A 49581-nucleotide genomic window follows, 5' to 3' on the forward strand; every position below is an offset into this window, starting at 1 on the left:
GCGTATATGAAAGCGTGTGAACGTTTGTTCCGCGAACTGCGTCCGTCGATCGTGCATTCGCATATGAATTCCCTGAGCGTCTTTCCCTTGAAGGCAGCCAAGGATGCTGACGTACCAGTGCGCATCGCGCACAGCCATTCCACGAGCAATCCGCGTGAGTATGCGAAGACCGCTATGAAGATGGTGTTGCGTCCGTTCTCCCGCGTTTATCCGACACATTATGCAGCTTGTTCACGCTATACGGCTAGGTGGCTGTTCGGCGACAAACTCGCCGAATCGGGCAAGGTCCGGATTGTCCGCAACGCGATTGAACCGGACAGATTCCGCTTCGATTCGGAGACACGCGCCGCCAAGCGCGACGAACTGGGTGTGTCCGATAATCAGCTGGTCATCGGGCAGGTGGGACGCATGTGCTTCCAGAAGAACCAGCTGTTTACGTTGGTCGTATTCTCCAAACTTCTGAAAACACGTCCAGATGCGATACTTGTGCTCGCCGGTGATGGCGACATAATGCCTCAGGTGCGCCAGCACATCGGTGAGCTCGGACTTAGTAGTTCAGTACGCGTGCTCGGAGTGCGCAGCGACATAAATGAGTTGTATCAGGCGTTTGATGTGCTCGCACTGCCTTCCACCTATGAGGGGCTGGGCATGGTCGCCATCGAGGCGCAAGCTTCCGGCATGCCGGTCATCGCCTCTGACCAGGTGCCCGGCGAAGCCGGCCTCATCCCCGGCCTTGTGCGTTTCGTCCCGTTGGACAGGCCGGGCGAATGGGTCAAGGCACTGGCATCCGTGCAGCCTACCCCGTATCGCCCCGACGAACAGGAAGCCATACAAGTAGCCGGCTATGACATTGAGGAAAGTGCCAAGCAGCTCGGCGATTGGTACATGCAACTCGCCGGATAGTCAGGAGAGAATAATGCTATTTCTGAAAATCTGGTATCGCGTCACAGGCTTCTTTACACTTGCGTTTTTTAAGCTACTGTACGGAAGGAACTTCCAGCATGGCAAGGCATTCCATGTGCGTGCGGGATTTCATGTCAGCATAGAGGACAACGGGACCTTGCATGTTGGCGATGACGTGTTCTTCAACAATTATTGTTCGGTCAACGTCCGCTCGGATGTAACCATCGGCGACGGAACTATATTCGGCGAAAACGTACATATCTATGATCACAACCATCGATATGGAAATCCATTCCTTCCTATCAAGGAGCAGGGGTATACGCAGGCCCCGATTCATATAGGTGCACACTGCTGGATTGGTACCAATACCGTAATCCTGAAGGGCGTAACCATCGGAGACAATGTGGTGGCTGGGGCCGGATGTGTTATTTACAAGGACATTCCCAGCAACACCATCATTATGCAGAACGGACAAGTCCACTCTATCATCGCGACGACGAAGGAGCATCTCGCATGAGCCACAGCATTGAAAAACCGCTGATTACGGTGGTCGTCCCTATATACAACGTGGAGCGTGTAATCAGTGAGTCCATAGACTCACTGGTCAGACAGTCTTATGCGGATCTGGAAATCATCCTCGTCGATGACGGCTCCACGGATTCCAGCGGAGACATCGCCGACGACTATGCCGACAAGGATTCACGTATCATCGTAATCCACCAAGCTAATGCCGGTTTATCCGAAGCACGTAACAGAGGTATTCAAGAGTCGAGCGGACGATTCATTGCGTTTCTGGATAGTGACGATGTGCTTGCGCCGGAGTATATCGAGCATTTGTACAACACATTGGACAAGACCCATGCCGATATTGCGGTTTCGGGTATTCTTCCATTCGATGATGATAAAGGCGTCGCTTCCGCATACGAGGAAAAGCAACACGACACAAACCGGAATAGCGGCAAAATCATTACTTTCGATTCGCGTAGCGCCCTCATCGACATCCTGTACATGAATCATATGGCCGTTGCAGCATTCGGCAAGTTATACCGTATCGATCTGTTTGAGGGTATTCGTTACCCCGCCGGAAAACTCTACGAAGACATCGGCACGACCGTTCGTTTGTTCGATAAATCGCAGTGCATTGCTTTTGTTGAATATCAGGATTGTTTCTACCGGATACGCAAAGGCAGCATTCAACAATCCGGTTTTGCCCCCAACCAGATGGATCTCATCGACAATATCGAGGACTTCTACCCCCTCATCGAAGAAAAGTACCCCGAAGCCATACCCGCTTATAAGTCAAAGCTTATCTCCGCCGCCTTCAATCTCTATATGAAGACCGAGGAAGGAAACATTAGACAGGAGATGTATCGACAGTGTCTTTGGGACACTATAAAGAAGTACCGGTTTAGCGTTATTCGAGATCCCCGCGCAAGAACGGCAGCGCGATTCGCATCAATCATTTCCTACTTTGGTCCTCGCATATTACGTGCGATGTACCGGATTACACGCTGATATTTAAGGAATCTGTATATATGAAGGTCGAAGTCATCACCCTGCACTCAATTAAGAACTACGGGTCGGTTTTGCAGACGCTTGCGACGAAAGAGAAATTCCAGAGTCTCGGGCATGACGTGGAGTTCATCAATTATGTCCGCAAGGACACGACAGAGAAGAATATGTATCGCGCATATACCCGCAACGATAACGCATTGAAAGCAACCGCGAAACATGCTCTTCTGTATCCGACCATGCGTCGGTGGAGGCATGTGTTCGGAGGATTCCTCGATCGTAACGTTACGCTCACCGAGCGTATGTACACCTCGGAGAAGCAATTGGAGGAGCATACTCCGGTTGCCGACGTGTATTGTACGGGTAGCGACCAGGTGTGGAACAGCGAATGGAACCAAGGGCTGGAAGAGGCGTTCTATCTGAAGTTCGCTCCGGACGAGGCGAAGAAGATCGCGTATTCCGCCAGCATCGGGCGTGACGACTTCGCCGAATGGGAAAAGCCCGAAGTTTCAAGTCTGCTGTCTCGCTATGACGCCATATCCATGCGTGAGGAAAGCGCTGTGGAAGCCGTCCGCAATCTCGGGATCGAGAACGTGTGCCATGTTTCCGATCCGACGCTGCAACTTGATCGCGCATACTGGGAGCGTCTCGCCGCGCCTCCGGTGGTGAACGAAAATTATGTGCTCATATACCAACTCAACAAGAGCAAGCAATTCGATGATTACGCATTGCGCTTCGCTCAGCTCCACCATTGCAAACCTGTGCGGCTATGCGTCCGCTACGATCAGATGCGGCTTCCGGGAAGTCCTGTTCTCATTCCCGAAGTGGAGGAATTCGTCTCTTTAATCGCCAATGCGAAATATGTGATTACGGATTCTTTCCACGCAACGGCATTTAGCCTGAATCTGAACCGGGAGGTCGTATGCATCTACCCGAAGAAGTTCAGCAGCCGCCTTGCCAATATTCTTAAGGCTACGAACATGGAGCACCGTCATCTCACTGACTATTCGCAGTTTGATATCGCCGATGACCCGACTGATTTCGACCGTGTCAACCACTACTTCGACCAGGAGCGAGCCAATGGTGATGCTTTCCTGCAGGAAGCGTTGGGATAGAGGTGAACCGTTCTCTCATTGTCCGTCAACCATTTATTACCAATACCGAGGAAGCATTAATGGACATTAGTACAGGTCACACTTTTCTGAAGCAGTGCATATCCACCATAAAAATTCTCCGGCAATCATTGCTCCTGAGGAGGGACTACCTCGCTCAGGCTGCTCGTTTCGATAGGAATTACTCACGCATCCGACCACGCAATAAGAACCAGTTTGAGAGCCGCGTCATGTTTCTCACGCACCAGCTCGAAAAAGGACTCAGTCACAGCGATTTCCGTTTGGGATTCGGGCGAAAGATTTTTCTGCAGCTGCCCGACATGTTGAACGGCCTCGAACGCCTGGACAACGACTTTCTGCATAATTTCACGTACAACTGCTGCATGTCGGCATTGCACGAGTATGTCAGACGGCATCAGGATGCAGAATTTGATATCAGCTGGCAGCAGAGTTGCTTCACCCGAAGCCAGTGGGAGCGAATTCTGACCATGCCGGATGATGCCGGACATGGCTGTATTGAAATCCGTAAGGTGGACAAAGAACGGAACGATGCGATTCCTTTCCGTCAGCTTGCCGAGCACAGGCATTCCATTCGGGAATTCTCTGATGAAAAGATAACGGCTGATGAGATTATGGAAGCTGTCTCCTTGGCCATGACCACGCCCTCCGTCTGCAACCGCCAGCCCACTCGAGTGCATATCATGCTCGACGAGACTCGAATTGCAAGCCTGTTGCATATCCAAGGTGGGGTCAATGGGTACCCGACCCCTCCGGCGTTACTGGCGATAACCGCCGACCTTTCCGCATTCATGACTGAATATGAGCGTAATGAGGGGTATGTCGATGGCGGATTATTCAGCATGAATCTACTGTATGCACTGGAATCCCTCGGAATCGGAGCATGTCCGCTCAATACGATGTTCACATCGTCGGTGGAAAAGGAAACCCGGAAATTACTGGACGTTCCCGACAACGAGATATTCGTCATGTACATAGCGGTAGGCCATTTCCCGGAATCGACAATAACATGCAAATCCCCCCGTTATGGCGCCATGCAAATAGTACAAATCGCAGAATGATTTTCACATTTGAGTATCAATAGCGGTAATCGACAAATCAGTAAGGCATAACATGTCCGCACCAGGTGTTGCATATACGCGCAGCGGGGCAACGAGCCCTTCCAGCAATTTCCGAATTCTCCAATATATTCCGGACTTGGAAACCGATATGGAGGCAAGGCCTCTTTCCTCGGAAGCCCTATACCAACGGCATGGTAAAGCGTCAACAAAAGTACAAAAATTATTCTGGTATATACTTTATTATCTTCAGATACAATTCCGCATTACAAAATATCTCATCAAGGATTGCATAAGCAAGCCTGGTATCGTCATTATTCAGCGGGCATTATCACCAAAACTAGTTTTTCCTTGGAATAAAGTATTAATGCGACGAGTCTATACAACAACGAAATTTCTAATTTGGGATTTTGACGACAATCTCGTTAACAGTGGTGAGATTACTGACTTTGAAAGACAGCTTTTAGTCAAGAACGCCGACACTATAGTAACCACCGGTGAAGCGCTGAAAGCGACTATACCTGCAATGGCCAGGAAACGCGTGATCATCATGCCGACTACGGATGGGCAACTACGGAATATCGAGCCGGAGAGCATGATTGCAAACCGAAGAAATACATACGAGACCACGGTTGAATTACTGTGGTTGGCAACCGCTTCCAGTCTCCCGTATCTTCAGGATATCGTGCCGCATTTGGAGGAATCCGGACGTCAATTACAAGCAAAGCTTAATAAGCAATTAGTTCTACACGTTGTTTGCAACAAGCCGCTGAAATACAAACCAAACAATTTCACACTCGACAATGTGATCTGGACCAGTGAAATAGCCTGTAAGCTTACACTCCAATCTCACATAGGGATTATGCCGTTACGGGACACCGAATTCTGTCGAGGAAAAGGTGGTTTTAAGATATTGCAATACATGTCCGCCGCCCTGCCGTCCATCGCTTCAGCAGTGGGTATCAATGTCAAATATATTCGGGACAGTAAAGATGGATATCTAATCGGCCCAGCTTATACATGTTCATGGGAGCAGGCGATTCTGCGCCTATCCTCCGATTGGCAGTATTACCGAACGGTGAGCAAAGCGGCGCGACAGAGGTGGAATGAACAGTACTCTTACCACAACAATCTACACCAGTGGAATGAAATACTTTCACAGCAATTCAACTCAAAGATTGAATAATCACACCTGATATTAGGGATTTTATAATGAAAATAATAATAACAACAATATTAATTAGCGTGCTATGCCTAATCAAAAAGAACAACAAAATATTGTTTGTTATTGCTTTATTGTGGCTTTGGCTCCTTATGGCCTTTTCCGACGGAAATGCAGATGCTATAATAAATGAAGGCCGTTATTACAATTATTCCAATACCGTAGGTATAACAGAGCCTGGATATTATCTTCTTATGCAAACATTTATGAGGATGGGGGTCTCTTTTGCCCTTTACAAACAGATAATTGCAGCAATAGAGATTATTCTAATTGGTAGCACAATCTTTAAACTTTCAAGTAGCCCTAATGTGGTGTTGGCTCTTTATGCATTGTATCCGTTTTGCCTCGATGTCGTTCAAATGCGTTTTACACTTGCTCTCTCAATAGTAATTTTCGCAATTCGATACCTGTTCCCAGATAATACGACAAAATCAATGATTACTAGAGATGTTATTTTCGTTATTCTGATTGTTGCCGCATCAATGTTTCATTTTGTTGCTATCTTCTATTTGCTGTTGCTAATAGGAAAGCATCTGAGCATGAAAGCAACAGTTACTTTTGTTGCTATGGTTAACATAATCGGATTCGCCTTATTCAATCCGTATTCCTTGCTTATCATCGCAAAATATGTCGGCATTGAATCTAAGGTAGTTGCTTACTTAAATAGGCCTACATCTGGCAAAGTATTGATATTGACGTTGCTGTCAATCGTAATTTATATTGTTACATTTACGATTACGTACGCATTTTCAATCAGATTTATTCGACTGCAAAGAATTAGCGACCGTGACTTTGTTGGCATTAAGTCAAATATTATCTCACTCTGCATTATCCCTTTTCTTGTCGTTGCTCCGGATTTTCTTCGTATTCTCACAGGATTATCAATATTAAATTATATTACGATTTCAAATCATTTGTCCTCCCATCGCGTCAATTTACGTAATTTTTCTTTCTCCCCAAACAATGTATTATTGATTATATTATTATATATAACCGCTTTTGCCAATCTATATAAACTTGTGTTGGGTAACGCTAACTATTATACCGTATTTCTTCCATTATTCTTCTCAAATACTTTAATTCGCTGATATTTGTATTTATCAATACGAGCTATATATCTTAATGTTTACGGATTGCAAGACCTATGAGCTTGAGTCGGCGAACATTACAGTATATGGCTTTTCGAACACTCGCAAACGAGGCTATATTGAACCTAAGAAAACTCATTGGCAATTTTGGTTTCGCCGCATTAGCGCAGACATCCTCGATGGTGCTTAGCTTCATCATCTCCTTCCTCGTTCCCAAACTGCTAGGGGTAGAGGAGTTCGGCTATTGGCAGCTGTTCATCTTTTACATCAGTTATTGCGGATTCTTCCTATTGGGGTCCAATGATGGAGTATATCTGATACATGGCGGTAAGACCTATGATCAGTTGGATAAGCGATCCGTCGCATCCCAATTCATGGTCACGCTGGCGTTGCAAACGATATTCGCCATCGCCATCGGATTGTGCTCGCTTTTCTTCATGCATGAGGAGAAGCGCATGTTCGTCATCATCCTCACCGGAATCTATCTCATCTTCAACAACCTGACCTTCTACTTCGGATACATATTCCAAGCGGTCAACGAGACGAAGACCTTCTCGTTCCTCAACGTCGTCGACAAACTCATCTTTCTTATTGTTCTTGTCCCATTGCTTTTGATGAAAAGTGATACATTCTACCCGTACGTTATCTTGTACACCGTAGCGAAAATTGTGGCCTGCATCTGGAGCTATGTGTTAAGTCGCCAGCTGTTCTCATGCGGGTTTCTCCCCGTTCGTGAGGCGATACGGGAAACATGGAACAGCATGAGCGTGGGCATCAAGCTCACTATTGCGAATATTGCCGGTATGCTTATTCTGGGTGTTGCACGTTTCGTCGTTGACGCTCGGTTTGGCATCGCCGAGTTCAGCCAGTTCTCCTTCGCTATCACGCTCGAGAATTTCTTCATCACATTTATCACCCAGTTGTCCATGGTGTTGTTCCCAGCTCTGCGGCAGTCTTCGGCCGATGAAAGGAAACGGTTCTTTCGACATCTGCGTGACGTCCTATCTATTGCGTTGCCGATGGTGTACGTCCTTTATCTTCCGGTCAGCATCATTGTCGGATGGTGGCTTCCCGCATATACCAAGGCTCTGGAATATTTGGCCATACTTATGCCCGTATGCCTATTCGAAAGCAAGATGAGCCTGCTCGGGACAACTTATTTCAAGGTACTTCGAGAAGAAAAACGATTGCTATACATCAATATCGTGTCCATGCTACTCAGTTCAATCGGTATTCTAATCGGGGGAATGGTGCTGCATGATATGCGAATCATCATCGTTTCAGTGCTTTGCGCGGTGATATTCCGCAGCGTTTATTCGGAATTTGCAATTTCTGCGAAGTTGCAAGTTAACAAAGCATCCATGTCTCTGGCCGAAATTGTATTGGCGGCAATTTTCGTTGTCTCTTATGGATATTTGCCCATCGCTCCAGCGGTTTGCATAGTTACAGCCTCCTATGTGCTCTTTTTGTTCATCTACCGTCGCAGCGTAAATGGAATCTCAAACATGTTGAAAAAACTCAATGTAAGGACTTCCAAGTGAATTCGAAGCGCATACTTGCCGGCATAGTTCTTTACAATCCGGATATTGATAGATTGAAAGCAAATATTAAAGCTGTATATGAGCAAGTTGATTCTGTGCTGCTTATCAACAACGCCTCATTCAATATGAATGAGGTCCGATCTCTAATCAACGGCTACAGCGATATCGGGATTATCAACAACGACTCCAATATGGGAGTTGCCCATGCGTTGGGTCAAATCATGGATTACGCCATGCAGCATGGATACTCTTGGGCGTTGACCCTGGATCAGGATTCCGTATGCTACCCGGGGCTTATTAATGCCTATTCGCAGTATTTTGAACTACCTAAAGTCGGTATCTTGACCTGCAACATTATCGACCGCAATTTCATGGAGAACAACGGCTTTATGGAGGGGCAGCAGTGTCGCGATGTTTCGCAGTGCATCACCTCAGCGTCGCTGGTCAACGTGGATGCTTATCGGCACACAGATGGGTTCGACGACAAACTCTTCATTGATTCCGTTGATTTTGACATCTGCATCAATATGCGAATTCACGGTTATAGAATCGTCAAAATCAATTATGACGGATTACTGCACGAAGTCGGTCATGGCAGGAATGTCAAATTGTTCATGAAGAATTACATCGCTTATGGACATTCCCCTTTCAGACAGTATTACATCGCCAGAAATCATGGCTATCTCGTGAAAAAGTATCCTAGACAATTCTCTCATGTAAAGGAGCTCATCCGAGAGATAAGGGACGAATTGCTCATACTCCTTTATGAAAAGGACAAGCTTTCCAAGCTCAAGCAGCGCTGGCGTGGGCTGTCCGATTCTCGTCACATGTAATCAATGCGTATTCATCAAGAGGTCATAACTAATGGAACCCATCTCTTCAGGCAGCAACACGGCTGTCCGAGACATCCGCTTTGAACTGCTGCGCATCATCGCCATGTTCCTTATAGTCGGATGTCATTTTGTTGCCCACATTGACTGGAATCTGGAGAACTCGGGGGTGTCAAACAGTCGGTCGCATACTCGATAGACCAGTATGGAGGGCAATTAGGTGTTTGCATCTTCTTTATTCTCTCGGGTTATTTCCTTATCAATAAGCCATTTCGTATTCAACGTGTAGTTCGTACTATATTGCAGACCTTCATCTATGCCATTCTGTTATTTGTCGTATCGCTTGTGCTGTCCAGATTAGGCGTAATAGCAATGCCCATGTCTCTCATCAGAGAGGCGTACCTTTCCTTGCTGCCGACCTTCAACGGCACATATTGGTTCATTACGGCTTATGTAGCTCTAGTGTTATTGTCGCCTGTTATCAATGCTGCTTTCCACAATGCGTCGCGGAAGACTCTCGCATTCGCTCTAGCCCTGTCACCCGTGTTAAGCATTATGGCGACCGTCGCTTTGGGACCAGTGCTATGGACGAATCTGACATACGCGATAACCGCATATTTATACGGGGCGTATATCAGAACCTACGGGAAGGACATGCATATAGCAAAGAGATTGAGCCCACTTGCCGTTGCCGCACTGATTCTCTCTTCATTCGTCATCGTATCGGCTTTTTATTATGTGTTGGATGACCTGTCGGCCGTCCCAAAATTTATCCACAGCAGCCACCACGTTACCGGGACGCTTCCAATATTGCCGATATTATCCGTTTCCGCCATTTTTCTGATTATCCACAATGACAATCCCTCGCGCCATGCGACGAAATCGCCTTCAAGAATCCGGAATGTGGTGTACCATGCAGCTAAATATGTGTTCGGCGTATATCTGATTCATGAAAATCCATGTATCAAGAATGCCTTTTGGGATGCTATTTCACGATTGCTGCCCCCTGCCCCTGAATTAGGAATTGCAGTGGTTCTTTTTGGTGTCGTCAGTGTGCTGATGATTTATTTGTCCTTATTGCTTGCGGCGTTCATCATTGATTCCGCAATAGTGCGTCCTATCGAGAAACCGTTAATGAAAGCGAAACTGCTATCTACGATATGTCAGAAATCTAACTAATCTAAATGATTATTTAGAGGCGTGAGCATTAGGCGTTATTCTGAATCGGCGCTGGATAATTGCGGGACGACACCGGTGTGCGTGGTACTGGGCGTCACTAGTGCCGTCTTGTTGTTCGTGGTAGCTGCCTGCTGGGCGCACTACTGATGTGGTATCGGTTGCGGAGCGCTGACGGGTTGGGATACAGATGATTCAGCTATTATCGGACTCGCGGTAGCCTCAGACGGCAATGTTGTGGTGGCGCGCGATTCATGAGCAGTCGGCGAGCCTGTCGATGTGTTTGTCGACGAATGCCGCGGAAACCGCGATAGAGCACAAGTGGATTAGGTAACGTGCCCAGCAGGTTATTCACTTAGCTCTTCAAATTGAATATCCGGTTTACTGTCGAATCACTTTAGCTAAATTCTTGACGTGATTTTGAATATTCCGTCGCGGCAACATGGGGGTACTTTGTAGAATAGGGGGCATGTCTGAAGATGTGTTTACTCCCCATAACATTATTGTGACCGGTGGCTGTGGTTTCATCGGTTCGAATTTCGTTCATTATGTGTATAACAACCATCCCGACGTGCATGTGACCGTGCTTGACGCGCTCACCTATGCGGGCAATCTGGAGAACATCAAGTCGATCCTTGGTGACCGGGTGGAGTTCGTGCATGGGAACATCTGCGACGCTGAGCTCTTGGACAAGCTGGTGCCTGGTCATGACGCGATCGTGCATTACGCGGCGGAGTCGCATAACGACAACAGCATCGCGAATCCGGAGCCGTTTTTGAAGACGAACGTGGAGGGCACGTTCCGCCTCCTGGAGGCATGCCGCAAGTATGATGTCCGCTACCACCACGTGTCCACGGACGAGGTGTACGGGGACCTGGCGTTGGATGATCCGGCGAAGTTCACGGAGGAGACCCCGTATCACCCGTCCAGCCCGTACTCGTCGACGAAGGCCAGTTCGGACCTGCTGGTGCGTGCCTGGCATCGCACGTTCGGCATCCGCGCCACGATCAGCAACTGCAGCAATAATTATGGTCCGTACCAGCATGTGGAGAAGTTCATCCCGCGTCAGATCACGAACATCCTGGACGGCATGCGTCCGAAATTGTATGGCAAGGGTGAGAACGTGCGTGACTGGATCCACACGGACGATCACTCCACGGGCGTGTGGACGATCCTGACCAAGGGCCGCATCGGCGAGACGTATCTGATCGGCGCCAACGGCGAGAAGAACAACATCACCGTGCTGCGCATGATCCTCAAAATGATGGGCCAGCCGGAGGACGCGTTCGACTGGGTCAAGGATCGCCCGGGCCATGACCGCCGCTACGCCATCGACTCCACCAAGTTGCAGACCGAGCTGGGCTGGCGCCCGAAGCACACGGACTTCGAATCCGGCCTGGAGCAGACGATCGAATGGTATACGGAGAACCGTGCCTGGTGGGAGCCGGCAAAGGCCGCCACCGAAGCCAAGTACAAGCAACAAGGACAGTGAGCCAGATATGAAAACGGCCGCACCTCGAAGGTGCGGCCCCTAAAGCATTTACAAGGATAGCACATGGATACGTACGCGCAAGTGGACGACGGTATCATGGCCAGTCGTTTTCTGGCCGATGCGCGTTTCCAAGTGTATCTGGATTACGGCAAAGAGCATGCGGGCTTTGGGCTGAGTTCTTCTGAATCGGTTGAATTGGCGGTACGGCTCTACCGGTGGAACGTGGATGCCTCGTCTCTGGTGATCAGCTATATCTCGTTTATTGAGGTGTTCGTAAGGAACGCGATTGATCGCCAGTTGCGTGATTGGATCGCTCGACAGCGTATTACGAATTTGTCGGACTGGCTCGAGGCGGGGGAGCACGATCCCATCGGTCGGATACGGGATCTCATCAATAGTCCAGAGAAGGATTATCTTACCGAAGTGAGGAACACTGCCTTACGAAAGCAGAAGCAGTGGCGTCGCGACCAGCATCATCCTCGGCATGGGGGCGGAATAACCCGTGATGATGTTTTCTCCCAGTTGACATTCGGCACATGGGATGGAATGCTGTCCCGCGCGTCTCGGGATGGGGAATTGGCTCGTGTGCTGATGGGGGCATTCCCTAATATCGAGGCGGCTTGGGCCGCGGAGACTCGACGCATGCCGAATGTCATGCTTCCCGGGAATGACAATGATTCACGCGAGGACCGGTTGCGCAAGGAGCTCATCGACCGTCTTAAATCGATTCGAACTGTAAGGAACCGAATCGGCCATGATGAGAATCTGCTTCGTGTAGAGTTTGCGAAACTTCGGTATGACATGTTCTTCGTACTGAATGCACTTGGCCGGGAATGCCCCAACTGGGCTTTCCCAGACAGATGTGAACCATTGAAGACTCTATCACCGGCCCTTTGCATCACGGAATGGGTTGCCCAACATCACAAGAAGGAGCAGGAATAAGTTATGTCGTTTGAGTTTGAGAAGGATTTGAAGGTCACGGAGACGAATATTCCGGGTTTGCTGGTGTTTGATTTGCCGGTGCATGGTGATAATCGTGGCTGGTTCAAGGAGAACTGGCAGCGTGCGAAGATGCTGAAGTTGGGTTTGCCTGATTTCGGCCCGGTGCAGAACAACATCAGCTTCAACGCGACGAAGGGTGTGACGCGTGGTATTCATGCGGAGCCTTGGGACAAGTACATTTCGATTGCGGCTGGTGAGATTTTCGGCGCATGGGTTGATCTGCGTCCGGGCGAGAGCTTTGGTCAGGTGTTTACGACGCGTTTGGATCCGTCGAAGGCGATTTATGTGCCGCGTGGCGTGGGCAACAGCTTCCAGGCGTTGGCTGATGGCACCGTGTACACGTACTTGGTGAACGCGCATTGGAGCCTGGAGCAGAAGAGGACGTACACGTTCGTGAACCTTGCGGACCCTGAGCTGGCTATCGAGTGGCCGATCCCGTTGGAGGAGTCCGAGCGTTCCGAGGCTGATCTCAAGCATCCGATGCTCAAGGATGCGAAGCCCATGAGCCCGAAGCGCACGTTGGTGACGGGTTGCAACGGCCAGCTGGGTCATGCGATCCGCCAGTATGCGGAAGCCCATCACTTGGAGGGGTTCGAGTATACGGATATCGACGAGTTCGATTTCTCCGACCCGAACGCATACGACAAGTATGACTGGAGCCTGTACGGGACGATCATCAACGCGGGCGCCTACACGGCGGTGGACAAGGCCGAAACCCGTGAGGGTCGTCCGGTTGCGTGGAAGGCGAACGCCGAGGGCCCGGCCCTGCTGGCCCGTGTGGCGAGGGAGCATCACATCACGCTCGTGCACGTCAGCTCGGACTACGTGTTCGACGGGACCGCCGAGGAGCATACGGAATCAGAGGCGTTCGCCCCGTTGGGCGTGTACGGCCAGACGAAGGCCGCCGGTGACATCGCCGTGGCGAACGCTCCCGAGCACTACATTCTCCGCTCCAGTTGGGTGATTGGCGAGGGTCATAACTTCGTGAAGACCATGATGATGCTCTCCAACCGCGTGGCCGACGAGAACGACGGCCTGGATCAGGTGACGGTGGTGGATGACCAGTACGGCCGCCTCACGTTCACCAAGGACATGGCCGAAGCCATCTTCCACCTCTTGGACAGCCACGCCCCGTACGGCACCTACAACCTCACCGGTTCAGGCACGGTGAAGAGCTGGGCGGATATCGCGGCTGAGGTGTTCGACCTGACCAACGGCAACGGCGACAAGGTCAAGCCGATCAGCACCGACGAATACTTCAAGAACGCGAAGAACCCGGTGTCCCCGCGTCCGACCAACAGCGCCCTGGACCTCACCAAGATCGGCGAGGCCGGATACACGCCCGCCGACTGGGAGGACAGCCTCAAGGCATACGTCACCAAAGAACTCAACAAGTAATAAGTAAGGAATAGCCATATGAAAGGTATTATTCTGGCAGGCGGTTCCGGCACTCGACTGTATCCGCTCACAACGGTGACGTCGAAGCAGTTGTTGCCGGTGTATGACAAGCCGATGATTTATTATCCGCTGAGCGTGCTCATGCTTGCGGGTATTCGTGACATCCTGATTATTTCCACGCCGAAGGATTTGCCGAACTTCGAGAGACTTCTTGGCGACGGCTCCCACTATGGCGTGAACTTTAGTTATAAGGTGCAGCCCAGCCCGGACGGCCTGGCCCAAGCGTTCCTACTTGGCGAGGAGTTCATCGACGGTGAGCCCTGCGCCCTCGTGCTCGGCGACAACATCTTCTACGGCAACGGCTTGGGAACAACCTTGCGCAAGGCAGTTGCCAAAGCGGAGAACGGCGAAGGTGCTTCCGTGTTCGGCTATTACGTTGACGATCCGGAACGCTACGGCGTGGTCGAATTCGATGAGCATAAGAAGGCTGTGTCCATCGAAGAAAAGCCGGCCCAGCCCAAGTCTCATTACGCAGTGACCGGTTTGTACTTCTACGATGAGCGTGTCACCGAGTTCGCCAAGCAGGTCAAGCCATCCGCCCGCGGCGAGCTGGAGATCACCGACCTCAACAAGATGTACCTTGACGACGGTTCTCTGAACGTCCGCACGCTTGGCCGCGGTTACGCATGGCTGGACACTGGCACAATGGACTCCCTCTACGAGGCCGGAGAGTTCGTGCGCACCGTGCAGCGTGCGCAGGGCCTGCCGATTGCCATTGTGGAGGAAATCGCTTACGAGAACGGTTGGATCAGCAAGGACGAGCTCCTCGAATCCGCCCAGCGCTACGGTAAGAGCCCCTACGGCCAGCACCTCAAAGAGGTCGCTGAAGGCAAAGTCATGCTTATTCCTAATGATTACCTTGATTGATGCGATGAGGTAACGGCAAAGGAATATCAGACGCTTGGATGATTCATCAGAAATCATCCAAGCGTTTTTTAATCAGGCGGTCTTCTTGCGGCCGCGGCGCTTCATGGTGCCAGCGGTGGCGGCAGTGGAATCGAAGATAACGGTCTTGCTTTCCGGGTATGCAGCACCGTTTACAGAAGCGTACGACACCTCGCCTTCCGGAGCCTCAGGCAGAGTGAAGAATGCCTTCACAGTTTCCACCAAAGTGGCTTCCTTCAAACTGACCGAAGCGGCCTTGCCATCAGCCTTGCTGAACTTCAAAGCATTATCAGCCTTAGCGGTAGCCGGAGTCACTGCAATCTGCTTGGTTTTCTCATTAACCAGCACCTTGACGTATGCAGGAGAGCCGAGCACCTCGGCAGTGGCCTTATTAAAACGAATAGCGGAATCGGTGACAGTCAACACAGTCTTGCCAACCGGCTTAACCAGCTGAACTTCTTCAAAACCCTGAAGCAAAGAAGCCATGATTAATCCTCCTGAATTTGCGTGAAGTTTTTTTAATTTATATCTCAGGAGTAATTGTAAGGGAATTGTTGGATATGTGATGTTTGATTCACTATTTTTTTGAAGACTACCCCTCAGTCAGCTTCGTTGACAAAGGAATTCAAAAAGCCGCGGGTTAATGCCCAGATAAATAGGGGGAGCGCAGCGAAAGCGTACCCCTCGAATTGAATGTATAAATAAGCCAGCAATATGAGCCAGCAAATAGTCAGCTTGTTCCATGTATGGAATCGGCTGATGAATTTCAACGTAATAATAAGAAACGCAACAAACCCAATAATGCCGAATTCAGTGATGAAATTCGTGTACGCGCACATGGTCCAGACAGTGTCTGGGGTAATGGAGGAATACCAGTTTGATGCACCGGTTGCGTCGGTATGCATCATCTGCAACAGATGAGTTGCAAGCGTACTACCTTCATGAACGGCCGGCGAGATATTGCCTGCGCCATAGCCGGTCAATACAGTCCAGGGATGCTTGATCAATCCGCATACAGGGCCCAAGGACTGCCAAATACGAGCGAAGAATGAGCCATCGCCTTCCACGCCGTTATGCAAAATCGAATCCAATCGTGAATTGACCACAAAACTAATTGCTGCCAATAATCCAGATCCAATAAGCTGCATAATGCCATGTTTGCGTGATGCCTTACTATGCCAATGCGTTTCAATAGCAATAACAATCACCAGCGCCACCAAAGAATCCAGCACAATACGAGTACCCGACCCCATAATCACGCTGCCCGCGGCAAACACCACAATAAGGTGCTTCAATCGTTGCGCAAAAATACGATCACGAATACGCATAAACCAGAATAGTGGCAGCAAAATACCGAAGAGGTGCATACCTATATAACTAGGTTCTGCAAAGAGAAATTGTGGGCGCCCGCCATTACCGCCCCAAGCCACGCCGCCGGTAATATACGAGCGATACATCAGGCACCCAAAGAACCCTTGCACACTGCCCAATTGCAGTCGAATCGCCAACCATTGCACCACACCTATTGCAAATGCAAACCAATAAGTAGCCAGCACAATGCGCACAGATTCCTGCCAGCTCAACCGCTTATGCACAAAAGCAATATCCAGTGCGGCAAGCGTGGCCGGCACAGCAATCACACCGGTCAGCGACATAACAACCGCATTATTATGCAATCCAAAAACAACCCAGCCTGGCATAGAAAGCAAAACAAGCACTACCGGCAGCAGCATGAATGGCGCATAGCGATGCGCTGCCAAGCGAAGCAGACGAGGATTCGCCGCACAGTAGGCAACAAGCAGCCACGGGCTTATCGGAGTCCAGAACGGCTGGAAGAAACCAAGCACCGTGCCATCAATGGGCAAGGTCACCAATGCTAGGAAAAACAGGTAATCGGAGTAGTCTCGTGGAGTGAAGAATCGGGGGAGTTGCATCGGGGGAGTAAACGTTGCCATACCTCGCGAAATTGGTGCCGTATTATGCGTGGGCGAATTAGCAAACATCGAGGAAGATGCAGCAGGTGCTGGTGACTGAACAGGTTGTTTGGCAGTGTTTACGCCGTTTTTAGGCATGCTTGAATCGTTCACTTATTCCCCTCCTTGATGTGCTCTTGCGTACTCTAGCAACACAATGTGCCGGCAATGTGCAAAAACCGTGGTGATATCGGCTGAGATGTGTCATAACCACGTTTTTCCTTAAAAGGGGGTACACGATGACTGCTAGGATTCATGGTGTTTGCAACCCATCAGGATGTGTAGAGGGAGAAGCGGTTGGTTTCCGCAGAGAATAACGAACAACAAAATCAAAGCGTTGCGGACTCCGCCGCAGCGCAGGCCGAAAATGGCATCACCATCATGGATTTGCTGCGAATCATTCGCAAGCATGTTATTTCCGTTGCAGTAACGTTCGTAGTGGTGTTCGCCGCAGTGTGCGCATACACGCTGCTCACTCCGCCGAAGTACACGGCCACCTCGCAGGTGTTTGCTACGTTCAGTGCGTCAGACTCCACTAGTTCGCAGGGTAACTTCAACGACATCAACAACGCTGGCTCCTATATTTCGAACCAGATTAAGTCGTACCCGACTCTGGCCACTACCGAGTCCGTGCTGCAGCCGGTAATCGATCAGCTGGGATTGAACAGCACGGTCAGCCAGCTCGCGGGGCAACTCACCGTCACCAACCCCACCGATACCGCTTTCGTGAACATTTCGGTGGAAGATACGAATCCTAAGGAAGCCGCGGACATTGCCAACGCGGTGGCCAAGTCCATGAAGACCGTGGTGGAGGATTCCCTGTACTCCTCCGGCAACAAGTCTCCGGTCACGCTTTCCGTGGTGCAGCAGGCTCAGGAGCCGTCTGGCCCGAGCAGCCCGAAGATCACGCTGAACATGGCCATCGGCATTGTGGGCGGTCTGATTCTCGGCATTATCGTGGCTCTGCTCAAGGACCTCTTCTCCACTCGTATTGAGGAAGCGTTCGAGCTGCAGGAATACATTGATGCCCCGATCATGGGCCGTATTCCTGAAGATGATCTGCTCAAGGGCGAGGTTCCGGTGATTATCGCCAAGCCGAGCAGCCCGATTGCTGAAGAGTATCGTCGTGTTCGCACCAACCTGTCCTTCACCGCTCCGGTTGAGGGCATGTCTTCTCGTCTGATTGTTATGTCTTCCACCGGCCCCTCCGAAGGCAAGACCACGAGTGCGGTGAACACCGCTGTGGCTCTGGCGGAAAACGGTGCCAAGGTGCTGCTCGTGGATGCCGATCTGCGCCACCCGTCCGTAGCCAATCGTCTGGGTCTTGAAGGCAACGCGGGTCTGACCCATGTGCTCTCCGGTCAGGCTTCCGTGAAGGATGTGGTTCAGCGCTACTGGAAGCCAAACCTGCATATTATGCCGGCAGGCCCGAAGCCGCCGAACGCTTCCGCCCTGCTGAACTCTCCGGTTATGAAGGAACTGCTCAAGCAGGCGCTTGCACAGTACGATTACGTGCTCGTGGACACCTCGCCGTTGGTGGTGGCCAACGATGCCTACGTGTTCGGTGCTATGGGCAATGGCATTGTGATTGTGTCTGGCCGTGACGTGACCGATAAGCGCGATCTGCGCGATATTGCCGCTCAGTTGGATACGCTGAACATTTCGGTGAACGGTTTCATCTTCAACTATGCGAAGGATTCCAAGAAGGATTACTCGAGCAAGTACAACAACTACTATTACTATGATGATGATTCCAACTCGGGCAACAAGAACAATAGGAATAAGAAGCGTCCGAAGCGCAGCGCACCTCGTCGTGCTGCTGTGAAGCGGTAGGTCTTCGCGCTAAATATCAAAAAGCGGCCGAAGGTCGCGGGAAATAAATGTATCGGCTTACGTCGATTCTGATTTCTCCGCGGCCTTCGGCCGCTTTTCTACTCCCTCAGTCGGTTTTGCTGACAAGGAGAGCCGACTGAGAGGAACAGCCAATGGCTACGCAGTGGCTTTGGCGATGATGGTCAGAGCCTGGCAGATTTGATCGTAGGCCTTCTGGAACACCGAAAAATCACGATGATGCGGATCTTCGATATTCAGCGGTGCCGGCAGCATTGGGCGAATCATGGAAGCGTTGTCAATAACCGATTCCAGCTTCTCCTGGCGCGTGCCGCCTTCGATATAACCTTCTTTGGCGCAATAAGCGCACATGTTAGCGAAATCGGCCAGTAGGAAGGTCTTGCGAGCCGCCAACGGTGCGATGGTAGCAATCTCCTGACGCTGATGAGTTTCAAAGCACAGAATCAAATCAGATTCATTAGCCAGTTGCGGAGTGATGCGCTTGGACCGAAAGGCGCTGGAATCAATGCCGGCCTGCGTCATAAGTTGTGCGCTGGAAGGGTCGATTGGATGATTGATGAGACCGCGAGTGCCGGCGCTATCAGCGGTGATAGTGGAATCGCTCAAGTAGTGGGGGAGCAGCAGTTCGCCCATAGGGGAGCGGCAAATATTGCCAGTGCAGACGAAAAGAATCTTCATAATCCCGATATACCTCGATTACTTTGTTAAACGGTGACTCGGAAACGTAGCTAAGCATAGAAAAGACCCTGAGGTTTCCTCAGGGTCTTGTACGTTAAATCAGCTCAGCGCCGAAAGATTCAACGAACGCTGGTCTTGCGGACGGCGAACAGAGCCACGCCAGCGGCAGCCAGCAGCACGACGGCCACAGCGTACGGAGCCACGGAAGCACCGGTGTCAGCGGTGGTAGTCTCACCGTTGCCGGTAGCCGGAACGGTAGCGGTAGCGGTGGTCAGTACCTTGCCGCTAGCGTCAGACAGCGTAGCGGTAACCTGAGTGCCAGCAGCAACGCCAGCCTTCAGGATGAACTTAACCTTCAGGGTGCCGTTGGCGTCGGACTTGAAGGTGCGGGAAATGACCTGCTGAATATCCTGAACAACAGCGTCATCAGCGGAAACGGTGTAGTCGGTGTTTGCAGCCAGACCAGTGAAGGTGAACACAACAGTGTTGCCATCAACGTTGCCGGTAGCGCCGTAGTGGGTGTCAACAGCCAGAGCGGTGTTGGCAGCGAAGCCGAAGCCCAGAACAGCAGCGATGGTGGCCAGAACAGCCATAATCTTCTTCTTCATATCAATAACCTCCTTATAAGGGTGGAACACACCCTTGAAGTACATCTCGCAGCAGTAGGCTTTGTAAGCCTTATCTCCCTGCGCTTCCCCTACAATACCCACCCCAATGACGTAAAACGGGGGTATTGAACATCGAGCAGGCAAACTATGTGACATCGTTGTCACGCCGTGTGAGGGCGTTGTCTCTTGACAGAATGTCATTATTTGACTTTGACGATGAGAAAACGTTGCAATACTGCGGTTTTTGAGCATTAAAGCTCGAGTTTGCCGCGAATTTACCTGTGTGAACGGCTTTCGGGCGTGTCGTCGGTCTCGTCGTCAAAGCTAAAAAGCTCCTCAACCGTAGTATCGAACACTTTGGCAATATCCATAGCAAGCCTGAGCGAAGGGCAATACTGTCCCTGTTCCAAACGTCCGATGGTTTCTCGGCGAACATTGATGAGATCAGCCAACTCGGATTGCTTCATGCCTCGAGCAAGACGGTGAATCTTCACGCTAGTCTTCATCGTCATCCCCATTCGAGCCGTCATGCTCCAGCCAGAGATAATAACCATCAGACAAAGCCAAAGCGCACATAGCCAGCGTGGGCAACGCCATAGGCGGAATCACATAAGGGGTAAACAGTATGCGCATGTTCAGCACGGTGTAGATGAATCCTAGCGCCACCAGCACGGCAACCAGCACCCACATGGCGAATTGCGTGGCCTTGCTCTGATGCTGATCCGAAAGCTCATCTCGCCGAGGGCGCTGCTTGTTGAGCACCTGAACCACCCAGATTTCACCGCAAGCCCAAATAAGCGCCACTAGAGCCGTGATAATGACTCCGATGAAATTGTGCCCAATCATCATCATGAGCACGCATGCCAGCGCGCCCACGATTTCCACCACCGCGCGCATCGCAATGTATCGGTTAAAAGTCATAGTTCCCCCGCTCTCTTATCCGCTTGGTTCATTATAGGGTGGATACATCGGGGGTGTGGCGCATGTCAGGTATGCGACGGGCGCATATTGCTCAGTGCAAGCAAGTACGCCGATAACAAGAAAGCCCTGCGCTCAGGCAGGGCTTTTCTCGCAATGCGAAGCTGTTATTGCAAATCAGTAGCTCTTGTACTGCAACCAGTGGCTGTAAGCGGCGGAAATAGAGCCATAACGACCGTTGCAGTAGCTGACGAACCACTTGAACTGGGTCTGGTAGTTGGTTGCCCAGTCAGCGCCAGCGGAAGCCATCTTGCTGCCCGGCAGAGCCTGCGGCAGACCATAGGCGCCGGACGGGTTGGCGGCGGTGGGGCTCCAGCCGGACTCATGGTTGATGATGTAATTGGCTGCGGTGAAATCATCTTCCGTGTAGCCATTGGCAATCAGATAATCGTGAGCCCAGGTCTGCATTTCGCCGACCGGCACAGTGGTGCCCAAACTCGTGGAGGACGAGCTGGAAGAGGAAGAAGAGCTGGACGTGGAACCGGTGCCAACCAAAATCACCTTATCCACTGGAGCCTTCTTGACCCAGGAAGTGAACACATTGGAGGACACGACTTTATCGCCGGCACGAGTCACCAAAGAGGTGGTCTCCATAACGCCGTTCTCGCCTTCGGTCTCCACCTTTTCGGTGCCCTTAGGCAAATCGGACGTTTCCTTACGCACTTCGTTGAACGGAATATCCGTATCGCTGGTCTCCACCTCTGCGCCAGCGCGCTCAATAGTGATGACCGTGGCTTCGGTGACCTTGCTCTTCAGCGAGGGAGACACAGTGTCAGCCGGATCAAGCGTGATATTGCCGGCATCCAGCACATCCTTAACGGTTTTCATGGCGCTTTTCTCGCCAAGCACCACGCGGGAATCACCATTGATTTTTACGGTGACATACGTGGTGTTCTTATCCGCGCCGTTCAACTCGCCACGGGTGGCGGAACGGGAAGCTGCGGAATCAGTGGCGGAAAACGCGGTGATATGAGTGCCAACCGTGCTGGTATCCGACTGATAGAAGTTGCGGGATGCAAACCCAGCGCCAGCGATGAGACCTCCGGCGGCAATCACTGCGCCAATCTTTGCCCACTGACGCTTGCTTAAGCTCAGGGACTTCAGAGGGGAGGTTTTCCTACCGTGTCTCGTCATTACGCTCCTTGGATTGATTGCAACTCGATTGGATTATAGGAACCACATGAACGTGCAGGTTGCGCGAACCGAGCTGCACACTGCCCACCATCATAGATGGTGCACTGGATGAAATACAACAATGCCGTCTCCACGAACGGGCATGGAGACGGCATATATAGTGGTTGCTGATGCTTAGTAGCGCTATATATCGGGGAATCGGGTGGATTTTGAATCCAAGTCACGCAGCGTTCTGATGTGCTCAGTTCTGGGCGGCGGCCTCAGCCTTGGCTGCAGCAAGATCAAGAGCCTTGGCCTGGCTGATTAGATCATCCAAATCAGCGGCCTGCAGAGCACCAGCCTGCTGGAAGATCACCTCGCCCTGCTTGGCAATCATCAGCGTAGGCACAGCCTGAATGCCAGCAGCCTGAGCCAAATCCTGATTGGCGTCAATATCCACCTTCACAAAGGCGATGTCCTTATTCTCCGGCTTATCGGAAGCAGCTTCGAAAATCGGGCCGAACGCGCGGCACGGGCCGCACCATGTAGCCCAAAAGTCCACGAACACGATTTCGTTATCAGTAATAGTCTGCTCAAAATCAGCCGAGGTAATCGCCTTGGTCGCCATGTGAGTCTCCTTTATCAACTTATATGCAGGTTCACGTTTACATCTGCGCACCAGCTTGTCAGCACCACCCAACAAATAGGCGCCCACCGCGCTGGTTTTGCGCCGCAAGCCAAAACATGTTTGCTCATATTTCGCTGGAAGGTGAAGGAATCGCCGCATATTCGCGCGATAATGGGAAATATGCCAGTCATGAATGATGAAGTGCCCGGCGAGGGCGATTTTGACGCCAACCGCAAGCGTGGCGAATTCGACAACATAACCCCCGAGGACTTCATTCACGGAGGTGGCTCGGGCCACGGCAATCCTCCGGGGTGGCTGGGGCCTGCAGACATTAACCGCGCTCGCCATCAAATGCCCATCGCATATGTGGAAATCGTGCCCGTGCGCACCGATGAGATGGGGCGTATCGCACAAGTGGGCTCACTGCTGCGCGTCTCGGACGATGGTTCAATCGAGCGCACGGTGATTACCGGTCGCGTGCTCTTCCATGAAACATTGCGCGAGGCCATCGCCCGTAATGTGGCCAAGGATTTGGGCGATATTGCATTACCGCTGCTTCCAGCCTCCCTGCAACCGTTCACCGTGGCCGAATTCTTCCCGACTCCGGGCCTGAGCGAGTACTATGATCCGCGCCAGCATGCGATTGCATTGTGCTATGTGGTGGCCATCGCTGGCGATTGCAAGCCGCAGGACGAAACGCTCGACGTGGAATGGGTTGATCCGAAGAGCGACATGATGGATAAGTTCGTGGAACAGATGGTCAATGGTCATGGCCGCATCGTGCGGCAGGCGCTGGCATGGGCCGGCGTGTGAGCGTGCAACAGTATTGCAACATTCTGATTCGTTGAGTTTGAATTCAAGGAAGTACATATGGCAATCGAATTAGTGAATCACGTTTACCGTGAAGGCGAAGGCGTGCCGGTGGTGCTGATGAACGCCTACCCGGTGGACCACCGCATGTGGGATGTTTGCGCTAAGGCGCTCGTGGATTTCTCAGATTTGGACGACGTGCCGCCGTTCCCCATCTGGGCTCCTGATATGGCCGGTTCCGGCGCCTCTCCCGTGCCGAGTGCTGAGGATTCCGGCCCGCAGTTGCCTAATGGTTCATATCCTGAAGCACTGGACCGTCTGGCAGACGCATACGTGAATCTGATCAAGGCCGCCGGCTACAGCCAAGCCATCTGGGTCGGCCTTTCGATGGGCGGCTATGTGGCGATGGATATTCAACGCCGCCACCCGGAGACCGTAGCCGGACTCGCCTTGTGCGACACGATGGCCGCCTCGGATGGTGTGGGCGGCGAAGGTCGCCTAGCAATGGCCGATGCCGCTGAACAAACCAACTCCGTGGAGCCGGTGATGCATTTCGCCAAACCATCCGAAGGTGATTCAACCGTGAAGAAAACCCCGGAATTCGTGGAAACCATGACCCGCTGGATTGAAGAACAGAATCCAGCCGGCCTTGCATGGCGCCAACGCATGACCTACGGCCGTCCGGATATGAGCGCCGTGCCGGAAACAATCAGCGCACCTACTCTGGTGATTTCCGGCGAGCTGGACCCCACCAGCAATCCAAGCGTGATGCGTCCGCTCTCCGCGCGCATTCGCGGCGCCGAATTCATCGACATACCAGACTGCGGCCACTTCAGCGCGGTGGAACACCCAGACGTGGTGGCACGCGCACTGCTTTCCCTGGTCCGCCGTGTGCAGGCTGCTTGATTCAGCACATAGCCGCATAGTGAATTCGCATAGTGAAGTAAGGATCGCGAATGACCGCAGACATTCATTTCTCGCCGCTCGCACTCACCCAAGCGCTGCCATTCCTGCCGCTGGCACAAGGCGACATCGACTATCAGGTAGATCGACGCAGCGAACCGGGACTGATTGACGAACTCCTGCAAGACGCCAATACCAAGGTGATTTTGACCCGTGGCGGGTACATCGCCGTACCGCGTGGCCAAGGCGATCTCGTCGACTATGAAAACGTAAAAATGAGGCTCGCCACCTTGCCCGGCGGCTATGTTTCCGCCGAACTCAAGCGTTACCCGCAAGCCGTGGCCATGTTCCTCGGCTCATACGGCGGCGTTCGCGGAGAATCAGTAATCGCAGTAGATATTTCACGAGTTCCAGAACCCGGCAGCACTGCCAGTAATACTGCAGCCCAGGCATCATCAGAAAGTTCCGCAGGCTGCGACATGCCGTCTGCACAATCATCGGGCGGCAAGACCGGCGCTATCACCGGCGTGCTCGGCACCCAAGATTACGGCACTGTTGACGGAGCACTCAGCGTACCGGATTCCGCAGGTCAAGGCGCAGACGATGCATTTGACGAATCAGTCGACCTGCAGGACAGCAAGAAGCCTGCACCCAAGCCAACATTGCTGCAACAAGCAGTCACACGATTCGATTGGGTCGATTTGCGCGGCTTCGCACCTCACGCAAACGCGCGTGAAGCAGGGCAAGCCACCAGTGCCATCACATTAAGCATCTGGCATTCCCGTCAACGATTCTGCCCAACCTGCGGCGCTCCAGTCGAAACCGCGCTCGCCGGATGGGCACAACGCTGTTCCAATGCTGCGGATCGCAACCGTATTCTGTTCCCGCGCGTGGAACCTGCAGTGATTACCGCCATCGTGGACGGCCAGGATCGTTTGCTGCTGCAACACAATGCGGCATGGAAAGACGAGCGACTGTATTCGGTTTCAGCGGGATTCGTGGAGGCAGGCGAGAACCTCGAGCATGCGTGCCGCCGAGAAGCCTTGGAAGAAACCGGCATCAAGCTGGGAGAAGTGCGTTATCTCGGCTCGCAGCCGTGGCCATTCCCCGCGTCGTTGATGATGGCGTTCAAAGCGCATGCCATCACCACAGATGTGCATGTGGACGGTGAGGAAACGAAGATCGCTCGCTGGGTGACTCGCGACGAATACACCGCCGAACTGATTTCCGGTCGCATGGCAGCCCCCGGGCGCGCCACCATCGCGCGATACATGATCGAGGAGTGGCTCGGGCGAGAACTGTAAGAGTGTGGAAAGCTGGGAAAACAGCGGTGGAATAGCCGGCAGCAATGCGTTAGTCTGGTGCCTATGAGTGATGAAATCGAACAGCCGCTGAACCTGGACATTCCCGAACACCTTGAGTACTCCGATGAGCACGTATGGGTGGACCGTTCGGGCGATCTCGCCATTCTTGGCATCACCGAATATGCTGCCGACCAGCTCGGCGAACTGGTATTCGTGGACCTTCCCGAGCCGGGCTCCCGCGTGGAAGCCGGCGATGAAATCGTGGAACTCGAGTCTTCCAAGGCCGTGCAGCCGATGATCAGCCCGGTGGCTGGCACGGTGAAATACGTGAACCGTGACGTTTCGGACGATCCGTCTGTAATCAACGGTGACCCATACGGCGAAGGCTGGATTCTCAAGGTTGAACTTGACGATGACGAGCCGGAGCTGCTCACCGCAGACGAATACGCAAAAATCATTCGCTAAAGGTTCTGCTTGCATGCTTATGAGTCCGCTCTTAGCTGGCTCATAGCATGCATGGCCTATAGTGGTTGGCATGAGAAGCCCACGCGAGGATTTTGAAGCCGCAAGCAAGCGCCTGGAAACGTTGCACATACTGCGCCACGCGGGCGAGTCTGCGCTCGAAACCGCTGATTCTTCGACCTCAGCTTCCAGCACTGCTGCAGCAGACGACATGCCAACTGTGCCCATTCCTGCTCGTAAAGCCGTTACTACATTCGATGCGGCTTCCAAACGCGAACGCATCGAAGTCAAGCCACCGCTGATCCGTTTCACACGCCGTGCCATTACGCACACATTCGGCGTGTGGTCTCATATTTCCGCAGCTGTTGCGCATCAATTGGGCTGGTATCCGCGTGTAGAGCCGTATGTGGGCTATGGTACCGGCGATTATTCGCGCCTGATTTGCCGTACGGTATACGCGCCTGAACATGGGCAGTCGGGCGAGCTGATTCGCGGTATTCGCGGTATGCTCACCATTCCTGCACCTCACACGCATGTGCAAGCCAGCATCGACGATACACCACTGAACACTATGCAAATAGGTGCTTCCGAAGTTTACGACAAAGTGGATCGTACGCGCGATCTCAGCGGCGAATACGCTATTTCCGATTCGGCCGGTTATCTTGATTTGGTGGCGGAGCATCGTCTCACGCCTGGTATTCACCGTGTTTCGTACACAGTGAACGACCGTAAACCGGTGAGCGCCAACCTGTACACGATTCCATCCAGCGCCAAGGTCGGCATCATCTCCGATGTGGACGACACCATCATGATTACCCAAGCGCCGGTGATTTGGAAAGCCGCCTACAATCTGCTGTTTTTGAATCCCAAGAAAAAAGCTTCCGTGCCGGGCATGAGCGTGCTGTTTGCCCGCATTTCGGACCTGTTCCCGGATGCTCCCTTCTTCTACCTCTCCACCTCGCCGTGGAATGTGGAAAGTTCGATCCGCCACTTCATTACCGATCACGGATTCCCCGAAGGCCCGCTGCTGTTACGCGATCTTGATCCTCGCCCGAAAACCTTTGTGCCTTCCGGCCCGCAGCACAAGCTGGAATTCGCCGAACAATTAATGGCGGATTTTCCAGATATGAAGTTCATTCTGGTGGGCGATGACGGGCAGAAAGACCCCACAACCTACGCCACCATTGTCAAACGATATCCGGGGCGCGTTCTGGCCATTGCGATTCGCCAGCTGAGCCCTAAGGAGACGCCCGGTTTGGCATCCGTGGCCGGCCTGACCTCCACGCAGCCCATACCGGTTACCGAAGTACCTGTGTTCACCGGCACCACTGGCGCGAATCTGCTGAAAACCATGATTCCATACCTGCGCGAGCACGCGAACGAACAGTAAGTCCCTTACTGGCGCGTACAATCGCGTGATATGACTGACATGACCGAACAGAATGCAGCAATGAAGCCGCCCGTGGCCAAGCGTGAGCCTCAGCGCCGTGAATTCCACGGCGACATATTTGAAGACGATTACGAATGGATGCGTAACAAGGAATCCGCTGAAGTTCAGGATTATGTTGCCGCGCAAAACAAGTATTGTGAAGCGCGGATGAGCCATTTGGCGGGTTTGCGGCACACCCTGTTCGAAGAACTCAAAGCGCATGTGGAAGAAACGGACATGTCCGTGCCTACGCGCATCAACGATTACTGGTATTTCACCCGCACCCAGCAGGGCAAGCAATATGGTGTGCAATGCCGTATGCCGGTGCGTGGCGCGGATGATTGGGATCCGCCAGTTGTAGACCCACAGGGCGCGCCCGGCTCCATGCCCGGCGAGCAGGTGGTGTTCGACGCCAACGTGGAATCCGAAGGCCATGATTTCTTCCGTCTGGGTGGCATGGATTTGAGCCATGACGGGCGCTGGGTGCTGTATGGCGTGGATGTGAGCGGCGACGAACGCTATGATTTCCGCATTCGAGACCTCGATGCCACGCTCGAGCATGGGCGGCCGGTGGAGTTGCCGGAGTTGTTTGCCGGTATCGGCGGCGCGTGCTTCACTCCGGACGGCAAATGGGTGTTTTGGACTGAGGTCGATGACTCCTGGCGTCCGTGCGCGATTTGGCGCCATCAGGTAGGCACGCCAGTGGAATCCGATGTGTGCGTATACCGTGAGGCAGATGAACGATTCTGGGTGGGAGCGGGCATCAGCTTCGATGAGCGCAGCATCGTGATCGGGACCGGTTCAAAGACCAGTACCGAAGTGCTGATGCTGCCGGTGGCCACGCCGGAAGGCGAGTTCCAGGCATTTATTCCACGCAAGGAAGACGTGGAATATGATGTGAGTTTCGCGTGCTTTGAAGGCGCCGGCGAAAACGGTGAAGACGTGCCGTTGGCCGTGGTCTATCACAACGCCAATAATCCAAACTTCGAAATCGATGTTATTGACATGCGCGCTCATAAGCCGCCATATCGTTTAGGCGAAGGCGTGTGCGTGGCGGCCGGTTCGCCATACGGCTGCGAACGCGGCGACATGGGCCGGCCGATTACCGAGGCATACTTCAACCCGCTGAATCCTGCGATTTTGCAAGGTGCGCATGGTCTAGGCATTGAAGGCATTGCATTGCATCGGTATTTCGTCACGTTGAGCTACCGGTCCGATGGGCAGCCGCACGTCGCATACACCACCAAGCAGGCTGCTGCCGCTGACTTTTTGGCCGGTCGGCCGTGGCGATTCACCGAATTGCTGCCGCCACCGCTTGAAAACGATTGGGATATGGTGGCCGCCGACCGTTCGGATAGCACCGGTGACCACGGTGAGCGATTGTGGACGGACGATACGGCTGCGGATGCTGGTTACAGTGGTACTGAGGGCGGTGCTGCTGATGATAGTGTTGCTGTTCCACAGGATCACACATCATCATTCGATGGTGCGAGCGACGACCATCTGCCGGGAGAAACCCGCCGCCTATACAGCATCGGTACCGGTGGCAATCCTTCATATGATGCGCCGCGCATGCGATACTCCTTCGCCAGTTATACGCGGCCGGGTGAGCTGCATGAAATCGACCCGGCAACCGGTCGTGACACATTGCTCAAGCGTGCCACAGTGCTGGGTGACTTCGATCCGCGTGACTACATGGAGCGCCGCGTGTGGATTACCGCGCGCGATGGCGAGCGGATTCCGGTTTCGCTAGTGTGGCGCCGCGATTTCCCCTCGCAGGATTCGCCAATGTTCATCACCGGTTATGGTGCGTATGAGATTTCCTCCGATCCGGGCTTCTCGGTGGCTCGACTCAGCATGCTCGATCGTGGTGTGCTGTATGCCGTGCCTCATATTCGCGGCGGTGGTGAACTGGGCCGTGCATGGTATGAGCAGGGTCGCCGACTCAACAAGAAGCACACGTTTGAGGATTTTGTGGATGCCACTCGCGCATTGCAGACCGCCCATTTGGCCGACCCGCGGCGCACAGTGGCCAACGGTGGTTCCGCTGGCGGCCTGCTGATGGGTGCCGTGGCCAATATGGCGCCGGAGTGCTTTGCCGGTATTGAAGCGGATGTGCCATTCGTTGATGCGTTGACTTCGATTCTGAATCCTGATCTGCCGCTGACCGTGACCGAATGGGATGAGTGGGGAGACCCGCTGCACGATCCGCGCGTGTACGAGTACATGAAGTCGTATACGCCGTATGAGAATGTGCCGGTACCGGTTGTGGAGTCGGCGGCTGATGCGGCCGAGATCGAGGATGCAACTGGGGCTACAGCTGTTGCCGAGGCTGTTTCCGCATCCAAGAACGCCGCCGATTTCCCGCGTATTTTCATCACCACATCGATGAACGACACCCGCGTGCTGTACGTCGAACCATTGAAATGGCTGGCTCGCTTGCAGTCCGCTGGCGTGGACGCCGTGGCGAAAATCGAAGTGGAAGCCGGCCACGGCGGACTTTCTGGACGATACAAGCAGTGGGAAGAAGTCTCCTATGAGAACGCCTGGTGCTTGGCGGTGATGCACATCACGCGCTGAGTCCACGCATGTGTCCACTTGCTGAGCGGAAGTAACCCGGCAAGTGGGCGCACGAGTAGGCTCCGATTGCATGGCAAAGACATACAAGATTGCCGTCATCCCCGGAGACGGTATTGGCAAGGAAGTCACCCCGTGGGCACAGAAGGCTTTGGAAAAGGCCGCTGAAGGCGTAGCTGACTTCGAATACGAACAGTTCGACCTCGGTGCCGAGCGTTACCTGCGCGATGGCGCCATTCTTCCCGAAGAGGAAGAGGAGCGCATCAAGGCTAACGACGCCATCCTGCTTGGTGCAGTTGGCGACCCGCGCATCAAGGCCGGCATTCTGGAGCGTGGCCTGCTGCTGAAGCTGCGTTTCGACCTCGATCAGTACGTGAACCTGCGCCCCTCCAAGCTGTACAAGGGCGTCACTTCGCCGCTCGCCAACCCGGGCGATATTGACTTCGTGGTGGTTCGTGAAGGTACTGAAGGCCTGTACTGCGGTGCAGGTGGCGCGGTGCGTCGCGGCACTCCGAACGAGGTGGCCACCGAAGTCTCCATCAACACCGCCTACGGTGTGGAGCGTGTGGTGCGTTACGCCTTCAAGCTCGCCATGAAGCGCAAGAAGCATGTGACCCTCGTGCACAAGAAGAACGTGCTCGTCAACGCCGGCGACATGTGGCAGCGCATTGTGGACAAGGTTGCCGAGGAATACCCTGAGGTTTCCCACGATTACCTGCACATCGACGCCACGACCATCTTCCTGGTCTCCGATCCGTCTCGCTTCGACGTGATCCTGACTGATAACCTCTTCGGCGACATCATCACCGATGAGGCCGGTGCCGTGGTTGGCGGCGTGGGCTACTCCGCTTCCGGCTGCATCAACGCTTCCGACGAATACCCGTCCATGTTCGAGCCGATTCACGGTTCCGCACCGGATATCGCCGGTCAGAACAAGGCCAACCCGACTGCCGCCATCCTCTCCGCAGCCATGCTGCTTGAGCATCTCGGTTTCGATGATGCGGCCAAGAGAATTCACAAGGCCGTCGAAGCGGATATCGAGGAGCTCGGTTCCACCGTCCGCTCTACCGACCAGGTTGGTGAGGACATTCTGGCCCGCATGTGAGTGTGCGGGCGCGTATCCGCGCCCTGTACCCGCTCTGACTGTAGGTTTTTGAACGTTTTTCGTTGAAAAACCTACAGTCTTTGTGTAATTTCCTACAGTCAAAGAGGGTGGGCCTAAGTCTGCGCTCATGCTCATGCTCATGCTCATGCTCTGCTCATGCAAGCGCATAGACGCGTTTGCTATGGTGGGGGCGTGAGCGGAACGAAAATCAGCCGTGGGGAATACAAGACGCCAGGCGGCAAATTAGTGGCGGTAACCGTATCGTTTGACTCGGACGGCACTGTGCAATCCTGCCAGCTTTATGGTGATTTCTTCGTGGACGCACCGGATGATGCGGCTTCCGAGCAGTATTTACAAGCCCTGACCAAGGCTTTAATCACTGGTCAATCATTGCAGTCAATAATTGATGAGTATCCGAATTGTCAATTGATTGGTACTGATGCTGCGGCGATAGCAACCGCTTTTGCCCGTGCAGTTAGTGGAACGGATATATATAAGGTATCGACTACGAATTCCAACATTGCTGATATCAAGCAACTCCATACGACTATCAGTGCTGCGCAAGATGCCGCAGCGCACGACTATGCCGAGCGATGGGAATCGCTCAAGCGGAATTTGATTGTCCTCCATGACCATCCGCGCACTCCTGCGGAACAAATGCAGATCGACGAAACCTGGGCGCGAGAAGTGGCAATGGGCAAGCGCTCGCCGACATTGCGCATATGGGAATGGGCTGAGCCGGCAGTGGTGATTGGACGATTCCAATCAGCACCGGATGAAGTGAATCTGGATGTTGCCGAACGTCTGGGATTCGATGTAGTACGCCGATGCACAGGCGGCGGTGCCATGTTCATCGAACCTGGCAATACGATTACGTATTCGCTTTATGTACCTCTGGAATTCGTGCAGAACATGAGCATTGAGGAATCGTACCGGCTTTGTGATTGGTGGCTCGTGGAAGCCTTACACGAGTTGGGCTTAGATGTGCGATTTTCCGGGCTGAATGACATTGCTTCGCAGTACGGCAAGATTGGGGGAGCGGCGCAGCGTCGTTTCCCGGTGACTCGCGCAGGCGCTGTACTGCATCATGTGACGATGGCATACGACATCGATGCCGCCAAGATGGGGCAAGTACTGAACACCAGCCGCGAAAAGCTTTCCGATAAAGCGGTGAAATCCGCGAAAAAACGCGTGGACCCTTTGAAAAGCCAGACTGGATTGAGTCGAGAGCAAATCATTGACCATTTGCTGCATTGGTTTGCATAAGTGGTTGATGCGGAGCCGAGCATCCGGTTCACTGTGATCCGAAAAATTCCTGACGAATAGTGTGAGGCGCGTTACAATATGACGAGTGGCCGACGCCGGCTATGAGCATAAGGATGGTGCATAAGCGTGGAAACTCCCAACATGTTTTCCGATGAAGAGAACATTCTGCTGCAAACTGCGCTGTTCAAGCAGGTTTCTCCCGCTGAAGCAGAAGAGCTGATTCCGCATCTCAAACGAGCCGTATTCGATAAAGGCGAGTACATCTTCTCCGAAGGCGATACCGACCACCGCATGTATCTGCTGGAGCGCGGCCGAGTCAAGCTGATTCGCACTTCCGCAGATGATCGTGTGCAGCTCCTGTCCATTCACGCTCCAGGTGAAGTACTTGGTGAAATTCCTGTATTCGATCCTCATGGCGGCCCTCGCACCGCTTCCGCTGTGGCCATGAGTCACGGCACTCGCGTGGTGTGGTTGGAGCATGATGCATTGTTCTCCTGGCTGGACGAACACCCGCGTGTGACCATCGATATGTTGCAGGTTATGGCGAACCGTCAGCGCGCCAATAATGAACGCATTTCCGATCTGGTATTCATGGATGTGCCCGCCCGCCTTGCCAAGACTTTGCTGAATCTTGGCTCGCGCTTTGGCGAACCGGTGGAGCAAGGGCTCAAAGTACCGCATGATCTAACGCAGGAAGAGCTGGCACAGCTGGTGGGTTCTAGCCGTGAGACAGTCAATAAAGCATTGATGGACTTCTCCAATCGCGGATGGATTGCTCGCGATGGCCGCTCCATTATTATCTTCCAGCCGGGCATGCTGATTCGACGTTCACGCCGATAGCTGCGCATTCGGCCATCTTTCAGCAAACATTACGCTAGTGCGATTCTTGTGATGATTAGCTGTTGTGATGGACTTGGCACTGGATTGGTACGCCGGCCCATTTAGAATGGGGCCCATGCCCAAAAAGAAGTCCCTGACAGTTCGTCGTGTGCTTGTTCTCCTACTGGCCTACATCATGCTTGCCGTGTCTGGCGGTGTGGTGGCCAGCGTGTTGTTCGTGCCGGGTGTGATCGGCGCCAACAAGGCCGCCAAGGCGGTTATCCCCTCATTGAAGGTGGAGAACGTGGACTTCGACGTGACTAATTTGCCGCAGAAGTCGACTATGTATGCGAACGATGGCACCACCGTGATTGCCACGTTCTACAACCAGAACCGTATCGTGGTTCCGCTGAAGAAGATTTCCAAAGCCATGCAGCAGGCAGTGGTGGCACGAGAGGATCGCCGTTTCTGGAGTCATGCCGGTGTGGATGTGCAAGGCGTGATGCGTGCGTTCGTGCAGACCTATCTGGTGCATGGTTCCCAGCAAGGTGGTTCGTCCCTGACCCAGCAGTACGTCAAGAACGTGTTGCTGATGCAGGCTATCGAAGATGACGATTCCATTGCCCAATACCATGCCACTGAAGATACGGTTGCCCGTAAGATTCGAGAGATGCTCATCGCCGTGCAGATGGAGAAGAAATACTCCAAGGCCGAAATTCTGCAGGGCTACCTCAACATCGCCCAGTTCGGTACCAACTTGTACGGCGTGGAAACCGCGGCTCAGCGTTACTTCAGCGTTTCCGCATCTGAACTGACCCCGATTCAGGCCGCTACGATCGCAGCTATCACCAAGAATCCGAACAAATATGATCCGCTGATTGAGGCCAATCAGGAAGAAAGCCAGAAGCAGCGCAATATTGTGTTGGATTTGATGGCTCAGGAGAACTATATTTCCCAGGATGAAGCCAAGAAAGCCAAGGAAACTCCGCTGAAGGACACCCTGAAGGTGCAGACCGTGAACGTGGGTTGCCAGGATACCGGCGATTACGCGTTCTTCTGTGATTATGTGGTGCATCGCATCCAGAACTCCGAGGAATTCGGCAAGACTCAGGCTGATCGTTACAAGCTGCTGCAGGAAGGTGGCTTGAAGATTGTGACCACGCTTGATCTGGATGCCAACTCCCTGTTGATGGATACCGCGCGTAACACGATTCCGCCGAACGATTCCAGTGGTATGGAAATCGCTATGGCTGCAGTCAAACCTGGCACCGGTGAAGTGCTGGGCTTCGGCTTGAACCGTTACTACGATGCTACGCCCGAGGCTGCGAACGATGCCACCAAGACCAGCCAGAACTATGTGGTTGACCTTGCAGACGGTGGTGGTTCCGGTTGGACCATCGGTTCTTCTTGGAAGCCGATTAACTTGGTGGCATGGATGGAAGCAGGTCATTCCATCAACGACAACCTGCAGACTTCCACCACGTATCCAACTACCGACTTTGCCTGCGACCGATACACTGGCGGTACCGATTCCTGGAAGGTGCAGAATGCATTCGGCACCACGGTGAACCCGGAAAGCCCGTTCTTGGGTCTGGTTCGTTCTCATAACACCACCCAAGCTTCGATGGGCTCGATTATGAAGCTGTGCAAGGTTGCGGATACCGCTACTGAACTTGGCTATCATGACGCTAAAACCGGTGAAACGATTGATAAGACTTCGTCCTTCACTCCGTCCATGATGATTGGTTCCGTGAACGTTTCCCCGCTGACGATGGCCTCCATCTTTGCCGTGTACGCCTCTAACGGCGTGCAGTGCAACCCGATCGCTATTTCCAAGGTGACCGATGGTGACGGCAATGATCTGAAGGTTCCGTCTGCCAACTGCCATCAGGCGGTCGATCCGGAAATCATTCAGACTCTGGCTTATACGCTGAACCAAGGTGTGACCAGATCTGATGGTCAGGGCCATAACTTCCAGCTCAACAACGGGCGTAAGTCCTTCGGTAAAACCGGTACGAGCGAGGATTTGGCCGTGTCCAGTGGTTCATTCATTCCAAACCAGATCGCAACATTCGCTGTGGTCGGCGATGCTCAGAACCCGTATGCTCACCGTATTGCCAACATTCGCATCAACGGTGTGTACAACAGCTACTGGGATGGTTCCACGATTGCCGCACCGGCATTGCGTAACTTCCTGAACTCCTACGCGGACAAGAAGCAACTGCCGATTGACAACGACTATGGCCAGCCGTCATCGAAGTACACGGCCAGTGGCACCACGCTCGGTATCGGCGGACGTGCATACAGTGCACAGAAGTCGACCACCAGCAACTCGAATGGTTCCACGTCGTCCAATAGCGACAGCTCTACGAGCAGCCAGAATTCGGAGAGCAGCAGCCAGGACGAGCAGTGATATCGCACTGGTGGAACACATCACTGCAGTGACCATTCACTGAACATGGTGACTACATAGTTAGCGGGCGTTACCTCATCGAGGTGACGCCCGTTTTACAATTGTGCAGGATACATATACCGCAGTCGGCGGTATCCACGACTTGAAGCCGGCTATTGGAGGGGGACTGATGGACAGCGATACGCTGACACATGAGAATTTCGATTTCAGGGGATTCGACGTGCCTGAGTTGAAGGCGGTGACGTTGGCCGCCTCCGGTCCAAACACGGATGATTCAGCACCCGGCATCACGCTTGAACATAGCGACAAAGCCGGGAAAAAATCTGGTGGCAAGGCCGGCAGAGCGAAGAAAGGCAAGAACGTGTCAAAGGAAACAGGTAAGAGCAAGAAGAATCGCGTTGGACTGTTTACACCAATGGGTTTGCGCGATGTAACCGTGCGCAACCGTATTTGGCTGCCGCCAATGTGCACGTATTCCGCATTCGCCCGTGACGGCAAACCTACGCCATTTCATTATCAGCACTACGTATCTCGTGCTTTCGGTGGTTTTGGCTTGATTATTGCCGAAGCGACCGCAGTAGCTCCGGAAGGCCGTATTTCCCCCTGCGATGTGGGTCTGTGGGAGGATGGCCAGATTGATGCTTGGCGTTGGATTGTGGACGGTATTCGCAATGCGGGTGCAGTGCCTGCGATTCAGCTCAATCACGCTGATCGCAAGGCATCCACCGGTTGCTTCGCTGTAGGGTATGAAGGCCAAAGCGTGCCCGAAGAAGCCGGTGGATGGCCCACCGTGGCTCCCTCCGCCATCGCTTTTGGTGGGCTGAACAAGCCGCGCGAATTGTCCGTGGACGAGATCCACGGCATCGTTGGAGCATTTGCTGCAGCTGCCGGTCGTGCAGTATCCGCTGGATTCCAAGCCATCGAAATTCATGCCGCTCACGGTTACCTGATTTCCGAGTTCCTGGATCCGCTGAGCAATGAACGTACGGATGAATATGGTGGCGACTTGCAAGGCCGCGCTCGCTTCCTGCTGGAGGTAGTGGATGCTGTGCGCGCCACCATTCCGGAAAGCATGCCTCTGTTGGTGCGTATTTCCGCTACCGATTGGGCTGCAGGCGGCTGGGATCTTGACCAGACCATCGTGGTTTCCAAGTTGCTCAAGGAACACGGCGTTGATCTGGTTGATGTTTCCACTGGCGGCATTATGGCAGGCGTGTCCATTCCGGTGAAGTCGAACTATCAGGTGCCGTTTGCCGAGCAGGTACGCGTGAAAGCCGAAATTCCAACCACCGCAGTGGGTCTGATTACCAAGCCGAAGCAGGCTGACAAGATTGTGTCCCGCGGTGAGGCTGATGCCGTGGAAATCGGCCGCGCTGCATTGCGCGATCCGTATTGGCCGCTTCGTGCCGCCAATAAGCTTGGTATCCCGGCTACCGAGGCACCATATCAGCCGCAGTACATTCGCGGTGCATACTGATTGAGCTGCTGGTAGCGATGGGCTGGCCAGTCTGTCGGTAAATTTGCTGGCATTTGTCTATTGATATGCGATGGGGGGGGTGTTCCACTATTCAATAGTGGAACACCCCCCCCATCATGTTTTTATGCTTTGCTGTGCTGCATTTCGCAGAGTAATAGGTGCGGCTTGTTATCGCGCTTGATTATTGCCCAAGCTACTGCACATCCACACCGACGGCATCGCTGATGTGATCGAAACCATCACGACGCAACAAATCTGCAAGACCGCGCTTGAGCACGGTAATCTGCTGTGGGCCGCGGTACATCAGCGAGCTGATGAACATGATGAGGCTTGCGCCGGAGCGAATACGCTCATAAGCCTGTTCGGGGGTGAAGATGCCACCGATGCCTGCAAGAGCGAATCGGTCACCATACTCCTGATATACCTTGCGCAGCAGCGCGTTGCTTGCAGTGGTGCAAGGGCCGCCGGAAAGTCCACCTTCCCAGTCGCGCGGAATCTCAAGGCCGGTGCGATCTTTCTGCAGATTGGCAAGGGAAAGACCCTGCACATTGTGCTCAGCCAACACATCAAGCAGTTCCTTGTACTGCGGCCACGGCTTGTTCAGCGGCATCTTGACCAACGTGGGCTGCGGGCGGTCGATTTTGTCCAGCGCGGTGAACAAACGGTCGAGAGCTTCGGGGGAGGAGGTGAACGGCTCGCCTACATGGGTGTTCGGGCAGGAGACGTTCACTTCAATCATGGCGGTGCGGCCTGCTGCTCGGCGCATGGAGATGCAGTAATCTTCAATGCCCTCGTCCAAATCGCCGCACAATGCATCATTGGTGCGGGCAATGGATACGGAGATTTGCATCTGGCGGGCTTGCGTCCATGCTTTTTCAGCACGTTCGATGACTTTGTCCGAGCCGATGTTGGCGAGGCCGACGTGCACCATCATCGAATCATATTCAGGCAGACGGTGGAACCACGGCTTCGGATTGCCGGGGCAGGGGCGAGCGGTGGTGGAACCCACGGTTTCAAAACCGAAGCCGGCATTGTCGAGCACTACCGGCATGTCGCAGTTCTTATCGAGTCCTGCGGAGAGGCCGAACGGATTGGAGAAGTCGACGCCCATCACATTGGTTTCCAGAATGGGATCGGTGTAATCGAGCATGGTGCGTTCGGCAAACAACAGCGGTGGGATATGACGAACCATGTGGCAGAATTCGATCATCTGATCATGAGCCTCATCCGGGCGGTGGTTGAACACGAAGTTCGGTTTGATGATGTGCTTGTATCCAAAGGTGAACAGGTCGGTGGTCGCCTTGTTGACGGCGTCATGCCAGAAGCTATCGCAAACATAAGTCATGATGCCTATTGTCTCACTGATGAATGGCTGATGGCTACCGTTTGCGATGAGGTTTTCCTGTGACTTCGAGTGCAGCGACGATGTGCGTTTGTGTTTCACAGCATGTTTCACAAGGGGCTGCATTGTTTGGGTGATATGAATGTTCGATTTTGCGCGTTTGAGAGTCTCTTTTTGAAGAAAAATGCCCATATTTAGCGTTTCGCACGTAAGCGAACGCAAACATTGGCCGAAAAACGCTCAACACGGTTTTGTTTGTGAGCTTTTGTGTGCGATAATGTTCGTATGATTTCGTCACAACGTCAGCACCTCATCTTGAGCAGGTTGCGCACCCGTGGTGCAGTGCGCATTACCGCGCTATCTAAGGAGCTGGGAGTTTCGGCGATGACTATCCGCCGTGACATTGCCGAGCTGGCCGATAAGGGTTTGCTCAAGCGTGTTCACGGTGGTGCCGTAACGACCAGTACTTTGTTGAGCGAGCCCCTGTTCTCTGTGAAGTCTCAGATGGACATTGGCTTAAAGGATGCCATTGCCCAAGAGGCGGTGAAATACGTGGCGCCTGGAGATGTGATCGCCATCGGCGGCGGTACTACGGCCTACGTATTCGCTCAGCATCTGCTGGAATCGCAGCAGTCCAGCGGTATCACCATTCTTACCAATTCGATTCCTGTGGCCGAATTGGTGCAAGCGCTTGAATCCAAGGATGTGGAAGTGATTGTCACCGGTGGTGTCATCACTCGTTCGAATTCCCTGGTTGGGCCGATTGCCGACAAAGTCGTCGCATCGCTGCGCGTGAACACCGTATTCCTCGGCACCCATTCGGTGTCGATTCCCCGAGGCTTCCTCATGCCGAACTCGCTGGAAGCCGCAACTGATATGGCAATGATGGACATTGCCGATCGAACCATAGTTTTGACCGATCACACCAAGTGGAGCTGCACGTCGCTGTCCCTGTTCGCGCGCTTCGACCAAGTGGATACGGTCATCACCGACGACGGTCTCGACCCCGACTCCGCCGCCAAAACGAAGGATTTGGTTAAGGAACTCGTGCTGGCACACCAGAGCGAGACCAATGAGGAAAGTGAGTGAAGATGGCAGAGTTTGCCAACTACGAACCGGGTGAATACGCGAAGGAGCACATCCGCATCACGCCGACCAAGCTGGCCGATGGACGCGACTTCTTCTATCTGGATGATGATCCGGCTTATGTGTCTGGCGAAAAGACCCGTGAGCTGAAGGATCCGCGTCCGCTGGACTATCGTTTTGCCCCGCATCTGGATGCAGACGGCAATGAGGTGCCGTACGCTGCTCCGCAGATGCGTCGCGATCCGCTGACCGGTGACTGGATTCCGATGGCCACCGCCCGTATGAACCGCCCGATTACCGCAGGCCCCGGTGCCACTGCCAAAGGCAACCCGCTGGCTGCCCGCAAGCCCGGCGACCCCTATCAGGATGGCGAAGTTCCGGATACCGATTACAACGTGGTGGTGTTTGAGAACCGCTTCCCGTCTATGGTGCGCGTGCCCGGTGAGGATGATTCCGTAAAGTTCGTGGATGGCAACCCGCTGTGGGAGCAGAAGCCGGCCGCTGGCCGCTGCGAAGTCATCTGCTTCGATCCGAACGAAGACGGTCTGCCGGCTGACCTGCCGGTTTCCCGTTTGCGCACGGTTGTTGAAGCTTGGGCTTTCCGCACCGCTGAAATCTCCAAGATGGAAGGCATCGAGCAGATCTTCCCGTTCGAGAACCACGGTGCTGAGATTGGTGTTTCCCTAGCTCACCCGCACGGTCAGGTCTACTGCTACCCGTTCATTGCCCCGAAGATGGAGAAGGAACTCAAGCACACTGAGGCTTACCACGAGAAGACGGGCGGCAACCTGCTGAAGGATATTATGAACGCCGAGCTTGAAGCTGGTGAGCGTATCGTAATGCGCAACCACAGCTGGGTGGCCTACGTGCCGGCCGCGGCCCGCTGGCCTCTCGAGGTGCATGTTGCCCCGGTGCGCGACGTACTGACCCTCGACCAACTCAACGATCAGGAACGTTGGGATCTCGCATCCATGTACTCTCACCTGCTCAAGCGTGGCAACGCATTCTTCGACAAGGGTGATGGCAAGGGCATGGATCTGCCGTACATCTCCGCATGGCATCAGGCTCCGATTCACGATCCACGCCGTGAGAACTACCGTCTGAACCTGCAGTTCTTCTCCTTCCGCCGTGCCGCCAACAAGATCAAGTATCTGGCAGGTTCGGAATCCGGCATGGCTGCATGGATTTCCGACACCACTCCGGAACTCATCGCGAAGCGCTTCCATGAGCTCGGCGACGTGGACATCTCCGACTGAAAGAAAGAAAAACACCAATGACCGCTGTTGAATTCATTGAACCGATCTCTCATGAGGACGGTGTAGCTCAGGCCAAGGCCCTGTTCTCTAAGACGTACGGCGTTGAGCCGGAAGGCGTTTGGGCTGCTCCGGGCCGCGTGAACCTGATTGGCGAGCACACCGATTACAATGCCGGCCTGTGCCTGCCGATTGCACTGCCGCATCGCACGTTCATTGCCTTGTCTCCGCGCGAAGACACCAAGGTGCGCGTGGTTTCCGATGTAGCTCCGGACAAGGTGGCCGAAGCCGACCTTGATGGTCTCGAGGCTCGTGGCGTGGACGGCTGGTCCGCCTACCCGACTGGTGTGGCCTGGGCGCTGCGCGAAGCAGGTTTCAGCAAGGTGCAGGGCTTTGACGCCGCCTTCGTCTCCTGCGTGCCACTGGGCTCTGGCCTGAGCTCCTCTGCTGCCATGACCTGCTCCACTGCTCTGGCGCTGGACGACGTGTACGGCCTCGGCTACGGCGATTCCGACGCTGGCCGCGTGACCCTGATCAACGCTGCCATCAAGTCCGAGAATGAGATGGCCGGTGCATCCACTGGTGGCCTCGACCAGAACGCTTCCATGCGTTGCACTGCAGGCCATGCGCTGCTGCTTGATTGCCGCCCGGAGTTGACCCCGCTGGAGAACGTTTCCCAGCAGGAGTTCGACCTTGATAAGTACGGTCTGGAACTGCTCGTGGTAGATACCCAGGCTCCGCACCAGCTGAACGATGGCCAGTACGCTCAGCGTCGCGCCACTTGCGAGGAAGCCGCCAAGATTCTTGGTGTGGCGAACCTGCGCGTTGCAGCAGATGGCATTGCCAAGGCTGATGACCAGTTCCAGGCTCTGAAGGAAACTCTGGATGCACTGCCGGATGAGACCATGAAGAAGCGTGTACGCCACGTAGTCACTGAAATCGAGCGCGTTCGTTCCTTCGTGCGCGCCTTCGCTCAGGGTGACATCGAGGCTGCAGGCCGTTTGTTCAATGCTTCCCACGATTCGCTCGCTGCGGATTATGAAGTCACCGTGCCCGAACTGGATGTGGCTGTTGACGTGGCTCGCCACAACGGTGCATACGGTGCTCGTATGACCGGCGGCGGCTTCGGTGGCTCCATCATCGCCCTGGTAGACAAGGGCCGCAGCCACGAAGTGGCACAAGCCATCGCCGACGAATTCGAAAAGCAAGGCTTCCATGCGCCACGCGCCCTTGCTGCTGTGGCTGCGCCGAGCGCTAGCCGCGAAGCCTGATTCGCCCCGCGACACGCGCGGCCGTACTTACGAAAAATTGAAAATCGTATTACGGTGACGTTTTGTTTGAATAATCGCATGCCATCTGGTGTATTACTTGCCGGATGGCATGCGATTTTTTGTTGCCGAATGTGGCCCGGACGTTAGGGGCTTTCGGCGCTCGCCAATGAAGTCGCATACCGTGAGCTCGCGTGATCATCGCGAGCGGTAACGGTGGGCGGCAGCATGCGTGACGCGCGCTGCGCAGCGGCAACGAGGATAGTAAGACAGAAGAGGATTCCGTTGTCCGAAAAACAGACAACCGCAAACAAGACAGCCATTCGTAATACCCAACTCAACGATTCCGCATTCGTTCCGGGCAAGCCGCAGCATTTCGATCACCCGCATAAAGTCATGCTTGGCCTGTACATCAGCGTATTTTTGGGCATGCTTTCGGAAACATCCATGAACATCACCCTGCCTGACTTGATGAATGATTTCGGCATTTCATCCGGTACTGCACAGTGGATGGTCGTCGGCTATATGCTGGCCATTGGCGTGGTGTTGCCGTGCGTGGGCTTCATGCTCAAGTGGATTAAGGCCAAGACGCTGGTGCTGTTCTCGCTGGCTTGCTTCTTGATTGGTGCCGTGATTTGCACTATTGCCCCAAGTTTCCCTGTGTTGTTGGCGGGCCGTATCATGCAGGGCGTTAGCACCGGCATCGTGTTGCCCACCATGTACGCAGCTATCATGCGTGTCTTCCCGCTGCACAAGATCGGTGCAGCCAACGGTGTGGCAGGCCTCGTCATCATGTTTGCTCCTGTTATCGGACCGACCATTGCAGGCGCACTTATCGGAGCATTCTCCTGGCGTGCGATTTTCGCGCTGTTCGCTTTCGTTGCAGTCGCGGCCATCGTGTGCACGGCGTTGTTCTTCGTTACACCTATCGAACGCACTCGTCCGAATGTTGACGTGTTGTCTATTATTGCCTCGGCTATCGGCTTTGGCTGCCTTGTCGCCGGCGTGAGCCTGATCAGCGACATGGGCTTTAGTCCGATGGTTGTTGGCCTGCTCGTTGTCGGCCTGTTGGTATTGGCGTTTTACGCTTACCGTCAGCTGCACATTGCCGCCCCGCTGTTGGATTTGCGCGCCCTCGGCGTCGCAGCGTTCCGTACGCCGGCCATTATGATTAGCTGCTCCTTCTCCTGCACTCTGGCGTTCATGTATCTGGTGCCGCAGGAACTGCAGCGCGGCATGGGCCTGAGTTCTACTGTTGCCGGTCTGCTCATGCTGCCGGGCGGTGTGATTAATGCACTGTGCACGCTTGCCGCAGGGCGCATGTTCGATCGTTACGGTGCGAAGAAGCTGGTCTGGATTGGCTCTGTGCTGACCGTGATCGGCGGCGCACTGTTCTTCGCCATTGGTGTTTCGACGCCAGTTGCTCTGTTCCTTGCTGCGCACATCATCGTGATGGTTGGCATTCCGTTTATTCAGCAGTCTTCGCAGTCCGCGGCATTGAAGTCGCTGCCCGGCCGCATGGCTGCTGACGGCAGCACGATTATGAACACCATGCAGCAGGTGTGTGGCGCCATCGCCACCGCTGTGGCCACTTGCCTGCTCGGTCTTGGCCAAACGAATTATGCGGCAGTTGGCGGCACGAACCCTGCACAAGGCTTTGTGGACGGTTCCCGCTACGGATACCTGTTCGGCATGGCGCTGGTCGTAGTGGTATTGGCCTTCTCCTTCCTGCTCAAGGAAAACAAGGAAGAGCCTCAGCTCGTGCCGGTGCATGTGGATATCGAAAAACTGGCTGCCTGAGCTGAATACTAATCTGCACTGATCTGTGCGAGAGCCCTGCATGGCGAATGTCGTGCCAGTGAGATGAATTATCAGGCGTAACGGGTGTTCCTCTATACTGGGGAACACCCGTTTTCCATATGTTCGAATATGTTCGCAAGTTCATTTCCGATCGGTTTTCAATCAGGGAGCGCCATGAACAAGGCCATTATCACCGTCGTAGGCCAGGATACTGTCGGCATCATCGCACGAGTCTGCACCTACCTTTCCAACCACAACGTCAACGTACTCGATATTTCGCAGACCATCATCGACGGCTTCTTCAACATGATGATGATTGTGGATTATTCCAAAGCAGACAAGGAATTCAGCGCAATGGTCGGCAATCTTGAGGATCTTGGCGACGACATTGGCGTGCGCATCCGCTGCCAGCGTGAGGAAATCTTCACCAAGATGCATCGCATCTGAGGTTACCCGCTCGGCAGGCAACCTCACGCGAGGAAGTGGAAAGTCCAGTGGACTTTCCAATGACGGAGCCAGCCTTATTGCATACTGAGGCGACTACGACATGAGCTTATGTAAGGAAACACCATGCTGAATATCATGGAGGTCCACGAGACCAATCAGATGATCGAGCAGGAAAAGCTCGACGTACGCACCATCACTATGGGCATCTCGCTGCTCGATTGCGCGGCGGATACCGTTGAGAAGACTTGCGAGAACATTTACCGCAAAATCACCACGTATGCCAAAGACTTGGTGTCTACTGGTCAAGCCATCGAAAGTGACTACGGCATTCCTATTGTCAACAAGCGCATCACTGTTACGCCGATTTCACTGGTCGGTGCAAGCTGCTGCAAAACCTCGGAAGATTTCGTTCAGATCGCTCATTCGCTGGACAAGGCCGCCAAGGAAGTCGGCGTCGATCTGATCGGCGGTTATTCGGCGCTGGTTTCCAAGGCTATGACTCCAGCCGAGGAACTGCTGATTCGTTCGCTTCCACAAGCGCTTTCCGAGACGGATATCGTCTGCTCGTCGGTGAACGTGGGCTCCACCAAAACCGGTATTGACATGAATGCCGTGGAACTGCTTGGCCATATTATTAAGGACATTGCCGAGCGCACTGCCGACAATGATTCCTACGGTTGCGTGAAATTCGTGGCATTCTGCAATGTTCCGGACGATAATCCGTTCATGGCGGGCGGCTTCCACGGTGTGACCGAAGGCGACGCAGTGATCAACGTGGGCGTATCCGGTCCGGGCGTGGTTTCTCGCGCACTCGATGCAGCCAAGGGCAAGGACTTCGAATTCCTATGCGAAACCATTAAACGCACGGCATTCAAGATCACGCGCGTCGGCCAGCTGGTGGCTCAAGAGGCTTCGCGCCGACTTGGCGTGCCGTTCGGCATCATCGACCTTTCGCTGGCCCCGACCCCGGCCGTGGGCGATTCCGTGGGAGAAGTGCTTGAGAAGATCGGCCTTGAGCAGGTTGGTGCACCGGGCACTACCGCAGCGCTCGCCATGTTGAACGATCAGGTCAAAAAGGGCGGCATTATGGCCTCGTCGTATGTGGGTGGCCTATCCGGTGCATTTATCCCGGTTTCCGAAGATAAGAACATGATTGATGCAGCATCCTCCGGATGCCTGACCATTGAGAAACTTGAAGCTATGACCTGCGTCTGCTCGGTGGGACTCGACATGATCGCCATCCCAGGTGACACAACGGCCGCCACGATTTCTGGTTTGATTGCCGATGAAGCTGCCATCGGCATGGTGAACCAGAAGACCACCGCCGTTCGCGTTATTCCTGTGGCAGGCAAGGGCGTGGGTGAAATGGCCAACTTCGGTGGTCTTATGGGCTATGCGCCGATTATGCCCGTAAACCAGACCTCATGCGAAGCCTTCGTGACCCGAGGCGGCCGTATCCCCGCCCCGATTCACAGCTTCAAGAACTGATTCAATCAGCGCCCGCCAGCAAAATTCAGCTGACGCCAAGCCTCATAAATAGCAATCGACGCGCAATTGGTGAGGTTCAAGGAGCGAAGGGACGGGCGCATAGGCAAGCGAACCTGTTCGGCCACATGTGGGCCAGCCATGATATCCATCGGATCGGGAATATCTCCTGGCTCCGGGCCGAACAGCAGAATATCAGTCGGACGATATTCAATATCCGTATATAGCTTGGTGGCATGCGCGGTGAACGCAATAATGCGTGAATTCGGCATCGACTCCACGAGATTGTCGAAGTTCGGGTGCAGCACCACATGCGCCATGTCGTGATAGTCCAAGCCGGCGCGGCGCAGCTTGGTGTCTCGCAGGTTGAAGCCCAGCGGCTCTACCAAATGCAGAATCGTGCCGGTCACCGCACACAGGCGGATAGCTGAACCGGTATTGCCGGGAATGCGAGGGGAGTAGTAGCACAGGTGAGGCGTCATAGTCTCGGTTTCCGCGGCCTTTTCAGCGGAGAGCATGGCGTCCACCACAGAGATTGGATTGCCGTGTGCATCAGTCACCAGTTCGTCCGGGCCATAGTTCGACTTGCGATAGCCATATTCGAACATTTTCTCGACTTTGGCCTCGGGATTGCTGGTGTTTTCGGAGTTCTGCGGGTTCATTTCTGCCTCGTTCGTCATAAATGCTAAGAATAAGAACGATGAACGACAGTGATATTGCTTTGCGCCTTGCCGCATGGTGGGAAGCGAATGCGCGCGATTTGCCGTGGCGATTCGGCAGAACCACACCGTGGGGTGTCCTGGTTAGCGAAGTCATGAGCCAGCAGACCCAGATGAGCCGCGTAGTGCCTTACTGGCAGGCATGGATGGAACGTTGGCCGGATGCGCGTGCGCTCGCAACCGCGCCAAAATCCGAAGTAATTACCGCATGGGGAAGGCTCGGCTATCCGCGTCGCGCACTGCGACTGCAGGAATGTGCGCGGGTGGTGTCCGAAAAGTATGACGATGAATTACCTCGCACCTATGAGGCGTTGCTCGAACTGCCAGGCATTGGCGATTACACGGCATCCGCAGTGCTGAGTTTTGCATTTGGTCAGCGGATTGCCGTTATCGATACGAATATTCGCCGTGTACTGAGCCGCGTGTTTTTGGGCACCGAATCGCGTGGTGGATCAGCTAGTGCCGCTGAACGTGCGCTCGCCAATCGGGTACTTCCCGAGGCCGTGAAGCGTTCGGTGACGTGGAATCAGTCGGTGATGGAACTTGGTGCGGTAATTTGCACCGCGAAATCACCGCTATGCGAAGCTTGCCCGATTGCTGAGTCCTGTACCTTTCTGAAAGCCGGCAGACCGGGATTGGGGGAGAAGAGAACTCGGCCGCGCCAGCGATTTCAAGGCACTGATCGACAAGTGCGTGGGCTGGTGCTGGCAGCATTGCGTGAACTACCTGCGGGGTCTTCGCTTACCCGCACTGATGCGGAAAAACTATGGAAAGATTCCGTGCAGTTGGGTGCTTGCATTGCAAGTTTGGATGATGATGGACTGATTGAAATAATGCAGGATGGTGCATTGCGTTTGCCGCAAGGCTGATGTTCTGGTGAAAAATGACTGGTTCCGTCGTGTGTGGAACAGTGCAACCGTAGACTGGAAGCGTTATGGCATTGCAGAGGAATAATTCGGGTGTAAATGGCGCGCGATCCGGCAGAGGAACCGGTGCTGGGCGGTCAGCTGAACCTTATGCACCGAAGAAGCGCAAGCGCAAGATCAGCAAGAAGAAGCAGGCGATTTATCGTCGCCGTCGTATCGTGGCTGGCATTGTGTTGGCAGTGGTACTGGCATTGATTATCTTCTGCATATACAGCATCGGGCGTGGGGTCGGTGCCATTAACACGTTGATTCATCATGATGAGGTGTATGCCATCTCTAGGCAGGCCACGCCTACGCCAAAGAGCACTTCCAAGGTGAAAAAGTGCTCTGCCAATGATTTGACATTGGAATTGAGCTCGAAATCGCAATCGGTGCCGGTAGGCGGCACTCTGGAGTTCACCGCATCGATTGTGCACGACGGTTCGAATAGCTGCTTGGTGGATGGGTCAGATTCAGGGCGAGTGCTCACTATTACTTCTGGATCGGAAACCATTTACAAATCTGATTTATGCGCGCCCGACTCCCGTTGGCTTCTTATGGCTAAGGGAGATAAGGACGTACAGCAGCTTAAGTGGAATACTGACTACAACGCCACGCTGACCGAATGCACTGATGAAGCCGATTGGTCCAAGGTAAAGGCTGGAACGTATACGGCTCAGATTGCGCTGAAAGACGAGCCCAAGGTAAAAAGCGATCCAGTGACGTTTACGGTGGAGTAGCTGAACTCCTTTCCCTTAAAAATGGCGCAGTGAGCCTTCTGGATTACAAGATTGTGCCGTGTAGTAGTTTTGGTGCTAAGGGGTGAATTGTTGCGACACGCTGGTGATTGGCCGGTTTTGTTGCTTTATGACGATGAAAAGAAGACTATTCTGGCGTTAGACGTGCTCGAGATTGCTATTTTCGACACGCCGGGCGGAGCCTGTCTTTTCAACGGTTTTAGCCTGTCTTGAAATATGCGATTTGCGCGGGTGGGCAGGTTCGTGTAAGTTATTCATTCGCTGCCGCTGAGCGGTTCGGGCTTCTCCCCGTGAGGAAATAAAGAGTCCGGATTGGTTTGTGTGTGGTGGTGGTTTGAGAACTCAAGAGCGTGTTTGTACTACTTCTTTATAGTCAATGATTGCCAGCTTGTCTCGTGCCTGACTGTTTTTGTCGGTTGGGTCCTTGGTTGGTTGAAACGGGACGAGGTTTTTGTGAGAGTGGTTCCTTCCTTAAGGAATCGTCTCGTCGATTTTGTTTTGAGAGTCATCTATTCGATGTCTTTCCGCATTGTTTTTTTGTGGAGGGTTCGATTCTGGCTCAGGATGAACGCTGGCGGCGTGCTTAACACATGCAAGTCGAACGGGATCCATCAGCTTGCTGGTGGTGAGAGTGGCGAACGGGTGAGTAATGCGTGACCGACCTGCCCCATGCTCCGGAATAGCTCCTGGAAACGGGTGGTAATGCCGGATGTTCCAGTTGATCGCATGGTCTTCTGGGAAAGCTTTTGCGGCGTGGGATGGGGTCGCGTCCTATCAGCTTGACGGCGGGGTAACGGCCCACCGTGGCTTCGACGGGTAGCCGGCCT

44 protein-coding genes and 1 rRNA gene are annotated in these 49581 nt (G+C 53.6%); 35 read left to right on the forward strand and 10 right to left on the reverse strand.

Annotated elements, in window-relative coordinates:
• From Tam1G_RS07045 to rfbA, 14 genes are all read left to right on the forward strand, one after another.
• Positions 1 to 903, forward strand: a 903-nt coding sequence (locus tag Tam1G_RS07045; RefSeq protein ID WP_101625979.1) for a glycosyltransferase, incomplete at its 5' end; no start/stop codon positions are given.
• 13 nt (positions 904 to 916) lie between these two features.
• Positions 917 to 1420, forward strand: coding sequence for an acyltransferase (locus tag Tam1G_RS07050; protein WP_101625980.1), 504 nt, complete (start codon positions 917 to 919; stop codon positions 1418 to 1420).
• Positions 1417 to 2418: a glycosyltransferase family 2 protein gene (locus Tam1G_RS07055; RefSeq protein WP_165781940.1), complete on the forward strand. Its 1002-nt coding sequence runs from the start codon at positions 1417 to 1419 to the stop codon at positions 2416 to 2418. Before Tam1G_RS07050 ends, Tam1G_RS07055 begins: the two co-directional genes overlap by 4 nt.
• A gap of 20 nt (positions 2419 to 2438) precedes the next feature.
• Positions 2439 to 3530 carry a polysaccharide pyruvyl transferase family protein gene (locus Tam1G_RS07060; RefSeq protein WP_101625982.1) on the forward strand — a complete coding sequence of 364 codons (1092 nt, stop codon included), beginning with the start codon at positions 2439 to 2441 and terminating at the stop codon, positions 3528 to 3530.
• A 59-nt stretch (positions 3531 to 3589) separates the two neighbouring features.
• The gene (locus Tam1G_RS07065) at positions 3590 to 4606 is read left to right on the forward strand and encodes a nitroreductase family protein (RefSeq protein ID WP_101625983.1); all 1017 of its coding nucleotides are present in this window, start codon (positions 3590 to 3592) and stop codon (positions 4604 to 4606) included.
• A gap of 52 nt (positions 4607 to 4658) precedes the next feature.
• Positions 4659 to 5789, forward strand: a complete 1131-nt coding sequence (locus Tam1G_RS07070; RefSeq protein ID WP_101625984.1) for a glycosyltransferase — start codon at positions 4659 to 4661, stop codon at positions 5787 to 5789.
• A gap of 26 nt (positions 5790 to 5815) precedes the next feature.
• On the forward strand, positions 5816 to 6913 hold the full coding sequence (locus Tam1G_RS07075) for an EpsG family protein (protein WP_101625985.1): 1098 nt from the start codon (positions 5816 to 5818) through the stop codon (positions 6911 to 6913).
• An 86-nt stretch (positions 6914 to 6999) separates the two neighbouring features.
• Positions 7000 to 8454, forward strand: coding sequence for a lipopolysaccharide biosynthesis protein (locus Tam1G_RS07080; RefSeq protein ID WP_165781941.1), 1455 nt, complete (start codon positions 7000 to 7002; stop codon positions 8452 to 8454).
• Positions 8451 to 9287 (forward strand): glycosyltransferase family 2 protein, encoded by an 837-nt coding sequence (locus tag Tam1G_RS07085; protein ID WP_165781942.1) that lies wholly within the window; start codon positions 8451 to 8453, stop codon positions 9285 to 9287. The genes Tam1G_RS07080 and Tam1G_RS07085 overlap by 4 nt, the downstream gene beginning before the upstream one ends.
• 192 nt (positions 9288 to 9479) lie before the next feature.
• Complete coding sequence (locus tag Tam1G_RS07090) at positions 9480 to 10463, forward strand: acyltransferase family protein (protein ID WP_278251018.1); 984 nt, start codon at positions 9480 to 9482, stop codon at positions 10461 to 10463.
• A 466-nt stretch (positions 10464 to 10929) separates the two neighbouring features.
• On the forward strand, positions 10930 to 11952 hold the full coding sequence (rfbB, locus tag Tam1G_RS07095) for a dTDP-glucose 4,6-dehydratase (protein ID WP_101625988.1): 1023 nt from the start codon (positions 10930 to 10932) through the stop codon (positions 11950 to 11952).
• A 63-nt stretch (positions 11953 to 12015) separates the two neighbouring features.
• Positions 12016 to 12894 carry an Abi family protein gene (locus Tam1G_RS07100; protein WP_101625989.1) on the forward strand — a complete coding sequence of 293 codons (879 nt, stop codon included), beginning with the start codon at positions 12016 to 12018 and terminating at the stop codon, positions 12892 to 12894.
• Positions 12895 to 12897: 3 nt separating this feature from the next.
• Entirely contained in the window at positions 12898 to 14352 is a 1455-nt protein-coding gene (locus Tam1G_RS07105; RefSeq protein ID WP_101625990.1) for a sugar nucleotide-binding protein, read from the forward strand.
• An 18-nt stretch (positions 14353 to 14370) separates the two neighbouring features.
• Positions 14371 to 15279 (forward strand): glucose-1-phosphate thymidylyltransferase RfbA, encoded by a 909-nt coding sequence (gene rfbA, locus Tam1G_RS07110; protein WP_101625991.1) that lies wholly within the window; start codon positions 14371 to 14373, stop codon positions 15277 to 15279.
• A 72-nt stretch (positions 15280 to 15351) separates the two neighbouring features.
• Here rfbA and Tam1G_RS07115 read toward each other — a convergent pair whose 3' ends face one another.
• On the reverse strand, positions 15352 to 15783 hold the full coding sequence (locus Tam1G_RS07115; RefSeq protein WP_101625992.1) for a hypothetical protein: 432 nt from the start codon (positions 15781 to 15783) through the stop codon (positions 15352 to 15354).
• A 113-nt stretch (positions 15784 to 15896) separates the two neighbouring features.
• On the reverse strand, positions 15897 to 17384 hold the full coding sequence (locus tag Tam1G_RS07120; RefSeq protein ID WP_133124992.1) for a hypothetical protein: 1488 nt from the start codon (positions 17382 to 17384) through the stop codon (positions 15897 to 15899).
• 183 nt (positions 17385 to 17567) lie between these two features.
• On the opposite strand from Tam1G_RS07120, the gene Tam1G_RS07125 reads away from it, so the two are divergent.
• Positions 17568 to 19103 (forward strand): tyrosine-protein kinase domain-containing protein, encoded by a 1536-nt coding sequence (locus Tam1G_RS07125; RefSeq protein ID WP_242689673.1) that lies wholly within the window; start codon positions 17568 to 17570, stop codon positions 19101 to 19103.
• Positions 19104 to 19259: 156 nt separating this feature from the next.
• Here Tam1G_RS07125 and Tam1G_RS07130 read toward each other — a convergent pair whose 3' ends face one another.
• The 6 genes from Tam1G_RS07130 to trxA all read right to left on the reverse strand — a co-directional run bounded on the left by Tam1G_RS07130 (position 19260) and on the right by trxA (position 23126).
• Positions 19260 to 19799 carry an arsenate reductase/protein-tyrosine-phosphatase family protein gene (locus Tam1G_RS07130; RefSeq protein ID WP_101625994.1) on the reverse strand — a complete coding sequence of 180 codons (540 nt, stop codon included), beginning with the start codon at positions 19797 to 19799 and terminating at the stop codon, positions 19260 to 19262.
• A gap of 119 nt (positions 19800 to 19918) precedes the next feature.
• Positions 19919 to 20407, reverse strand: a complete 489-nt coding sequence (locus tag Tam1G_RS07135) for a hypothetical protein (RefSeq protein ID WP_101625995.1) — start codon at positions 20405 to 20407, stop codon at positions 19919 to 19921.
• Between the two features lie 275 nt (positions 20408 to 20682).
• Positions 20683 to 20913 carry a helix-turn-helix transcriptional regulator gene (locus Tam1G_RS07140; RefSeq protein WP_033891290.1) on the reverse strand — a complete coding sequence of 77 codons (231 nt, stop codon included), beginning with the start codon at positions 20911 to 20913 and terminating at the stop codon, positions 20683 to 20685.
• Positions 20903 to 21328, reverse strand: coding sequence for a hypothetical protein (locus tag Tam1G_RS07145; RefSeq protein ID WP_033891291.1), 426 nt, complete (start codon positions 21326 to 21328; stop codon positions 20903 to 20905). Before Tam1G_RS07145 ends, Tam1G_RS07140 begins: the two co-directional genes overlap by 11 nt.
• Before the next feature lie 174 nt (positions 21329 to 21502).
• Positions 21503 to 22519 carry a G5 domain-containing protein gene (locus Tam1G_RS07150; RefSeq protein WP_101625996.1) on the reverse strand — a complete coding sequence of 339 codons (1017 nt, stop codon included), beginning with the start codon at positions 22517 to 22519 and terminating at the stop codon, positions 21503 to 21505.
• A 241-nt stretch (positions 22520 to 22760) separates the two neighbouring features.
• Positions 22761 to 23126 carry a thioredoxin gene (gene trxA / locus Tam1G_RS07155; protein WP_033891293.1) on the reverse strand — a complete coding sequence of 122 codons (366 nt, stop codon included), beginning with the start codon at positions 23124 to 23126 and terminating at the stop codon, positions 22761 to 22763.
• Positions 23127 to 23306: 180 nt separating this feature from the next.
• On the opposite strand from trxA, the gene Tam1G_RS07160 reads away from it, so the two are divergent.
• The 11 genes from Tam1G_RS07160 to Tam1G_RS07210 all read left to right on the forward strand — a co-directional run bounded on the left by Tam1G_RS07160 (position 23307) and on the right by Tam1G_RS07210 (position 37691).
• A complete protein-coding gene (locus Tam1G_RS07160; RefSeq protein ID WP_101625997.1) occupies positions 23307 to 23939 on the forward strand; it encodes an NUDIX hydrolase family protein in 633 nt (210 codons plus the stop codon).
• 57 nt (positions 23940 to 23996) lie between these two features.
• Positions 23997 to 24842: an alpha/beta fold hydrolase gene (locus Tam1G_RS07165; RefSeq protein WP_033891295.1), complete on the forward strand. Its 846-nt coding sequence runs from the start codon at positions 23997 to 23999 to the stop codon at positions 24840 to 24842.
• A 110-nt stretch (positions 24843 to 24952) separates the two neighbouring features.
• Positions 24953 to 26143: an NAD(+) diphosphatase gene (gene nudC, locus Tam1G_RS07170; RefSeq protein ID WP_423220496.1), complete on the forward strand. Its 1191-nt coding sequence runs from the start codon at positions 24953 to 24955 to the stop codon at positions 26141 to 26143.
• Positions 26144 to 26206: 63 nt separating this feature from the next.
• Positions 26207 to 26608, forward strand: coding sequence for a glycine cleavage system protein GcvH (gene gcvH, locus Tam1G_RS07175; RefSeq protein WP_033891298.1), 402 nt, complete (start codon positions 26207 to 26209; stop codon positions 26606 to 26608).
• Between the two features lie 70 nt (positions 26609 to 26678).
• The gene (locus Tam1G_RS07180) at positions 26679 to 27995 is read left to right on the forward strand and encodes an App1 family protein (protein ID WP_165781943.1); all 1317 of its coding nucleotides are present in this window, start codon (positions 26679 to 26681) and stop codon (positions 27993 to 27995) included.
• Between the two features lie 30 nt (positions 27996 to 28025).
• Positions 28026 to 30614, forward strand: coding sequence for a S9 family peptidase (locus Tam1G_RS07185; protein WP_101626001.1), 2589 nt, complete (start codon positions 28026 to 28028; stop codon positions 30612 to 30614).
• A 70-nt stretch (positions 30615 to 30684) separates the two neighbouring features.
• A complete protein-coding gene (locus tag Tam1G_RS07190; protein ID WP_101626002.1) occupies positions 30685 to 31716 on the forward strand; it encodes a 3-isopropylmalate dehydrogenase in 1032 nt (343 codons plus the stop codon).
• Positions 31717 to 31923: 207 nt separating this feature from the next.
• Positions 31924 to 32982 carry a lipoyl protein ligase domain-containing protein gene (locus Tam1G_RS07195; RefSeq protein ID WP_479722908.1) on the forward strand — a complete coding sequence of 353 codons (1059 nt, stop codon included), beginning with the start codon at positions 31924 to 31926 and terminating at the stop codon, positions 32980 to 32982.
• A gap of 120 nt (positions 32983 to 33102) precedes the next feature.
• Complete coding sequence (locus Tam1G_RS07200) at positions 33103 to 33822, forward strand: Crp/Fnr family transcriptional regulator (protein ID WP_101626004.1); 720 nt, start codon at positions 33103 to 33105, stop codon at positions 33820 to 33822.
• Between the two features lie 106 nt (positions 33823 to 33928).
• Entirely contained in the window at positions 33929 to 36214 is a 2286-nt protein-coding gene (locus Tam1G_RS07205; RefSeq protein WP_033891305.1) for a transglycosylase domain-containing protein, read from the forward strand.
• Between the two features lie 169 nt (positions 36215 to 36383).
• Positions 36384 to 37691 (forward strand): NADH:flavin oxidoreductase/NADH oxidase, encoded by a 1308-nt coding sequence (locus tag Tam1G_RS07210; protein WP_165781944.1) that lies wholly within the window; start codon positions 36384 to 36386, stop codon positions 37689 to 37691.
• A gap of 193 nt (positions 37692 to 37884) precedes the next feature.
• Here the strand turns inward: Tam1G_RS07210 and Tam1G_RS07215 are convergent, their stop codons facing one another.
• Complete coding sequence (locus tag Tam1G_RS07215; protein ID WP_033891321.1) at positions 37885 to 39036, reverse strand: quinone-dependent dihydroorotate dehydrogenase; 1152 nt, start codon at positions 39034 to 39036, stop codon at positions 37885 to 37887.
• Positions 39037 to 39318: 282 nt separating this feature from the next.
• Here Tam1G_RS07215 and Tam1G_RS07220 point away from each other — a divergent pair, with 282 nt between their 5' ends.
• The 6 genes from Tam1G_RS07220 (at position 39319) to Tam1G_RS07245 (ending at position 46375) form a co-directional block, all read left to right on the forward strand.
• The gene (locus Tam1G_RS07220; protein ID WP_033891309.1) at positions 39319 to 40122 is read left to right on the forward strand and encodes a DeoR/GlpR family DNA-binding transcription regulator; all 804 of its coding nucleotides are present in this window, start codon (positions 39319 to 39321) and stop codon (positions 40120 to 40122) included.
• 2 nt (positions 40123 to 40124) lie between these two features.
• A complete protein-coding gene (gene galT, locus Tam1G_RS07225; protein ID WP_033891310.1) occupies positions 40125 to 41375 on the forward strand; it encodes a galactose-1-phosphate uridylyltransferase in 1251 nt (416 codons plus the stop codon).
• A 17-nt stretch (positions 41376 to 41392) separates the two neighbouring features.
• Complete coding sequence (gene galK / locus Tam1G_RS07230) at positions 41393 to 42643, forward strand: galactokinase (protein ID WP_101626005.1); 1251 nt, start codon at positions 41393 to 41395, stop codon at positions 42641 to 42643.
• A 318-nt stretch (positions 42644 to 42961) separates the two neighbouring features.
• Positions 42962 to 44440, forward strand: a complete 1479-nt coding sequence (locus tag Tam1G_RS07235; RefSeq protein ID WP_051917419.1) for an MFS transporter — start codon at positions 42962 to 42964, stop codon at positions 44438 to 44440.
• 174 nt (positions 44441 to 44614) lie between these two features.
• Positions 44615 to 44887 (forward strand): ACT domain-containing protein, encoded by a 273-nt coding sequence (locus tag Tam1G_RS07240; protein ID WP_033891311.1) that lies wholly within the window; start codon positions 44615 to 44617, stop codon positions 44885 to 44887.
• 123 nt (positions 44888 to 45010) lie between these two features.
• Positions 45011 to 46375: a PFL family protein gene (locus Tam1G_RS07245; protein WP_033891312.1), complete on the forward strand. Its 1365-nt coding sequence runs from the start codon at positions 45011 to 45013 to the stop codon at positions 46373 to 46375.
• A 5-nt stretch (positions 46376 to 46380) separates the two neighbouring features.
• Here Tam1G_RS07245 and Tam1G_RS07250 read toward each other — a convergent pair whose 3' ends face one another.
• Complete coding sequence (locus Tam1G_RS07250; RefSeq protein ID WP_081890070.1) at positions 46381 to 47052, reverse strand: tRNA (cytidine(34)-2'-O)-methyltransferase; 672 nt, start codon at positions 47050 to 47052, stop codon at positions 46381 to 46383.
• A 20-nt stretch (positions 47053 to 47072) separates the two neighbouring features.
• Between Tam1G_RS07250 and Tam1G_RS07255 the strand changes: the two genes are divergently transcribed.
• The 3 genes from Tam1G_RS07255 to Tam1G_RS07265 all read left to right on the forward strand — a co-directional run.
• Positions 47073 to 47960, forward strand: a complete 888-nt coding sequence (locus tag Tam1G_RS07255; RefSeq protein WP_033891313.1) for an HhH-GPD family protein — start codon at positions 47073 to 47075, stop codon at positions 47958 to 47960.
• A gap of 65 nt (positions 47961 to 48025) precedes the next feature.
• On the forward strand, positions 48026 to 48736 hold the full coding sequence (locus Tam1G_RS07260; protein ID WP_033891314.1) for a hypothetical protein: 711 nt from the start codon (positions 48026 to 48028) through the stop codon (positions 48734 to 48736).
• A 554-nt stretch (positions 48737 to 49290) separates the two neighbouring features.
• A 16S ribosomal RNA gene (locus Tam1G_RS07265) occupies positions 49291 to 49581 on the forward strand; the annotation flags it as partial.

The sequence above is a fragment of the Bifidobacterium imperatoris genome (genome assembly GCF_002860405.1).
In the GTDB taxonomy this organism is placed as follows: domain Bacteria; phylum Actinomycetota; class Actinomycetes; order Actinomycetales; family Bifidobacteriaceae; genus Bifidobacterium; species Bifidobacterium imperatoris.

Bases quoted from the DNA above. Each gene is read 5' to 3' on its own strand.
- Tam1G_RS07055 (WP_165781940.1), top strand. From the start codon at position 1,417: ATGAGCCACAGCATTGAAAAACCGCTGATTACGGTGGTCGTCCCTATA.
- Tam1G_RS07060 (WP_101625982.1), top strand. From the start codon at position 2,439: ATGAAGGTCGAAGTCATCACCCTGCACTCAATTAAGAACTACGGGTCG.
- trxA (WP_033891293.1), bottom strand. From the start codon at position 23,126: ATGGCGACCAAGGCGATTACCTCGGCTGATTTTGAGCAGACTATTACT.
- Tam1G_RS07165 (WP_033891295.1), top strand. From the start codon at position 23,997: ATGGCAATCGAATTAGTGAATCACGTTTACCGTGAAGGCGAAGGCGTG.
- Tam1G_RS07140 (WP_033891290.1), bottom strand. From the start codon at position 20,913: ATGAAGACTAGCGTGAAGATTCACCGTCTTGCTCGAGGCATGAAGCAA.
- Tam1G_RS07160 (WP_101625997.1), top strand. From the start codon at position 23,307: ATGCCAGTCATGAATGATGAAGTGCCCGGCGAGGGCGATTTTGACGCC.
- Tam1G_RS07065 (WP_101625983.1), top strand. From the start codon at position 3,590: ATGGACATTAGTACAGGTCACACTTTTCTGAAGCAGTGCATATCCACC.
- galK (WP_101626005.1), top strand. From the start codon at position 41,393: ATGACCGCTGTTGAATTCATTGAACCGATCTCTCATGAGGACGGTGTA.
- Tam1G_RS07250 (WP_081890070.1), bottom strand. From the start codon at position 47,052: ATGACGAACGAGGCAGAAATGAACCCGCAGAACTCCGAAAACACCAGC.
- Tam1G_RS07130 (WP_101625994.1), bottom strand. From the start codon at position 19,799: ATGAAGATTCTTTTCGTCTGCACTGGCAATATTTGCCGCTCCCCTATG.
- Tam1G_RS07185 (WP_101626001.1), top strand. From the start codon at position 28,026: ATGACTGACATGACCGAACAGAATGCAGCAATGAAGCCGCCCGTGGCC.
- Tam1G_RS07070 (WP_101625984.1), top strand. From the start codon at position 4,659: ATGTCCGCACCAGGTGTTGCATATACGCGCAGCGGGGCAACGAGCCCT.
- Tam1G_RS07180 (WP_165781943.1), top strand. From the start codon at position 26,679: ATGAGAAGCCCACGCGAGGATTTTGAAGCCGCAAGCAAGCGCCTGGAA.
- Tam1G_RS07145 (WP_033891291.1), bottom strand. From the start codon at position 21,328: ATGACTTTTAACCGATACATTGCGATGCGCGCGGTGGTGGAAATCGTG.
- Tam1G_RS07190 (WP_101626002.1), top strand. From the start codon at position 30,685: ATGGCAAAGACATACAAGATTGCCGTCATCCCCGGAGACGGTATTGGC.
- Tam1G_RS07075 (WP_101625985.1), top strand. From the start codon at position 5,816: ATGAAAATAATAATAACAACAATATTAATTAGCGTGCTATGCCTAATC.
- Tam1G_RS07115 (WP_101625992.1), bottom strand. From the start codon at position 15,783: ATGGCTTCTTTGCTTCAGGGTTTTGAAGAAGTTCAGCTGGTTAAGCCG.
- Tam1G_RS07240 (WP_033891311.1), top strand. From the start codon at position 44,615: ATGAACAAGGCCATTATCACCGTCGTAGGCCAGGATACTGTCGGCATC.
- Tam1G_RS07080 (WP_165781941.1), top strand. From the start codon at position 7,000: ATGGCTTTTCGAACACTCGCAAACGAGGCTATATTGAACCTAAGAAAA.
- Tam1G_RS07220 (WP_033891309.1), top strand. From the start codon at position 39,319: ATGATTTCGTCACAACGTCAGCACCTCATCTTGAGCAGGTTGCGCACC.
- gcvH (WP_033891298.1), top strand. From the start codon at position 26,207: ATGAGTGATGAAATCGAACAGCCGCTGAACCTGGACATTCCCGAACAC.
- Tam1G_RS07100 (WP_101625989.1), top strand. From the start codon at position 12,016: ATGGATACGTACGCGCAAGTGGACGACGGTATCATGGCCAGTCGTTTT.
- Tam1G_RS07255 (WP_033891313.1), top strand. From the start codon at position 47,073: ATGAACGACAGTGATATTGCTTTGCGCCTTGCCGCATGGTGGGAAGCG.
- Tam1G_RS07105 (WP_101625990.1), top strand. From the start codon at position 12,898: ATGTCGTTTGAGTTTGAGAAGGATTTGAAGGTCACGGAGACGAATATT.
- Tam1G_RS07215 (WP_033891321.1), bottom strand. From the start codon at position 39,036: ATGACTTATGTTTGCGATAGCTTCTGGCATGACGCCGTCAACAAGGCG.
- Tam1G_RS07205 (WP_033891305.1), top strand. From the start codon at position 33,929: ATGGGGCCCATGCCCAAAAAGAAGTCCCTGACAGTTCGTCGTGTGCTT.
- Tam1G_RS07050 (WP_101625980.1), top strand. From the start codon at position 917: ATGCTATTTCTGAAAATCTGGTATCGCGTCACAGGCTTCTTTACACTT.
- Tam1G_RS07260 (WP_033891314.1), top strand. From the start codon at position 48,026: ATGGCATTGCAGAGGAATAATTCGGGTGTAAATGGCGCGCGATCCGGC.
- rfbB (WP_101625988.1), top strand. From the start codon at position 10,930: ATGTCTGAAGATGTGTTTACTCCCCATAACATTATTGTGACCGGTGGC.
- Tam1G_RS07135 (WP_101625995.1), bottom strand. From the start codon at position 20,407: ATGAAGAAGAAGATTATGGCTGTTCTGGCCACCATCGCTGCTGTTCTG.
- Tam1G_RS07210 (WP_165781944.1), top strand. From the start codon at position 36,384: ATGGACAGCGATACGCTGACACATGAGAATTTCGATTTCAGGGGATTC.
- Tam1G_RS07245 (WP_033891312.1), top strand. From the start codon at position 45,011: ATGCTGAATATCATGGAGGTCCACGAGACCAATCAGATGATCGAGCAG.
- Tam1G_RS07150 (WP_101625996.1), bottom strand. From the start codon at position 22,519: ATGACGAGACACGGTAGGAAAACCTCCCCTCTGAAGTCCCTGAGCTTA.
- rfbA (WP_101625991.1), top strand. From the start codon at position 14,371: ATGAAAGGTATTATTCTGGCAGGCGGTTCCGGCACTCGACTGTATCCG.
- galT (WP_033891310.1), top strand. From the start codon at position 40,125: ATGGCAGAGTTTGCCAACTACGAACCGGGTGAATACGCGAAGGAGCAC.